General features: G+C 63.2%; 48 protein-coding genes and 1 tRNA gene. 21 read left to right on the plus strand and 28 right to left on the minus strand.

Annotation, left to right across the window (positions count from 1 at the left end; genetic code table 11):
* Window positions 1-165 precede the first annotated feature (165 nt).
* The gene (gene aspS / locus NKJ04_RS27930; RefSeq protein ID WP_352678591.1) at window positions 166-1,956 is read right to left on the minus strand and encodes an aspartate--tRNA ligase; all 1,791 of its coding nucleotides are present in this window, start codon (window positions 1,954-1,956) and stop codon (window positions 166-168) included.
* A 147-nt stretch (window positions 1,957-2,103) separates the two neighbouring features.
* Complete coding sequence (locus NKJ04_RS27935) at window positions 2,104-2,970, minus strand: LysR substrate-binding domain-containing protein (RefSeq protein WP_352442527.1); 867 nt, start codon at window positions 2,968-2,970, stop codon at window positions 2,104-2,106.
* 106 nt (window positions 2,971-3,076) lie between these two features.
* On the opposite strand from NKJ04_RS27935, the gene NKJ04_RS27940 reads away from it, so the two are divergent.
* The 3 genes from NKJ04_RS27940 (at window position 3,077) to rnd (ending at window position 6,584) form a co-directional block, all read left to right on the plus strand.
* Window positions 3,077-3,979, plus strand: a complete 903-nt coding sequence (locus NKJ04_RS27940) for a DMT family transporter (RefSeq protein ID WP_352678502.1) — start codon at window positions 3,077-3,079, stop codon at window positions 3,977-3,979.
* 133 nt (window positions 3,980-4,112) lie between these two features.
* Window positions 4,113-5,354, plus strand: coding sequence for an MFS transporter (locus NKJ04_RS27945; protein ID WP_352678505.1), 1,242 nt, complete (start codon window positions 4,113-4,115; stop codon window positions 5,352-5,354).
* A 78-nt stretch (window positions 5,355-5,432) separates the two neighbouring features.
* On the plus strand, window positions 5,433-6,584 hold the full coding sequence (rnd, locus tag NKJ04_RS27950) for a ribonuclease D (RefSeq protein WP_352678508.1): 1,152 nt from the start codon (window positions 5,433-5,435) through the stop codon (window positions 6,582-6,584).
* Window positions 6,585-6,635: 51 nt separating this feature from the next.
* Here rnd and NKJ04_RS27955 read toward each other — a convergent pair whose 3' ends face one another.
* From NKJ04_RS27955 to guaB, 3 genes are read right to left on the minus strand one after another with little or no spacing between them, the layout of a single operon-like run.
* Window positions 6,636-7,055, minus strand: a complete 420-nt coding sequence (locus tag NKJ04_RS27955) for an MAPEG family protein (RefSeq protein WP_023810192.1) — start codon at window positions 7,053-7,055, stop codon at window positions 6,636-6,638.
* 37 nt (window positions 7,056-7,092) lie between these two features.
* Window positions 7,093-7,716 (minus strand): hypothetical protein, encoded by a 624-nt coding sequence (locus tag NKJ04_RS27960; protein WP_352553988.1) that lies wholly within the window; start codon window positions 7,714-7,716, stop codon window positions 7,093-7,095.
* A complete protein-coding gene (gene guaB, locus NKJ04_RS27965) occupies window positions 7,667-9,169 on the minus strand; it encodes an IMP dehydrogenase (protein ID WP_023810190.1) in 1,503 nt (500 codons plus the stop codon). Before guaB ends, NKJ04_RS27960 begins: the two co-directional genes overlap by 50 nt.
* A 305-nt stretch (window positions 9,170-9,474) precedes the next feature.
* On the opposite strand from guaB, the gene NKJ04_RS27970 reads away from it, so the two are divergent.
* Window positions 9,475-10,896 (plus strand): MFS transporter, encoded by a 1,422-nt coding sequence (locus NKJ04_RS27970; RefSeq protein WP_352442523.1) that lies wholly within the window; start codon window positions 9,475-9,477, stop codon window positions 10,894-10,896.
* A gap of 11 nt (window positions 10,897-10,907) precedes the next feature.
* On the opposite strand, the gene NKJ04_RS27975 is transcribed toward NKJ04_RS27970, so the two are convergent.
* Both NKJ04_RS27975 and NKJ04_RS27980 read right to left on the minus strand, forming a co-directional pair.
* Complete coding sequence (locus NKJ04_RS27975; RefSeq protein WP_352442521.1) at window positions 10,908-11,705, minus strand: RlmE family RNA methyltransferase; 798 nt, start codon at window positions 11,703-11,705, stop codon at window positions 10,908-10,910.
* Between the two features lie 22 nt (window positions 11,706-11,727).
* Window positions 11,728-13,086, minus strand: coding sequence for a Ppx/GppA phosphatase family protein (locus NKJ04_RS27980; RefSeq protein WP_352678513.1), 1,359 nt, complete (start codon window positions 13,084-13,086; stop codon window positions 11,728-11,730).
* A 374-nt stretch (window positions 13,087-13,460) separates the two neighbouring features.
* On the opposite strand from NKJ04_RS27980, the gene NKJ04_RS27985 reads away from it, so the two are divergent.
* Entirely contained in the window at window positions 13,461-14,393 is a 933-nt protein-coding gene (locus NKJ04_RS27985) for a lysylphosphatidylglycerol synthase domain-containing protein (RefSeq protein WP_352678516.1), read from the plus strand.
* Window positions 14,394-14,568: 175 nt separating this feature from the next.
* Window positions 14,569-14,642, plus strand: a tRNA-Gln gene (locus tag NKJ04_RS27990).
* Between the two features lie 296 nt (window positions 14,643-14,938).
* Here the strand turns inward: NKJ04_RS27990 and NKJ04_RS27995 are convergent.
* On the minus strand, window positions 14,939-15,427 hold the full coding sequence (locus NKJ04_RS27995) for a GNAT family N-acetyltransferase (RefSeq protein WP_352678519.1): 489 nt from the start codon (window positions 15,425-15,427) through the stop codon (window positions 14,939-14,941).
* 530 nt (window positions 15,428-15,957) lie between these two features.
* Window positions 15,958-16,353, minus strand: a complete 396-nt coding sequence (locus NKJ04_RS28000; protein WP_352678522.1) for a hypothetical protein — start codon at window positions 16,351-16,353, stop codon at window positions 15,958-15,960.
* A gap of 352 nt (window positions 16,354-16,705) precedes the next feature.
* On the opposite strand from NKJ04_RS28000, the gene NKJ04_RS28005 reads away from it, so the two are divergent.
* Together NKJ04_RS28005 and NKJ04_RS28010 are read left to right on the plus strand one after the other, a co-directional pair.
* Window positions 16,706-17,338 carry a hypothetical protein gene (locus NKJ04_RS28005; RefSeq protein ID WP_352678524.1) on the plus strand — a complete coding sequence of 211 codons (633 nt, stop codon included), beginning with the start codon at window positions 16,706-16,708 and terminating at the stop codon, window positions 17,336-17,338.
* A 136-nt stretch (window positions 17,339-17,474) separates the two neighbouring features.
* The gene (locus NKJ04_RS28010) at window positions 17,475-19,196 is read left to right on the plus strand and encodes a hypothetical protein (RefSeq protein ID WP_352678526.1); all 1,722 of its coding nucleotides are present in this window, start codon (window positions 17,475-17,477) and stop codon (window positions 19,194-19,196) included.
* Between the two features lie 51 nt (window positions 19,197-19,247).
* Here the strand turns inward: NKJ04_RS28010 and NKJ04_RS28015 are convergent, their stop codons facing one another.
* On the minus strand, window positions 19,248-19,469 hold the full coding sequence (locus tag NKJ04_RS28015) for a hypothetical protein (RefSeq protein ID WP_027038337.1): 222 nt from the start codon (window positions 19,467-19,469) through the stop codon (window positions 19,248-19,250).
* A gap of 299 nt (window positions 19,470-19,768) precedes the next feature.
* On the opposite strand from NKJ04_RS28015, the gene NKJ04_RS28020 reads away from it, so the two are divergent.
* Window positions 19,769-20,773, plus strand: coding sequence for a L,D-transpeptidase family protein (locus tag NKJ04_RS28020; protein WP_352678529.1), 1,005 nt, complete (start codon window positions 19,769-19,771; stop codon window positions 20,771-20,773).
* Window positions 20,774-20,838: 65 nt separating this feature from the next.
* On the opposite strand, the gene NKJ04_RS28025 is transcribed toward NKJ04_RS28020, so the two are convergent.
* Window positions 20,839-21,525 carry a D-lyxose/D-mannose family sugar isomerase gene (locus NKJ04_RS28025; protein WP_127258087.1) on the minus strand — a complete coding sequence of 229 codons (687 nt, stop codon included), beginning with the start codon at window positions 21,523-21,525 and terminating at the stop codon, window positions 20,839-20,841.
* A gap of 191 nt (window positions 21,526-21,716) precedes the next feature.
* Between NKJ04_RS28025 and NKJ04_RS28030 the strand changes: the two genes are divergently transcribed.
* Complete coding sequence (locus NKJ04_RS28030) at window positions 21,717-22,775, plus strand: D-TA family PLP-dependent enzyme (RefSeq protein WP_352678594.1); 1,059 nt, start codon at window positions 21,717-21,719, stop codon at window positions 22,773-22,775.
* Between the two features lie 174 nt (window positions 22,776-22,949).
* Here NKJ04_RS28030 and NKJ04_RS28035 read toward each other — a convergent pair whose 3' ends face one another.
* The 8 genes from NKJ04_RS28035 to hutI form a co-directional block, all read right to left on the minus strand.
* Complete coding sequence (locus NKJ04_RS28035) at window positions 22,950-23,714, minus strand: heme ABC transporter permease (protein ID WP_352553978.1); 765 nt, start codon at window positions 23,712-23,714, stop codon at window positions 22,950-22,952.
* Between the two features lie 136 nt (window positions 23,715-23,850).
* On the minus strand, window positions 23,851-25,632 hold the full coding sequence (locus NKJ04_RS28040; protein WP_127288908.1) for a glucan ABC transporter ATP-binding protein/ permease: 1,782 nt from the start codon (window positions 25,630-25,632) through the stop codon (window positions 23,851-23,853).
* Window positions 25,633-26,142: 510 nt separating this feature from the next.
* Window positions 26,143-34,725, minus strand: coding sequence for a glycoside hydrolase family 94 protein (locus tag NKJ04_RS28045; RefSeq protein WP_352678531.1), 8,583 nt, complete (start codon window positions 34,723-34,725; stop codon window positions 26,143-26,145).
* 267 nt (window positions 34,726-34,992) lie between these two features.
* Window positions 34,993-35,580, minus strand: a complete 588-nt coding sequence (locus tag NKJ04_RS28050; protein WP_352678533.1) for a HutD/Ves family protein — start codon at window positions 35,578-35,580, stop codon at window positions 34,993-34,995.
* Window positions 35,581-35,592: 12 nt separating this feature from the next.
* Window positions 35,593-37,263 (minus strand): urocanate hydratase, encoded by a 1,671-nt coding sequence (gene hutU, locus NKJ04_RS28055; protein WP_352678536.1) that lies wholly within the window; start codon window positions 37,261-37,263, stop codon window positions 35,593-35,595.
* 26 nt (window positions 37,264-37,289) lie between these two features.
* On the minus strand, window positions 37,290-38,108 hold the full coding sequence (gene hutG / locus NKJ04_RS28060) for an N-formylglutamate deformylase (RefSeq protein ID WP_352611671.1): 819 nt from the start codon (window positions 38,106-38,108) through the stop codon (window positions 37,290-37,292).
* Entirely contained in the window at window positions 38,108-39,649 is a 1,542-nt protein-coding gene (hutH, locus tag NKJ04_RS28065) for a histidine ammonia-lyase (protein ID WP_352611670.1), read from the minus strand. The genes hutG and hutH overlap by 1 nt, the downstream gene beginning before the upstream one ends.
* Window positions 39,646-40,881: an imidazolonepropionase gene (hutI, locus tag NKJ04_RS28070; RefSeq protein WP_352611669.1), complete on the minus strand. Its 1,236-nt coding sequence runs from the start codon at window positions 40,879-40,881 to the stop codon at window positions 39,646-39,648. Before hutI ends, hutH begins: the two co-directional genes overlap by 4 nt.
* A gap of 98 nt (window positions 40,882-40,979) precedes the next feature.
* On the opposite strand from hutI, the gene NKJ04_RS28075 reads away from it, so the two are divergent.
* Together NKJ04_RS28075 and hutC are read left to right on the plus strand one after the other, a co-directional pair.
* On the plus strand, window positions 40,980-42,332 hold the full coding sequence (locus tag NKJ04_RS28075) for a formimidoylglutamate deiminase (protein WP_352678539.1): 1,353 nt from the start codon (window positions 40,980-40,982) through the stop codon (window positions 42,330-42,332).
* On the plus strand, window positions 42,329-43,069 hold the full coding sequence (hutC, locus tag NKJ04_RS28080) for a histidine utilization transcriptional repressor HutC (protein ID WP_352611667.1): 741 nt from the start codon (window positions 42,329-42,331) through the stop codon (window positions 43,067-43,069). The genes NKJ04_RS28075 and hutC overlap by 4 nt, the downstream gene beginning before the upstream one ends.
* 148 nt (window positions 43,070-43,217) lie before the next feature.
* Here hutC and NKJ04_RS28085 read toward each other — a convergent pair whose 3' ends face one another.
* Complete coding sequence (locus NKJ04_RS28085) at window positions 43,218-43,562, minus strand: RidA family protein (protein ID WP_023810170.1); 345 nt, start codon at window positions 43,560-43,562, stop codon at window positions 43,218-43,220.
* A 227-nt stretch (window positions 43,563-43,789) separates the two neighbouring features.
* Here NKJ04_RS28085 and aztA point away from each other — a divergent pair, with 227 nt between their 5' ends.
* The 4 genes from aztA (at window position 43,790) to NKJ04_RS28105 (ending at window position 46,932) form a co-directional block, all read left to right on the plus strand.
* Window positions 43,790-44,599, plus strand: a complete 810-nt coding sequence (gene aztA, locus NKJ04_RS28090; protein ID WP_023810169.1) for a zinc ABC transporter ATP-binding protein AztA — start codon at window positions 43,790-43,792, stop codon at window positions 44,597-44,599.
* A complete protein-coding gene (gene aztB / locus NKJ04_RS28095; RefSeq protein ID WP_031212890.1) occupies window positions 44,599-45,474 on the plus strand; it encodes a zinc ABC transporter permease AztB in 876 nt (291 codons plus the stop codon). Before aztA ends, aztB begins: the two co-directional genes overlap by 1 nt.
* Before the next feature lie 27 nt (window positions 45,475-45,501).
* The gene (gene aztC / locus NKJ04_RS28100; protein WP_352678544.1) at window positions 45,502-46,443 is read left to right on the plus strand and encodes a zinc ABC transporter substrate-binding protein AztC; all 942 of its coding nucleotides are present in this window, start codon (window positions 45,502-45,504) and stop codon (window positions 46,441-46,443) included.
* Window positions 46,444-46,593: 150 nt separating this feature from the next.
* On the plus strand, window positions 46,594-46,932 hold the full coding sequence (locus NKJ04_RS28105; protein WP_352629733.1) for a protein tyrosine phosphatase family protein: 339 nt from the start codon (window positions 46,594-46,596) through the stop codon (window positions 46,930-46,932).
* 229 nt (window positions 46,933-47,161) lie between these two features.
* Here NKJ04_RS28105 and NKJ04_RS28110 read toward each other — a convergent pair whose 3' ends face one another.
* Window positions 47,162-47,629 (minus strand): Lrp/AsnC family transcriptional regulator, encoded by a 468-nt coding sequence (locus tag NKJ04_RS28110; RefSeq protein WP_352629731.1) that lies wholly within the window; start codon window positions 47,627-47,629, stop codon window positions 47,162-47,164.
* Window positions 47,630-47,751: 122 nt separating this feature from the next.
* On the opposite strand from NKJ04_RS28110, the gene hppD reads away from it, so the two are divergent.
* From hppD to NKJ04_RS28125, 3 genes are all read left to right on the plus strand, one after another.
* Complete coding sequence (gene hppD / locus NKJ04_RS28115; RefSeq protein ID WP_352678597.1) at window positions 47,752-48,864, plus strand: 4-hydroxyphenylpyruvate dioxygenase; 1,113 nt, start codon at window positions 47,752-47,754, stop codon at window positions 48,862-48,864.
* Between the two features lie 69 nt (window positions 48,865-48,933).
* Complete coding sequence (locus tag NKJ04_RS28120) at window positions 48,934-49,158, plus strand: type II toxin-antitoxin system Phd/YefM family antitoxin (RefSeq protein ID WP_023813589.1); 225 nt, start codon at window positions 48,934-48,936, stop codon at window positions 49,156-49,158.
* Window positions 49,155-49,532, plus strand: coding sequence for a type II toxin-antitoxin system VapC family toxin (locus NKJ04_RS28125; protein ID WP_352553954.1), 378 nt, complete (start codon window positions 49,155-49,157; stop codon window positions 49,530-49,532). Before NKJ04_RS28120 ends, NKJ04_RS28125 begins: the two co-directional genes overlap by 4 nt.
* A gap of 19 nt (window positions 49,533-49,551) precedes the next feature.
* On the opposite strand, the gene NKJ04_RS28130 is transcribed toward NKJ04_RS28125, so the two are convergent.
* Genes NKJ04_RS28130 through hmgA form a run of 5 tightly spaced genes read right to left on the minus strand, consistent with a single transcriptional unit; the run spans window position 49,552 to window position 53,607 of the window.
* A complete protein-coding gene (locus NKJ04_RS28130) occupies window positions 49,552-50,088 on the minus strand; it encodes a DinB family protein (protein ID WP_127288940.1) in 537 nt (178 codons plus the stop codon).
* A gap of 4 nt (window positions 50,089-50,092) precedes the next feature.
* Window positions 50,093-50,380 (minus strand): hypothetical protein, encoded by a 288-nt coding sequence (locus tag NKJ04_RS28135; RefSeq protein ID WP_023813586.1) that lies wholly within the window; start codon window positions 50,378-50,380, stop codon window positions 50,093-50,095.
* Between the two features lie 4 nt (window positions 50,381-50,384).
* Window positions 50,385-51,398, minus strand: coding sequence for a fumarylacetoacetate hydrolase family protein (locus NKJ04_RS28140; protein WP_352678549.1), 1,014 nt, complete (start codon window positions 51,396-51,398; stop codon window positions 50,385-50,387).
* Window positions 51,395-52,282: an MBL fold metallo-hydrolase gene (locus NKJ04_RS28145; RefSeq protein ID WP_352678600.1), complete on the minus strand. Its 888-nt coding sequence runs from the start codon at window positions 52,280-52,282 to the stop codon at window positions 51,395-51,397. Before NKJ04_RS28145 ends, NKJ04_RS28140 begins: the two co-directional genes overlap by 4 nt.
* An 11-nt stretch (window positions 52,283-52,293) precedes the next feature.
* On the minus strand, window positions 52,294-53,607 hold the full coding sequence (gene hmgA / locus NKJ04_RS28150; RefSeq protein WP_352678552.1) for a homogentisate 1,2-dioxygenase: 1,314 nt from the start codon (window positions 53,605-53,607) through the stop codon (window positions 52,294-52,296).
* Window positions 53,608-53,694: 87 nt separating this feature from the next.
* On the opposite strand from hmgA, the gene NKJ04_RS28155 reads away from it, so the two are divergent.
* Entirely contained in the window at window positions 53,695-54,162 is a 468-nt protein-coding gene (locus NKJ04_RS28155) for a MarR family winged helix-turn-helix transcriptional regulator (RefSeq protein ID WP_352611658.1), read from the plus strand.
* A 154-nt stretch (window positions 54,163-54,316) separates the two neighbouring features.
* Window positions 54,317-54,823 carry a DUF2380 domain-containing protein gene (locus NKJ04_RS28160; RefSeq protein WP_352678555.1) on the plus strand — a complete coding sequence of 169 codons (507 nt, stop codon included), beginning with the start codon at window positions 54,317-54,319 and terminating at the stop codon, window positions 54,821-54,823.
* 8 nt (window positions 54,824-54,831) lie between these two features.
* Here the strand turns inward: NKJ04_RS28160 and tdh are convergent, their stop codons facing one another.
* Together tdh and NKJ04_RS28170 are read right to left on the minus strand one after the other, a co-directional pair.
* Window positions 54,832-55,866 (minus strand): L-threonine 3-dehydrogenase, encoded by a 1,035-nt coding sequence (gene tdh / locus NKJ04_RS28165; RefSeq protein ID WP_352678558.1) that lies wholly within the window; start codon window positions 55,864-55,866, stop codon window positions 54,832-54,834.
* A gap of 52 nt (window positions 55,867-55,918) precedes the next feature.
* The gene (locus tag NKJ04_RS28170) at window positions 55,919-57,106 is read right to left on the minus strand and encodes a glycine C-acetyltransferase (protein ID WP_128305076.1); all 1,188 of its coding nucleotides are present in this window, start codon (window positions 57,104-57,106) and stop codon (window positions 55,919-55,921) included.
* Between the last annotated feature and the right edge of the window lie 258 nt (window positions 57,107-57,364).

The following is a 57,364-nucleotide window of genomic DNA, read 5'->3' on the forward strand; positions in this document are numbered from 1 at the left end:
TCAACAACAGTGCGCTTCAAACTCTCGCTGTGTTTGGACATGAAAACCCCCGAAGGTTGATGTCCAACTTTCGGGGGTCAGTTCAGCGTGGGGGGCTTTTTAACGGGATTAGCGAATCGAAAGAATCGGTTCGGGCGGTTCCTTAAAGCATTGCCCGAAGCGCGATCAGGCGTCCTTCTTGGGCACGGCAACGCGCAGCGCCAGGTCGCGAAGCTGCTGCGGGCTCGCTTCCGACGGTGCGTTCATCAACAGATCGTAGGCCTGCTGGTTCATCGGGAACATGGTGATCTCACGCAGGTTCTTGGCGCCGAGCAGCAGCATGACGACGCGGTCGACACCGGCGGCCATGCCGCCATGCGGCGGCGCGCCATACTGGAAGGCACGATAGAGGCCGCCGAAGCGCTCCTCGACCGTGGCGCGATCCAGCCCGACCGTCTCGAACGCCTTGACCATGGTTTCGGGCAGATGGTTGCGGATACCGCCGCTGGCGATCTCGAACCCGTTGCAGACCATGTCGTATTGGAACGCCTTGATGCCGAGCAGGTCCTCGCCATTCAGCGCATCGATGCCACCTTGCGGCATCGAGAACGGGTTGTGGGCGAAGTCAATCTTCTTCTCTTCCTCGTTCCATTCGAAGAACGGAAAGTCGACGATCCAGCACAGTTCGAAACGCTCGCGATCGACCAGGTTCAGCTCCTCGCCGGCACGGGTGCGCGCAGCCCCCGCAAAAGAGACGAACTTCTTCGGGTCGCCTGCAACGAAGAAGGCGGCGTCGCCATCGGCAAGGCCGAGTTGAAGGCGGATCGCCTCCGTGCGCTCCTCGCCGATGTTCTTGGCGAGTGGGCCGGCGCCTTCGAGCTTGTCGCCCTCCTTGCGCCAGAAGATATAGCCGAGGCCCGGCTGGCCCTCGCCCTGCGCCCAGGAATTCATGCGGTCGCAGAAGGCGCGGCTGCCGCCGGTCTTGGCCGGAATGCCCCACACCTCGGCCTTCGGATCGTTGGCCAGGATGTTGGCGAACACCTTGAAGCCGGAATCGCGAAAATGGGCGGAAACGGCCTGCATCTCGATCGGGTTGCGCAGGTCCGGCTTGTCGGAACCGTATTTGCGCATGGCGACATCATAGGGAATGCGCTGGAAATTCTGCGTCACCGGCTTGCCGTTGGCGAAGGTCTCGAAGACCCCGCGCATGACAGGTTCCATGGTCGACAGCACGTCGTCCTGCTCGACGAAGCTCATTTCAAGGTCAAGTTGGTAGAATTCGCCGGGCAGACGATCGGCGCGCGGGTCCTCGTCGCGGAAGCAGGGCGCGATCTGGAAGTAGCGGTCGAAGCCCGACACCATGATCAGCTGCTTATATTGCTGCGGCGCCTGCGGCAGCGCGTAGAAGGTGCCGGGATGGATGCGCGACGGCACCAGGAAGTCGCGCGCGCCTTCCGGCGACGAGGCAGTCAGGATCGGCGTCGAGAATTCGGTGAAGCCGACCTCGCCCATGCGCTTGCGCATCTCGGCGATGATTTTTGTCCGCGCAATGATGTTCTTGTGCAGCGTCTCGCGGCGCAGGTCGAGGAAGCGGTATTTCAGCCTGATATCCTCGGGATAATCCGGCTCACCGAACACCGGCAGCGGCAATTCCTTGGCCGCCGACAGCACTTCGATCTCGCGGGCGAAAATCTCGATCTCCCCGGTCGGCAGGTTCGCGTTCGTGGTGTCGGGCAAGCGAGCCTTGACCTCGCCGTCGACGCGGATGACCCACTCGCCGCGCACGGTTTCGGCGACCTTGAAGGCAGGCGAATCCGGATCGGCAACGATCTGGGTCAAGCCATAATTGTCGCGCAGGTCGATGAAGAGCAGGCCGCCATGATCGCGCACGCGATGCACCCAGCCCGACAGGCGAACGGTCGAGCCGACGTCGCTCTTCCTCAACTGGGCACAGGTATGGCTGCGGTAACGGTGCATTGTCATTGGTAAAGTCCGGGGTGCTCTAGTTGCCGGCCGAGGCATCACGGCCCGGCCCTGAAAATTTGCGCGAAAAGCGCATGGGAGGCCGGATTTGTCAAGGCAAGCGGCCCGTGTTGGTATCTTGGTTCCGCTTTCCCAGGCGACCTATGAGCCCAGTGCCGATAGCCGAAGACGCTGGGCAAGGTGCTCGACGACCAATGCAGCGCTGGCGGACGACGTTGCGGCATGATGAAGGCGAATTTCCGCCCCCGGCAGCGGGGGCACATGCCGGCCGGGATGGACATCTCGCAGGCCAGGCGCAAGCATGCTGCCTTTGACCACGGTGACCGCCAGTCCCTGTTCGACAATTGCCTCCGTGGCTGAAAGGCTTGGACTGACATAGGCCAAACGCCATGGCCGGCCTGCCTTGTCGAGCGCCTCAATGGCCCAGGAGCGAAACAGGCAATCGGGGCTCGACAGAGCGACCGGCAACGGATCGAGTTCCTCGACGGCTCGCGTCGCCGCCGCCGCCCAAATCGCCCTTTCGCGGCATATCAGATCCCCCTCGGTTGTGCCTTCCGGGTGCATGGCGATGACGGCGTCGAACGACGACCCAAGCCGTTTCAGGAGCCGGGCGGTGAGACCGATCTCCATTTCGACCTGCACCAACGGAAATCGCTCGGCGATGCCAGAAAGGAGGCGCGGCAGGATCTTGGTGCCATAATCTTCCATGACCCCGATGCGAACCTGTCCGGCCACCTGCTGACCGGAAACACGCGCAATCGCCTGCTCATTGAGAGCAAGTATGCGGCGGGCATCGATCAGAAAGCCCTCCCCGGCGGCGGTGAGTTCAACGCGGGCTGTCGAGCGCCGGAACAAGATGGTCTCGATGCGCTCCTCAAGACGTTTCACCTGCAAGCTGACGGCCGCCTGCGTTCTATTGAGCTGCTCGGCGGCTCGCGTGAACGAGAGGCGCTCGGCAACGACGACGAAGGCCCGCAGAAGGTCCGGATCGAGATTCGGGATGCTCATAGTGGAATGTTATCAAACTCATTGAGCTTATTCGATTCCTTATGGCCCGCCTGCCCGATATCGCTGGTTCAGAGTTGGCAAGGTCAGGGCCATGGAAATCACAGGAGTGCTCGCCGCGATTCTCTCCAGCGCTTTTGGGGGCACCGCCGTTGGCGCAACGCGATATCTCGCGGGCACGCTCGATCCTCTCGCTATCGGTGCGGTCCGGTTCGGCGGCGGCTTTCTGGTTTTGGCCGCCGTAGCTCTCTGGCGACGAGACAGGTGGCCGCCGAAGAGCGACTGGCTCGGCATTGGTGCATTGGGTCTGCTGTTCTTCGGGCTGTTTCCGGTGCTCTTCAATGGAGCCCTTGTCTACACAACGGCCGCGCGAGGTGCGCTTGCGCTTTCGACACTGCCTCTGCTCACAATGCTTGCCGCGGCAGTTCTGAGGATCGAGCCGCCGACCATCCGCAAGATCGTCGGTGTCCTGATCGCAATGGCAGGGGTGGCCGTAGCGCTCGGCACGAGCCTGACGACTGCTCCCCCAGATGCCTGGCGCGGAGATCTCCTCATGGTCGCGGCCGCTTTCTGCATGGCGCTCTACAACGTCTGGTCGAGACCATTTCTATCCCGCACCGCGCCAATCCCGTTCGTGGCGTTTGGCATGGGCGTGGGCGCGGTCTGCCTATCGGTCCTGGTGGTTTCGAACGGAGGCTTCGCGCGACTTGCCACTCTCAGCGCACCTCAGTGGATCGCGAGCGCATATCTGGCCATAATTTGCGGCGCCTTCATTTTCTTCCTCTGGGCATTCGCGCTCGAGCGCGCGTCGCCGACACTGGTTGCCGTCTCCGTTGCGGTTAATCCGGTGACGGCATCGATCTTCGGTGTCGTCTTCCTGGGCGAACAGGTAAGCGCGAACCTGATTGTCGGGCTGGTGGCAGTCCTCGCAGGAATAGGCATCGCAACGGGAGCAGCCGAGCGGCTCAGCCTGTGGCCCGACGATCGGCAGTCACGTCGCCGGCAGCCTTGAGCACTGACCAAGCAAAACGCGGAAACGAATCCAGGCGAATACAGCGATCATCCCTGTTGGCGCAGGGAATTGCTGCTGGCGTTGGCCAGGGTGATGGTTCAAGAAGGGATCACCGACACGTGATCGCCTCTTCATGTCCTCCATCCGCCCGATGATCCCGCTCCTTCTCGCCGCCGGCATTTTGCTCGGCGGCAATGGGCTGCAGAGCACGCTGATCGCGCTGCGCGGCGCGCAGGAAGGGTTTTCGGCTTCCGACATCGGCCTGATGGGCACCTTCTACTTCGCCGGCTTCCTGCTCGGCTGCCTGGCCATCACCCGCATCATGAAGGCGGTCGGCCATATCAGGGCGTTTTCGGCGCTGGCGGCAATCGCCTCGGTCGGCACCTTGCTTCTGGTGCTGGTCATCGATCCGGTGATGTGGTGCGCGGTGCGCCTTGCCGGCGGCTTCTGTTTCGCCGGGCTGTTCACCATCGTCGAAAGCTGGCTGAATTCCGGCGTCGGCAATCACGACCGGGCACGCGTGCTGGCGATCTACCGGATGGTCGACATCGGTTCGGTGACATCAGCGCAGTTCCTGATCCCGGTCTTCGGCGCTGGCGGTTTCGCCATCTTCGCCATCATGTCGATGATGATCACCTTGTCGCTGGTGCCGGTGTCGCTCGGCGACCGCTCCAACCCGGCGCCACCCGAAGAGGTCAAGCTCGACCTGGCGCGCGTCTGGCGGATTTCGCCGCTGGGCTGCTTCGGCTGCATCGCCGTCGGCGTCACCAACAGCGCCTTTCGCACCCTGTCGCCGGTCTATGCCGAGCAGATCGGCATGTCGGTCGCCGATGTCGTCACCTTCGTCAGCGTCGGCATTTTCGGCGGCGCCATCATCCAGTATCCGCTGGGTTACCTCTCCGACCGCTGGGACCGGCGCCGGGTGCTGCTGATGACGACGTGCTGCGCGATGTTCTCGGCGCTGGCGCTGGTGTTCATCGCCGGCAGCAATCCGGCGCTCAACTTCATCTTCATCTTCATCTTCGGCTGTTTCGCCATGCCGCTCTATTCGCTGTCGGCGGCGCATTCCAACGACCGCGCCGACACGGGCGAGTTCGTGCAGATCAACGCGGCGCTGATGCTGTTCTATTCCTTCGGCGCGATTGGCGGCCCGTTCGCCGCCTCGACGGCAATGCAGTATTTCGGACCGGGCGCCCTGTTTGTATTCAGCGCGGTGGTCTATGCGATCTTCATCGCCGTCATCCTTTACCGCATGCAGGCCCGGTCCGGTGTGCCGGCAGGCAGGCGCGGCCGCTTCACCGCGCTCCTGCGCACTTCGACGGTTTTCGCGCGGCTGGCCAGGAGAAACGACGATTCCGATGGTCCGGGAACCTGATGATGGCGGTGCCAAAGCTTGACGAAAGCCCCGGCGGCTGAAATCTAGGAAGACCTTACTCCTGTCAAAAGCGATTTGATGAACGTCATCACCACCCAGAAAGAACTCGAGACCGTTCTCGCCGCTTTCGAAAAGTCGGATTTCGTCACCGTCGACACTGAATTCATTCGGGAAACGACCTTTTGGCCGATCCTGTGCCTGATCCAGATGGCCGCACCCGGCGTGACGGCGCTGATCGATCCGCTGGCGCCCGATATCGACCTGAAGCCGTTCTTCAGGCTGATGGCCAATGAAGCGGTGGTCAAAGTCTTCCACGCCGCGCGGCAGGACATCGAAATCATCGTCCACCTCGGCGATCTGGTTCCGCATCCGGTGTTCGACACGCAAGTGGCGGCGATGGTCTGCGGCTTCGGTGACAGTGTTTCCTACGATCAGCTCGTGCAGCGCATTACCGGCGCGCGGCTCGACAAGTCGTCGCGCTTCACCGACTGGCGCCACCGGCCGCTTTCCGACAAGCAGCTCGACTACGCGCTGGCCGACGTCACGCATCTCATCGAGGTCTATCAGCACCTCAGCGCCGAATTGGAGCGGGAAAACCGCGCCCATTGGCTCAACGAGGAGATGGAGGTGCTGACCTCACGCGAAACCTATGATCCGCATCCCGAGGACGCCTGGAAGCGGCTGAAGATGCGGCTGCGCAAACCGCAGGAATTGGCGATCGTGCAGGGCGTTGCGGCGTGGCGTGAGCGCGAGGCGCGCGAACGCGACGTCCCGCGCGGCCGCGTGCTCAAGGACGACGCGATCTACGAGGTGGCGCAGCAGGCGCCGCGCGACACGGCAGCCCTCGGCAAGCTGCGCACGACACCGAAGGGCTGGGAGCGCTCGTCGACGGCAACGGCGCTGCTCGGCGCGGTCAACACCGCACTTGCCTTGCCCAAGGAGCAGATGCCGAAATTGCCAAAGAGTTTCCAGCCGCCCGAGGGCTCGAGCGCCGCGGCGGAACTGTTGAAGGTGCTGCTGCGGATCGTCGCCGAAAAGGAAGGCGTCGCCTCGAAGGTGCTGGCCTCCAGCGACGACATCGACCGTATCGCCGCCGAGGGCGAGGAGGCCGACGTACCGGCCCTGCAGGGTTGGCGGCGCGCGGTGTTCGGCGAGGCCGCGCTCAAGCTGGTGCGCGGCGAGATCGGCATCAAGTTCGACAAGCGCAAGATTGCGGTGTTCGATCTGTAGACGAGCATTCTTTCCTTCTCCCGCAAGCTGGGAGAAGGGAGAACTGTCTGCTCAAACCACGCCGAGCAGGTGCAGCGCGAACCAGATCCATCCCAGCAGGAGAATCACCGCACTGACGAAGAAGGACCGGCTGCGCAGCAGCAGATTGTTGCTGGTCAGGTGAACCCAGGCATGGAAATAGCGCGACGCGACGAAAATCCACATCAGCGCCAAGGTCAGATAGTTGACGCCGTTGGTCAGGTGCAGCGTCAGGCACAGCACATAGAACAGCACCGGCAATTCGAACTGGTTGGTGAGATTGGCGGCAACGGTGACGCTGGAGGCCGGCTCGCTCGAACGCACCTTGAACTGGCCGGGTTTCGCCTCGCCTGACCTGACTGCGCCGTATCTGCGGCGGCCCAGCACGCAGTAGACGATGTAGATCAGCAGCACATGCGCCAGAACAGGCCAGAAGATCGTGGTCTGGTTCACGAAGTGTCCCCTACCCGGCTGTGCTTTCCGCGCGGCATCAGGCCTGGCGTTTCTGGCCCGCCAGCCAGAAGGCGGCAATGACGATCACCGGTATGGCGAAAAGCGCGAATTTGGTGACGGTGAGCGCCGAGGCGAAAGACAGCGAGTCCGGGTTGGCCGACAGGAAATCGGACAGAAGCCGCGCCACCGCAAAGTTCTGAACGTAATGTGCAAGCGTGTAGGGAAGCACCAGGACCAACGCGAAAATCGACTGCAGCTGCGCCGGCAGCACGCGGAAAGCCTTCAATCGCCGGCCGGTGGCCAGGATGAGGCTGACCAGCGTGACCGACAGCAGCGCCGGGAACAACAGATCGAAAGTCAGATAATGCCAGACGAGAATGATCTCGCCGCCGCGCCGGCCGAGCGCCGTCAGCCAGGCCATGCCTTCGTCCGGCGTAAACCCTAAAATGCGCATGTCGAGTGACGGCAAGCCGCCGCTCAACTGGCGGAAATAGAAGAATTCCAGAGCCGTCATGGCGATGAAAACCACCACTGACAGGAAACAGAGCGCGCCTGCGTGGCGCGATAGCCGCAGGATCGTTGCCGTCAGGTTCCGCCCGAGCCCGTACTGGTCAGGCTCCGCCGGGATAATTCGGGCTTTCGCGGGTAATCGTGACGTCATGGGCGTGGCTTTCACGAAGTCCGGCATTGGATATGCGCACAAAAGTGGCGCGCTCGCGGAAATCGGCAAGATCACGGCCACCAACATAACCCATAGCGGCTTTCAGCCCGCCTGCAAGCTGGTGCAACACTCCGGACACAGGTCCTTTGTAGGGAACCTGCCCCTCGATGCCTTCAGGGACCAGTTTCAGCGTGTCGCGCACCTCGGCCTGGAAGTAGCGATCGGCGGAGCCGCGCGCCATGGCGCCAACCGAGCCCATGCCCCGATAGGCCTTGAAGGAGCGGCCCTGGTGCAGATAGACCTCGCCAGGGCTTTCGTCGGTTCCAGCCAGCAGCGAGCCGATCATGGCGGCACTGGCGCCGGCGGCCAGCGCCTTGGCAAGATCGCCGGAATATTTGATGCCGCCATCGGCGATCACCGAGACGCCGGATTTGTGCGCCGTCTCGACAGCCGACATGATGGCGGAAAGCTGCGGCACGCCGACGCCGGCAACGATGCGGGTGGTGCAGATGGAACCCGGACCGATGCCGACCTTGACGGCGTCCGCCCCGGCGTCGATCAGCGCCTGCGTGCCCGCGGCGGTGGCGACGTTGCCGGCCAGGATGCGGACCGAGTTGGATAGTTTTTTCGCCCGCGTGACAGCGTCGAGCACGCGCTGCGAGTGGCCATGCGCGGTGTCGATCACCAGAAGGTCGACGCCGGCATCGATGAGGCGTTCGGCGCGCTCGAAACCGTCATCGCCAACGCTGGTGGCGGCGGCGGCACGCAAGCGGCCCTGCGAGTCCTTGCTGGCGTGCGGGTTGAGCTGCGACTTCTCGATGTCCTTGACGGTGATCAATCCGACGCAATTGCCCTGCCTGTCGACGACCACCAGCTTTTCGATGCGGTGCTGATGCAGAAGCCGCTTGGCCTCGTCCTGGTCGACGTTCTCCTTGACTGTGATCAGGTTGTCACGGGTCATCAGCTCATGGACCTTCTGCGCCGGATCGGACGCAAAGCGCACGTCGCGATTGGTCAGGATACCGACCAGCCGTCCGATCTTGTGGCCGCCGCTGCCGCCGTTCTCCACCACCGGAATGCCCGAGATCGAATAGCTGCGCATCAGGCCAAGCGCGTCGGCGAGCGTCGCGTCGGGGCCGATGGTGACGGGATTGACCACCATGCCGGATTCGAATTTCTTGACCTGCCGCACCTGCTCGGCCTGTTCGGCCGGCGAGAAATTACGGTGGATGACGCCAATGCCGCCGGCTTGGGCCATGGCGATGGCGAGCCGCGCCTCGGTGACGGTGTCCATCGCCGCAGAGAGGATCGGCACGTTGAGGTCGATGTCACCGGCGATGCGGGTGCGGACATCGGTCTCGCCGGGCATGACCTCGGAATGGCCGGGCTGCAGCAGCACGTCGTCAAAGGTCAGCGCCAATGCGCCGGTAGACGTTTCGATGATTTTTGCCATGGCCAGTCCCTCGATATAAACGCGGTGGGGGAATACAAAAAAGCGCTGGACCGGAATGGACAGCGCCGACTCGTTTCTTCCCTTTCAGGATTGGCGCTGGCTGGTACCACGTCCGAGCGCCGATGAAAAGCCGATGATTTCACGCTCCCGGAAAGGTGACTTTTCGGCGAAGGATGCGACCTGTGGTTGCCGGTCGCACAAAAGTGACAGCAAATTAATGCGACATGCCGGCGAAGGCATGGTAACCGCCCGCCTCAAGGCCGACATGCAACTGGCAACGCAACATTCAAGTCTGGACGCGTTCCTTGAACCGCACCATTCCGCTTATACTGGCGGTCGCCCTTTTCATGGAAAACATGGATTCGACCGTCATCGCGACATCGCTGCCGGCGATCGCCGTCGACATCCACACCAGCCCGATCGCGCTCAAGCTGGCGCTGACCGCCTATCTGGTATCGCTGGCGATCTTCATTCCGATCAGCGGCTGGATGGCAGACCGTTTCGGCGCCAAGAATATCTTTCGCGCCGCGATCGCGGTCTTCATCGTCGGGTCGATCGCTTGCGCCCTCTCCGGTTCGCTGCCGGCTTTCGTGGTGTCGCGCTTCCTGCAAGGCATCGGCGGCGCCATGATGACGCCGGTCGGGCGGCTGGTGCTGGTGCGCGCGACACCGAAAAGCGAACTCGTCGCGGCGATGTCCTGGCTGACCGTTCCGGCGCTGGTCGGACCGTTGGTGGGCCCGCCGGTCGGCGGCTTCATCACCACCTACTTCACCTGGCATTGGATTTTCCTGATCAATGTGCCGATCGGGCTGATCGGCATCTGGCTGGCGACGCGTTTCCTGCCGGAGACCGAACCCGCGCAGACCCCACCACTTGATTTCATCGGCTTCGTGCTGAGCGGGCTGGCGGCATCCGGCGTGGTGTTCGGCCTGTCGGTGGTCAGCTTGCCCTATCTGCCGCCAATCGTCGGTGTCCTCACCGTGGCGGTCGGCCTCGTATCGGGCGCGCTCTATCTGCTGCATGCGCGCCACGCCAAAAACCCGCTGCTGGCGCTCGAATTGTTCCACAACCAGGTGTTCCGCTCCTCGGTGCTTGGTGGCGGGCTGTTCCGCATCGGCATTGGTGCTGTGCCGTTCCTGCTGCCGCTGATGTTCCAGATCGGCTTTGGGCTGACGCCGTTCCAGTCCGGCATGATCACCTTCGTCTCTGCAATCGGCGCCATCGGCATGAAATTCGTCACCGCGCTGATCTTCCGCGTCGCTGGCTTCCGCCGCGTTCTGGTTGTCGGTTCGCTGGTCGCTGCCGCCTCGATCGCCATCAACGGCCTGTTCACACCCGACACACCCTATCTCTTGATGCTGGCCATGCTGCTCGTCGGCGGCTTCATCCGCTCGATGTTCTTCACTGGCGTCAATGCGCTCGCCTATGCCGAGGTTTCGGCTGAAGACACCAGCAAGGCGACGCCGATTACAGCGGTGTTCCAGCAGTTGTCGGTCGCGCTCGGCGTGGCGCTGGCCGGCGGAATCCTGGAAGTATCGACGAGCCTGAACGACAGGTCATTGACACTGGCGGATTTCCACACCGCGTTCTTCGTCGTCGCGGCGATTTCCGCCGCCGCGTCCCTGTCGTTCATGCGGCTGGCGCCCGATGCCGGCAACGCCATCTCGGGCCATGGCCGGCTGACCGTGCCCAAGACGCTGGAAACGGTGAGCCCGCCCGGCAACTGATGCGGCTGGCTTTACGTCTCGTCGTCCTCTGGCCCTTCGCTATGGCTCCGGGCGCTCGAGTCCTTCGGAACGTCCACTGGACGTTCCGATCCGCCTGGCGGCGGACCGGCCTCTCGCCCTTTAAAATCCTTGGCCAGCAAATAGAGCTCGACCGATTCATCCCGCGACGCCGGCGGCTTGACGTGGTGGACGGAGCGGAAGTTCTTCTTGAGCATGGAGAGCAGCTCGTTTTCGGCGCCGCCCTGGAAAGTCTTGGCGAGGAAATGCCCGCCCGGCTTCAGCACCGACAGCGCAAAATCGGCCGCCACCTCGCACAGATGCATGGTGCGGATATGGTCGGTCCGCTTGTGGCCGGTGGTCGGCGCCGCCATGTCGGACAGCACGATATCCGGATCCCCACCCAGCGCCTCGGCCAGCTTTTGCGGCGCCAGCGGATCGAGGAAATCCATCAACAGCACCGGCGCGCCGGGCACGGCGTCCATTTCGAGATAATCGATGCCGATGACATGCGGCTTGTCGGCCGTCGATTTCGTCCGCGCTGCCGCGACCTGGCACCAGCCGCCGGGGGCGGCGCCGAGGTCGATGACCTTCATACCGGGTTTCAGCAGATGGTGCTTGTCGTCGATCTCGATCAGCTTGTAGGCCGCGCGCGAGCGATAGCCGTCAGCCTTGGAGCGCTGGACATAGGGATCGTTGATGTGGCGCTGCAGCCAGCGGCGCGACGATTCCTTCAGCCCGCTCTTCTTCTTGATCCGCGTCTTCAGCACGCGAATGCTGGCTGATCCTGGTTTTTCCGGTTTCTTGGTCATTGCTTATTTCTTCGGTTCGGGCTCACGCTCTGCCACGGCCATCGTTGCGCCAGACGCCATCATCGGCCATCAGTTCGCTCAAAATACCTTCGCGCAGGCCACGATCGGCGACTCGCAGCCGCTCGGACGGCCACACGGCGCGGATCGCCTCGAGGATAGCACAGCCGGCCAGCACCAGATCGGCGCGATCGGCACCGATGCAAGGATTGGCGCAGCGCTGCTGGAAATCCCAGCCAACCAGTCTTTCGACCATGCGATCGACGCTGTCGCGGTCCATCCACAGCCCATCGACACGGCGGCGATCGTAGCGCTCGAGCTCAAGGTGAACGCCGGCCAGCGTCGTCACGGTTCCGGACGTGCCCAGCAGATGGAAATTCGGGCTGGCCTTGAGATGGCTCAGTCGGTCGCGACCGTCGAAGCTGGCCAGCCGGCCGGCAACGTCGTCGACCATAGCGGCGAAGATCTCGCGCGTCACCGTGCGGCCGCCAAAGCGCTCGGCCAGCGAGACGACGCCGACCGGCAGCGACGTCCACGACACGATATGATTGGCCAGCCTTGGCGAACGGCGGCCAGCGAGGTCGATGAGCGCGATTTCCGACGAACCACCGCCAATATCGAACAGGACGACGCCTTGGGTGTCGCGCTCGACCAGCGAGCCGCAGCCGGACACCGCCAGCCGCGCCTCGGTCTGGCGGTCGATGATCTCAAGCTTCAGGCCGGCCTCGCGTTCGACACGGTCGATGAACTCGACGCCGTTTTCGGCCATGCGGCAGGCCTCGGTGGCGATCAGCCGGGCTTTCCTGATTTTGCGGTTGCGCAATTTGTCGCCGCAGATTTTCAGCGCCTCGACCGCGCGGTCCATCGCCGGCTGGCCGAGCCGGCCATTGGCGGTGAGCCCCTCGCCCAGCCGGACGATGCGAGAAAAAGCGTCGATGACGCGGAACTGGCCATGCCGCGTCGGCACGGCGACCAGCAGCCGGCAATTGTTGGTGCCGAGATCAAGCGCCGCAAACACCGGAAGCTCCTGGACCGGCGGCCGACGGGCGCTCTGTTCCGGCCGTGGCACTACAGCGGCGGGCGAGGCCACCGATTCCGCCGGTCTGTGGGACTCCGCCGCCGGGACACCGGCTTTGCCCGGCGCCGGCGCTCGATTCTCCGCGGGACGCGCTTCGTCGCGCGCAAAAACCTTGCGCCCGCGCCTTCGCTTGCGCCGCTTCTTGGGCTTGCCTTTGTGGGGTGCGACGCCCGCCTGCCCGTCCGCGGAGCGGAGCTCCGTCGGGCGGCGTTGCTGCCAGCTTGCGTTCCCCGGGCCAGCCGACCCCTGGGAAGCGCTGGACACGCCCACCTCCGGCGCGCCGGCGCCGGTGTCGTGGTCTTCCACTGTCGTTCCTTCCGGCGCCGCGCGAACCTATGATGGACGCAGCAGGCGCTTCAGTGTTTTAAGTTGCCGCCAGACTAACAGCGCCGCGCCCGATCACCAAGAGCCGCATGCCGAATTTTGCCGGCAGGCCGCAAACCGCCGTTCCGGCGGCCGCGTAATGAACCCGCACGCCGCAGTTGCCGGCGCAACGCCTGCCGGCGTCTCTTCGGCCGCTCACGCCGGACAAATCTTGCCGGCCGGCGCTGCGACAAGGGTTCGCGGTTGAATAGCCGGCTTCGATGAGGCATTTCTGAAATGAGCGGAAGAATCCGGCAAAGCCGGCCTCCCACCAGCCACGAAAAGGAAGCGGACCCGCAACGCATGGCAGTCAGGCAATGAACTGGAGACGCTATTTCTGGCCGGTTGTCGGCATCGCCGCCGTGATCTTCTCGCTGCTGCTGCTCTGGCACGAACTGCGCGGCGTTTCGCTCGACGACGTCTGGGACGGTATCACGGCCATTCCGACCCGCGGCTGGGTCCTTGCCGCGCTGAGTTCGATCATCGCCTATGCCTCGCTTGCCGGCTACGACCACATCGCGCTCCTGCATATCGGCAAGCGCGTGTCGTGGCTGTTCGTCACGCTGTGCTCCTTCACCACCTATGCGCTGTCGCACAACATTGGCGGTTCGGTGTTTTCGGGCGCCGTCATCCGCTACCGCGCCTACGGTACGAGGGGCCTGACCGGACAGGATGTCGGCGTGCTGGTGGCGGTCTGCTGGATCACCTTCGTGCTGTCGACGATTTTTGCCTCGGGCCTGGTTCTGGTGTTCGAGCCTGAGATACTCGACCGCTTTTCCGGCATCGCCCATCATGGCCTGTCGGAAGCGGCCGGTATCGCGATGCTGCTGCTCGTGGCCGCCTATGTCTTCGGCAGCTGGCTGCATCTGCGCCCGCTGAAGATCGCCAGTTTTCAGCTGCACTATCCGGCGCTGCCGATCGTCGCCCGGCAGTTGCTGATCGGCCCGATCGAACTGCTGGCCGCCGCCGCGATCATCTTCTTTGCCCTGCCCGCAGCCCACAATCCCGGCTACTTTGTCATACTGGGCGTCTTCCTCGTCTCCTTCTCGATCGCGCAGATCTCACATGCGCCGGGCGGGCTCGGCGTGTTCGAGGTGGTGTTTCTCGCCGGCCTGTCGGACATGGATCCGGTCGGCGTGCTGGCGGCGCTGCTGGTGTTCCGGCTGTTCTACCTGATCATCCCGCTGATTCTGGGCCTGGGGGTGGTGCTGTTCTTCGAACGCTCGCAGTTCAGCCGGACGGAGCCCTGAGGCGTGGGATTGGACCGGGAGCCGCGCGCCGGCATCTGAAGTGTGGCGTCTGAATCACCTGACGAAACGTGCCATTGAACCACAGAGCAGGCTTGACTATTTTCCGCTGGCGGCTACAAGGCAGCGCTCACAGCGGCTTAGCCGCTCGGCCCGCACGGTTCATGACTGCGCCTGCTGGGGAATAGGTTAACGGTAGACCCACGGACTCTGACTCCGTTAGTCCTGGTTCGAATCCAGGTTCCCCAGCCAGACATTTCTCAAGTATCTACCTGTGCGGAACTTCCCGACGCCGGCGACGTTCGGTCGTACGGCTTTCTTGACCGGGTTTTCATCTGCAGTGGTGGTTCTGTTATCATGCTGCTGTTCCCACGCAGCCCGTGATTTTAAAGCTCACGTATGTATCATCGGATATGTCACCGACTGCGCCGAGGGCGCCCCATCAGAGACAATATTCCTACAGCAGCCGTTCCCTGTAAAGGCTCAAACGGCGAAAGGTCGCTTGGCCCCAAGGCAACTTCGTCGATTATGCCGGGCGTTGCGGCGTTCTAGCCGCGCTCCATCGCCACTTTGTGCGCAGCATATTCTGGGAACTCGGTCTCGGCCCACGCACTCAGCGGCTTCACCAGAATGAGCGCATCATCGGCATAGCCGTTGCGGCTATAGAACTTGTGTGTGCGCTCCTTGCCGAGAACCACCGAGATGCGGGTGATGTCGCAGCCGACACGCGCTGCTTCCTTCTCGATCCAGGCCATCAGTTTGGCACCGATACCAACACTGCGCATCTGAGCATCGACAACCACATGGTCGGCCTCCGCCCACTTTCCTGCCCATAGCTGTACCCCTATCCAGAAGCCCGACATGCCGACCATCCTTTCACCGATGAAGGCGGCAACGCAGCGATAGTTGCCCTGGGCGATCATTGCGGCCAGCCGCTCACGAAACAGGCCCTCCGGCATGGACCCGGTTTGCTGATAGAGCGGGTAGGTGGCCGCTATCTCTTCGAGGCCCACCAGTTCGCGAATGATGATGTCCATTCAAGGCCCTCCCGTTGCACCCGGCGTCACGCCACCCGTCGACACCGTATCATCGCCGCCGTGGTCTCCGCATCCCACATTATTTCTCCTCCCGGTAATGCAGCAGCTTCGCATGACCAAGCACGGAAGGGACGCTGACGGCATTCCAACTTGCCCCGAACAAACAAAAAGCCCGCGACCGGGAAGTGGCAGCGGGCAGGGTCAAGAGTGCTTGGAACCTGCTTAGGAAAGCAAAAAGCCCACCGAACCGAGCCGGCGGGCCTCCCGTCATGTCGAGATCGGCTCAATCCGACGTAGCAGGACCCGACTCGACGACTTGCGCCGTGATTGAGGAAAGGATTCCTCGCTTCGTCAGGACAGGCTTTTCATAGATTTTTTTCATAGATGCTCCTCGCATTTTCCCACTCGCCGAAGGTGCTTTGGGGGGATCAAGTTGTCAAGCTGATGCTAAAAGCCGCCAAAAGGACAGGAAGTTGGCAAACTCGCCGGGCGAAGACCCCAACGCCCTCGAAGCCCGGCGAGCCTACTACCTAATCGGGTACGCGATCAGGACCGGGGTTCACCCAGCAACAGGTCCGGTTCAAGAGCAATGCCAGCAACCCTGTGCTGAAATGGGACGGGCGGAAATGACCGTGAAGCTTGGCGCCAGCGCGCGCTTTCCTGGCGGCCATCCTGCCGCTCCTCCTGGTGCCCGCTGTGGGCAGCCGCATGCATTGATGGGCCATGCTGCGGGAAAGATCTTCCTGCCTCTCGACCCATCGGCCGATTGCCAGCTTCTGACCGTTGGACAGGTGCCCGCGGGGAATGGCTCGAGTGTCGACCGGCTCGGGATCTGGCTGGTCCAGGTTCGATGGTGAGATCAGGGCGAGATAGGCGCGGTGCACCTCCACCTGCTTATCTGCCGGCAGCTTGTTGAACTGGCGCACCGTCACCCCGCAACCGATGGCCAGGACATGCGGGCCTCCCGGATTCCTAGCCTCTTCGATCTGGCGCCTGGGAGCGGAACATGGTCCTTTAATTAAATTAGCATAGACGCATAAAAAGGCTTATAATTCGGACAGCCGGCACTGCCCCTCCAGCCGGTTAGGCTCGGCGCCAGTCCCCTCGATACCCCCCCCGACGCCGGGCCGCTGCTCCTAAGCCGCTGGTCAGGATGAGCGCGCGAGCGATACGGGCACCATCGGTGTCTATGCGACGGAATCATGGAAGGCGAGATTGCCTGGCCGTTGCGTCCGCCTTAGTGAAGCTTCATGAAAGGCTCCTCCACGAGGCCGCATCATGCTCACTGACAGCCAGTACATTCTCGAACGCACCAGCCAAGGCTGCGTGACGCTCGCCGACGACGAGTTCGTCATCGACAGGCTGGTGAAATATTTCGGCAATGGGAGGATCCGGTGGCACGTCGAACTCCGTGGGCATCGCATCGAGCTGACGACGGGCCAGCTCAAGAAGCAGCCCACCTTCCGCAGGAAGATACTCGAACAGGCTGGTGTGCTGCCGCCCCAGCGTCTCGGGACCGACTACAGGCGATGGGCACTCGACCTGAGAAGGAATGCGGTCGAGCTTCCGTGGCGGGATAGGCCGGTGGACGTCGGCTTCGCCATCGACAGGCTCACCAGCCACGGGGATGGACGCTGGACGGTTGAATACCAGGGCAAGGCCATCAAATTCACGACGACGAAACTCCGCAGGCAGGTGAGTTTCCGCAAACGCATGCTGGCCAAGGCCAAGGTGCTGCCGCCCGAGTTGACCCCGGCCGCCTATCGGAAGTGGATGGATTGGCTCATCCAAAACGCCACTGAGGCTGCTCCGCAGGCCGGCGATGCCTTGATGACGGAGAAAAGCTGGCTTGACGACCTGCCTGAGCTCGCCGGCTGGCAAAATGAAACACCGCCCCGAGAGACTAGCTGAGAGCGGCGATAGTCTCCAATGCAAGCAGCGATGGCACTCGTTGCGTTTGCCATGCCTGCCAGTTTCGGCACACATTGATGGCGAAGGAGTCTGACCAGAGCTGGCTCGCTGGCAATCAGAATTGAAATGAGACGACATGGACCGCTTCGACCTCGGCACCTACCGCCGCCCCATCTCCACTCGCTCGACAGAAACCCAGCGTTGGTTCGATATTGGCCTCAACTGGTGCTACGGCTTCAACCATGAGGAAGGCATCAAGTGTTTTCAGAAGGCGCTCGAAACAGATCCCGAATGTCCGATGATCCACTGGGGCATCGCCTATGCCGCCGGGCCTTTCTACAATCTGACCTGGAAGGAACATGGCGAGGCCGAGGCCGACAGCGCGACCAAGCGCTGCTGCGAGCATGTCCAGCTGGCCCGGGCCAATGCGGCTTCCGCCAACGAGATCGAGAAGCGGCTGATCGAGGCGCTGGCCGCCCGCTTTCAGAAGCCACACCGGGTGAGCCCGGACGAATTCCAACGGTGGGATGACGCCTATGCCGCCGCGATGCGGCTTGTGTACAGGGACTTTCCCGACGACCATGATGTGATGGCACTGCTGGTTGAAGCGCTGATGATGCGCACGGTGCGGCGGCTGTGGAACCTCAAGACCGGCGCGCCGGCGCCGAATTCCGATGTCGTCGAGGCGCTCGACGTCTGCGAGCGGTCGATCCGGCTTGCCGGTGAGGCCAGCGCAGCACAACATCCGGCGATCGTCCACCTGCACATCCATCTGCTGGAAATGTCCACCATGCCGGAGCGCGGCATGCGGTCAGCGGATCTGCTCGGCGAAATGTGTCCTGATGCCGGGCATATGAACCACATGCCGGGGCACATCTATGTGCTGTGCGGCGAGTATGAGAAAGCCAGACGTGCCAGCGAAAAGGCGGTGCGCGCCAACGACCTCTATCTCGCCTATGCCGATGAGCCGACCTACTATCTGCTCGGCTGCTGCCACGATCTGCATCTGATGATGTTCACCTGCATGTTGTCGGGCCAGTACCAGCCTGCACTGTGGGCCGCCGACAGGGTGCGCAGCCTGGTCGCGCGCGACGTGGTCGCCATCCCCGGCCGGCCCAAGCTCACGCAGACGGTGGAAGGCTACCATGCGATGAAATCGCATGTGCAGGTGCGCTTCGGCCGCTGGCGGGAGATCATCGACGAACCGGCGACCGCGGAGCCAGGCCTCTATGTGCTGACGGCGGCCATGCAGCACTACGCCAAGGGTGTGGCGCATGCGACGCTTGGGCAATTTGCTGAAGCCGAGCGTGAGCGCGAAGCGTCCCATCGGCATCTGAAAGGCATTGCGCCCGAGCGGCGCTTCCTCAGCAATCCGACGCAAGCCTCACTGGCTGTCGGTGCCGCCCTGCTCGACGGCGAGCTGGCGTACCACCAGGGCCGGCATGAGGAGGCGTATGGCCATTTGCGGCAGGCGGTCGAGCTTGACGACAATTTGTCATACACCGAGCCGTGGGCCTGGATGCACCCGCCGCGCCATGCGCTGGCGGCGCTGCTTCTCGACCAGGGCCACGCCCAGGAAGCAGAGCAGGTCTATCGCGACGATCTGGGTCTGAGCGGCACGGTGCAGCGCTGCGCCCAGCATCCGAACAATGTCTGGGCATTGCACGGGCTGGTGGAATGCCTGAAACGGCGCGGCGAGACTGATGAATTGCCGACATTGCAGACAAGCCTTGCCGCGGCGCTGGCCAAGGCGGATGTGCCGATCACCTCGTCCTGCCTGTGCAGGACGAGCGCGCAGCAAGGCTGCTGTCACTGGCGCGAAGTCAGCCTGTCGCCACTGTTGCGGCCGATCGGCTAGCCAAACAGACTGTCGGCGCCGTTGGCGGTGGAAATCCCCGCCGCCCGGTCGTCACCTGCCGATCAGCCAAGGCTCCATGCCGCGTCGTTCCACGCCTTCCTCGATCAGCACGGAGCAGTCGATCTCATCGTGAAGTTGGGCATTTGGGTCGGACGAAAGCCAGGAAGCATAGGACCGAAGCTGCTTGAGCCTGGCTGTTTTCTCAAGCCGTGCCTGGCGCTCATCCTCGGCAGGTTGAGCCGATCTTTTGTTCTTCTGGGCAGGAAATTGCATCCTGGCTCTCCTCGGTCACCGAGCCTATGGAGACAGACGCCCAATGGGACCCTCGCCCATTGTCGCTCCGGTCTCCGCGCTTCGGCTTGAAGCCAACACATGCGCTGACGAGAGTCGCCATCCATCTGGATGACGGCGGAGCCTTATCAACAGTGCACCCGCGCCACCGCCGGGTGCTCCCGGTCCGGCTTCGCTGCGGCGCATCGGCACTCGGCGGCCGGATGCAGCTGCAGGGGAATGGAACCAGATCGGCCGTGCGACGTCATAGAAGCAGGTACTCATACAGGAGTGTGACGTCCATGATCAGGCTCGTTCTTGCCGCTGCCGCCATGCTCGTCATGGCGTGCGATGCAACGGTGGCGGCAAAACTGGACGCGGCCACTGTCAACAACGCCCAATTTGACGGCAGCGAAGCGAAAGGCGTCAGTGCGACCGTGCTGAAGGCGCAAATCCTCCTGGATCGTGCACGCTTCTCGCCAGGCCTGATCGATGGCCGCCAGGCAGAGAACTTCACCCGGGCAGTCAGTGCGTTCCAAGCGGCCAACGGATTGCCTGCCGACGGCAAGCTTACCCGCGAGACATGGGACAAGCTAATCGCGACCTCCTCGCGCCCGGCGCTTGAGACCTACGAGTTGACGCGCAAGGATGTGCATGGCCCCTTCACCAAGCGAATTCCGGCGCGCATGGAGAGGATGGCCCGCCTGCCCAGGCTGGCCTACCACAATGCCTTGGAAAAGATGGCGGAGCGCTTCCACATCAGCGAGCAACTGCTTGAACGGCTCAACCCCGGCATCGGCTTCAGGAGGGCGGGGCAAAAACTGCTGGTGCCAGCTGTCACCCGAGGTGATCCGCCGCAAGACATCGCGAACGTCGAGGTCGACAAGAGCGCTCGCCAGGTTCGGGTGCTTGACCCTTCCGGGAAAGTGCTTGCGACGTACCCCGCCTCGATCGGGAGCCAGGAGAAGCCCGCGCCGAGTGGCCAGGCGGAGGTCAAACGCGTGGTGCGCCACCCAACCTATCACTACGATCCCGAGTTTGCCTTTAAGGGGGTGAAGACGAAGCGCCCCTTCACGATCGCTGCCGGGCCAAACAATCCGGTGGGATCGGTCTGGATCGATTTGTCCATCGATAGTTATGGCATTCACGGGACTCCGGACCCAGGCAAGATCGGAAAGACCTTCTCGCATGGTTGCATCAGGCTGACCAACTGGGATGCCGAAGACCTCGCCTCCGAAGTGCAAAGAGGCACAAAGGTCGTCTTCAAAGAGGAAGCTGCAGGATCGGTCGGACAAGGATCGCAGTAGGCAGGCGCTACGGGCTAACTCTCGACCGTGTGACTGGCGTCACCGAGGGCGTGGGGCGGCGGCCCTTACCCCAGCCACTTCTCGTAGTCGGACACCAGCAGATGGACCGGGGCAACGTCTTCGTCGATGTTGGAAAAACGCCCGATCGGTTCGCGAAACACATTGTCGGTGAGATCGTCATTGACGGTCGAGACCTCGCCGATCAGCACGTCCTTGCCCTCGGCCCAGAAGGCATGCCAGACGCCGGGCAGCAGCGTGACGCTCTGGCCCGGGTCGAGCTTCAGGAGCCCGCCCGCAGGCAGCCTGTGGATGGTTCCGTCGACCGGCACCGAAACCTCGGCCTTGGGATCGATGCCGCCGTCGCGGTCATGCATGAACAGTTCCAGCACCAGCTTGCCGCCACCACGGTTGATGATGTCCTCGGCCTTGATGTTGTGGCGGTGCATCGGCGACAGCTGGTCCTTGCGCGAGATCATGATCTTCTCGGCATAGAGCATGCCCATGCCCTTCTTCATGTCCTCGTAGCGGCCGTTGCGAACGGTGAACAGGAACAGGCCGAGTTCCCTGAATTTCTCTTGCCCGTAATCGGTGATGTCCCAGCCAAGCCGCGAGGTGAATACGGCCGACGAGTCGACCTGACGCGCCTTCGCCTCCTGCGGCGACCAATAGGCGAAGGGCGGCATGATGTAGCCGAACGAGCGGATGAAAGCGTCGGCTTCGCGGATAATGTCGTTGATGGCGGAGCGCTTCATGATCATGATCCCTTCGTATCGATTTGTCTGGCAAATCGCATAGCCGAACGTCGATGCGGTGTCGATCCATCTCGCCGCCCTGCCGGGCGTTGCGCTTAGGCGCATGGACCACAGATCCGCTTCGCTGGCCGCGTGACATCACGGATTTTCAGGGCCATAAAACCCGCGGATTCCTCATGGGGTGAAAGATGATGCCGACCGTTCACGATCTCGATACGCCATCCATCCTGATCGACACCGCGCGCGCGGAAGCCAACATTGCCCGCGCCCAGGCGCATGCCGACAAGAACGGGCTGAAGCTCAGGCCGCATATCAAGACGCACAAATTGCCCTACTGGGCGAAGAAGCAGGTGGCGGCCGGCGCCGTCGGCATCACCTGCCAGAAGATTGGCGAGGCCGAGGTGATGGCGGATGCCGGGCTGACCGATATTTTTCTTCCCTACAACATCCTTGGGCGCGCCAAGCTGGAACGGCTTCTGGGGCTGCATGGGCGCGTCACCCTGTCGGTGACAGCGGACAGCATGGAGACGCTCGAAGGGCTGGCAACCACCTTCACCGATGCCGGTCATCGTCTGCCGGTGCTGGTCGAATGCGACACCGGCATGGGCCGCTGCGGCGTGCAGTCGGCTGATGAAGCGGTCGCGCTGGCAAGACAGATCGACAGAGCCGGTGGCCTCGCCTTCGGCGGACTGATGACCTATCCGGCCGCCGGGCGGGCAGCGGAGGCCGAAGCCTGGCTCACCGAGGCCAAGCAGGCACTTGCCGCGTCGGGGCTCGCCTGCGAACGCATCTCCAGCGGCGGCACGCCGGATATGTGGCGCTCCAGCGATACATCTGTTGTCACGGAGTATCGTCCAGGCACCTACATCTATCTCGACCGCTATCAAGTCGCCAAAGGCGTCGGCGGCCTCGACGACTGCGCGCTGACGGTGCTGTCGACGGTGGTCAGCCATCCCACAGCGACGCGCGCTATCCTCGATGCCGGGAGCAAGGCGCTGTCCAGCGATACGCTGGGTCTCGCCGATTTTGGCGAGTTGCTCGGCGTGTCGGGAGCGCGGGTGACGGGCCTGAGCGAGGAGCACGGCACCGTCACGCTTTCGGGCGACGGCAAGCTGCGCATCGGCGAGCGCGTGCGTGTGGTGCCCGACCATTGCTGCGTCGTCACAAACCTGTTCAACGAGGTCAATCTGGTCGACGGCGACACGGTGCTGGAAACGTTGCCCGTGGCGGCGCGGGGAAGGATGGGGTGAGGGTCATCGTCAAGGCCAGCGAAACGCCGCAGTATCTTCAGCACGCCGGCGGGACAGCGCCCCCTCTGGCCTGCCGGCCATCTCCCCCTCAAGTGGGGAGATCAGCAGCTTCAGCGCCCCACTCACTGCTCAGAGATAGACGTTGGCGAAAGCGAAAATTACAGTCGACGCGCGTCAGTTGGCGGACCGCTCGGCCTGCCGTGCCGCAACCCTGCGCATGGCAATCACCCGGCGGCGGCGGATTTCGGTGCGCATCGCCATCAGGTGCAGCGCGAAGAACAGCACGGTGAAGCCGAGCGCCATCACCAGTAGCGGCCATAGCAGGCTGGGATCGATGGTCGAACCGCCCATGCGGAACACCGAAGCCGGCTGATGCAGCGTGTTCCACCAGTCGACCGAGAACTTGATGATCGGGATGTTGATGAAGCCGACCAGCGTGATGATGGCGGCGGCCCAGGCGGCGCGGCTGGCATCGTCGAGCGCGCGGGTCAGCGCGATGATGCCGAGATACATCAGGAACAGCACGAAGACCGAGGTCAGCCGGGCATCCCAGACCCACCAGGTGCCCCACATCGGCTTGCCCCAGATCGAACCGGTGATCAGCGCCAGCGCGGTGAAGACGGCGCCGATGGGGGCTGCGGATTTCAGCGCGACATCTGCCAGCGGGTGCCGCCAGACAAGCGTGCCCAGCGCCGAGACCGCCATCAGCGTGTAGCACATCATGGCCAGCCAGGCGAAAGGCACGTGGATGTACATGATGCGGACGGTTATGCCCTGCTGGAAATCCTCAGGCGCGGCGAAGCTCATATAGAGCCCGACGGCGAGGATGAGTGTGGCGATCGTGGCCAGCCATGGCACGACCTTGTCCGCCAGCCCGACGAAGCGCGTCGGGTTGGCGAGATCCATCCAGCCGGTCAGGCGTGAAGTCGTGTCGCTCATGCGGTTCTACATAAACCGCCACGGCGTTCGGGGCAATCGAGCGGTGGTGTCGCAGACGCAATTGGGGCGGCCGTGCCTGTACTCTCACCTGGACCTATGGTCCGACCTCCCACAAGGGGAGGTCGGAGAAAGAAGCTCAGGCGGCTGCTTCCTGCTGTTGCAGCACGGTGCGGCTGAGGCGGCGAACCTCCTCGTCGTTGAGCAGGCCGCCGGCGCGCAGCAGGCTGGCAAAGCGGCCATTGCGCAGCGACAGCTCGGTGAAGCCGCCCATCTCGACCACCCTGCCCTTGTCCATGAACACGACCAGATCGGCGTCGCGAACGGTGGTCAGGCGGTGGGCGATGATGAAGGTCGTGCGGTCGCGGCGCAACTCGTCGATCGCTTCCTTGACGCGGTCCTCGGTCTCGACGTCGAGCGCGCTGGTCGCCTCGTCGAGCACCAGGATCGGTGCGTCCTTCAGCACGGCGCGGGCAATGGCGATGCGCTGACGCTCGCCGCCCGACAGCTGGCCGCCACGTTCGCCAACCACCGTGTCGTAGCCATTGCTCTTGGACAGGATGAAGTCCTGTGCGGCAGCCGCATTGGCGGCGGCATGGATCTCGTCATTGCTTGCATCGGCGCGGCCAACACGGATGTTGTCCTCGATCGAGCGGTTGAGCAGGCCGGCATCCTGGAATACGGTGGCGATCGAATGGCGCACCGACTTGCGGGTCACCGTGCGGGTGTCGATGCCGTCGATCAGGATACGGCCATGGGACGGCGAGAAGACACGCTGCAGCAGGTTGATGAGCGTGGTCTTGCCGGCGCCCGTCGGGCCTACGATGGCGACGGTCTGGCCCGCCTGCACCTCGAAGGACACGTCGTCGATGCCTTGGCCGGAATTGGCGAACTCAAAGCCGACATTCTCGAAGCGGACATGGCCGGTGACGTTGGCAAGATCGCGCAAGCCGTCCGGCTCGGCGGCATCAGCCGCGGAGTCCTCGAGGTGGTAGAAATCCTCAAGTTTGGCACGGGCCTCCGAAATCTGGTTCGCGAAAGCCGACATCTGGTCGAGGCGAGCGATCAGCATCGTGGCAAAACCGGTGAAGGCAATGACGTCGCCGACACCCAACTGACCATGAGTGACGAGATAGGAGCCGATCGACAACACGATCAGCATCGAGATTGCCGATGACAGACGGTGCAAGGCATTGGCCAGCGCCCACCAGTCGAGCACGGGGTTCTGCGCGTCGAGCAGGTTCTTGACGTAGCGGCGCAGCGTATCGGCCTCGTGGCCGAGGCGATTGTAGCTCTGCAGCACCGCAACGTTGCTGACCGAGTCGGTCACATGCGCGAACACCTTGTGGTAGTGACGCTCGACCGCAGCCTGGCCCGCCTTGGTGCGGCGCATGACCATCCGGCCGATGCCGACATAAAGCAGCCCGAGGCCAAGCAGCACCAGCGACATGCGCAGGTCCATGCTGATCGCGGTCGGAACCAGCAGCACGAGGGCGACAGCCGTGGACAGATGCTGGCGCATGAATTCGAGCCAAAGGCTGAACAGGGTTTCGACGGCGCGCAGCATCGTGTGCAGCGCATTGGAGGTGCCGTGCTGATGGTGCCAGGCGAGCGGCATGGTGATCACACGCTCGAAGGACTGGCACAGCACTTCGCTGCGCCGAGCATGGGCGAAGCGGTCAGCGCCGCGCGCCACCATGACGAAAGCAACGATGTTGAAGGCGCCGAGACCGGCCCACATGACCAGCGTGGTGAAGACAGAGCCACGCTCGGAGATGGCGCCGATGACGCGACCGAACATAATCGGCTCGAGAAGCGCTACGATGGCGAGAGCCACGTTGGCCGAACAGATCAACGCAACGCGTTTCCTGTCCGCGGCCAGATAACCGAGAGCTCGCCAGTAGATTTGCAGAAGGGTCACCCCAGTTACTCCGCCACGCTGTTTATTGTGCACTGCATCATTTTATTCGTACCGGTTGATACGTCGCAAAACAATGGCCGTGTACCCCTTCAGTTCCCTTAGAGCGAACAAAAGATGGCGACGTTCCGAAATCTGCCGTGATCACCTAACGGTTTGAGAAGACAGGTAAAATGTCAGGCATGCGGCGAAATCATGGCAGTTGGCACGTGCTGCCACAATTTTAATCAGCAACAATGTCGGGCGGATGACTAAGGCCGAAATCGCCTTTTGCGAAGTATAGAGCGAAACAAAGCTGCAGGGCGCCCTTCCAGGTGAAGGGAGGCCAAACTCTCACTGCTCGTGGCGCCCCTGTCGGACGCCTCAAGCCTTTGATTTCATGCACTCCTCGGTGGCATGTCCTTCAATCGGCAGGCGGCAACGCCAGGCGGGACGGCCTCTCATCCCGCCGTGGCGGCAAAAGTCGCGCCCCGGATCCCAGGCCCGAGCGCATAGTTTTTGAGCAACATTGCATTAAGCCGGGATCCGGATGACCACCTCGGCAACTTCGCCGTCCTTCAGTTCGACTGCCGAAACCTTGGTCTTTGTCCCATTCACCTCCAGCGACACGGCCTTGGCCTTATTGTCGCGGATGACGCGAACCCTGAGTTCCGCTCCCAGCATTTTGAGATTTGCCGAGTACCCATTCCAGTGGCTCGGCAGCTTCGGCTTGAACTGGACACGTTTGCCGCGCCGTTCGATGCCCAGAATGCCCTCGACCGCAGCCCTGTAGAGCCAGCCGGCAGAGCCGGTGTACCAGGTCCAGCCCCCACGGCCGCCCTTGCCGTTGCCGGCATTGTCGTCGCCGGCATAGATATCGGCCGCCACGACATAGGGCTCGACACGATAGTGCTCGGCCGTGGCCTCGTCGGTCGCATGGTTGACGGGGTTCAGCATCGAGAAACAGCGATAGGCCTCGTCGACCTGTCCCATCTCGGCAAGCGCGATGACGAACCATGTGGCGGCATGGGTGTACTGGCCGCCATTCTCGCGCACACCGGGCGGATAGCTCTTGATGTAACCCGGGTCCTTCTCCGTCTTCGAGAAGGGCGGCGTGAACAGCTTGACGATCTTCAGCTTGTCGTCGACGAGCAGCTTCGTTGCTTGCTCCATCGCGGTCGTCGACCGTGCCGGATCGCCCTCTCCCGAAAGCACGCTCCAGGACTGGGCGATCGAGTCGATCTTGCACTCCTGCGAGTCGCGAGACCCCAAAGGGGTGCCGTCGTCGAAACTGCCGCGCCGGTACCATTCGCCGTCCCATGCGGTGCTCTCAAGCGCCCGCTTCAGAACATCGGCATGCTTTGCCCAGGCCTGTGCTCGCTTGGCGTCGCCCTCGGCCTTGGCGACGGGGGCGAAGTCGCCCAGCGTCTTCAGCAGGAACCAGCCGAGCCAGACGCTCTCGCCCTTGCCCTGCTCGCCAACGCGGTTCATGCCGTCGTTCCAGTCGCCGCCGAGGATCAGCGGCAGGCCCGCGGGGCTGCTGCGCTTGATGGCGAGATCGAGCGCACGCGCGCAATGGTCGTAGAGCGACGCTGTCTTCTTCGAGATTTCCGGGGTGAAGAAGGCATCGTGCTCGCCCTCGCCCAGCGGCTGTCCATCGATGAAGGCCAATTGCTCCTTCAGGATGGTGGCATCGCCGGTGACCAGCAAATAGCGCGCCGTGGCGTGGGCAAGCCAGACCACGTCGTCGGAGATCAACGTACGCACGCCAGCACCCGTGCGCGGCAGCCACCAGTGCTGCACGTCGCCTTCGGGGAACTGCCGCCGCGCCGCGTTGAGGATTTGGTCGCGCGCCAGTTGCGGGTCATGCGCCAGCAGCGCCAGCGTATCCTGCAACTGGTCGCGGAAGCCGAAGGCACCGCTGGCCTGATAGAAGGCGGAGCGGGCACGGATGCGGCAGGCCAGGCTCTGATAGGGCAGCCAGTGATTGACCATGGCGTCGAGCGCCTTGTCAGGCGTCTCGACCTGGATGGTGTCGAGAAAGCCGCGCCATTCGCGCTCATTGTCGGCCAGCCGCTGGTCGAAATCCTTGACCCGGTGCTCTTGCACCAGCGCGCTAGCCTCCTCGGCGGACTCGGCGTCGCCGAGCAGCCAGAGCAGCGTCACGTCGCCGCCAGCCGGAATCTCGACATCGCGGGCAATCGCCGCGCACGGATCGTCACCAGCCTCGACACGGCCAGACAGCGCCGCACCACTCAGCACCGCCTGGGGTAGCTCGCTGGAACCATGCCGGCCCAGGAACTCCGATCGGTCTGTTGTCACCGAATGGACGCCACCGTCGGCCGCGAGGAAAGCAACGCGCTCGCCGAAATCCAGCCCGTAGGGGTTTTGTGCCAGCAGCGCGCCGCTGGCGGCATCCCGCGACGGGACGATGGTTGCCGCCGTGCGCGACCGGTGCCCGCCGAGCACCCATTCGGCATAGGCATAGACACGCAGCCGCGCCGGCACCGAGCCGGAATTCTGGATGCGCAGCCGTGAGATCTTCAGCGGATCGACCGGATCGACGACATGGGTGAGATCCATCGACAATGGTCCGCGCTTCGAGCGGAAGGTCGAGAAACCCTGGCCATGCCAGGCCTCGTAGGTCATCGAGGGATCGCGCACCATGGCGGCGAGCGGCGAGAATGCCTTGCCGCTCGCCTGATCGTAGATATAGAAGCCCTCGCCCGGCCGGTTCGAGACCGGATCATTCGACCACGGCGTCAACTGGTAGTCGCGGCTGTTTCGGCTCCAGGTGAAGGCGGCGCCCTCGGCCGAGGTATGGAAGCCGAACGAGGCGTTGGAGACGACGTTGATCCACGGCTGCGGCGTCGTGCGCCGGCCGGCCAGGCGCACGACATAGTGCCGCCCGTCGCCGTCGAAACCGCCAAAGCCGTTCCACTGGCTGAGCCCGCTGCCATCGGCGCTGACATTTGCCACCGCCTGCGAGGCAGGAGCATGCGTCGTGGGTGTCGGCGACGGCAATTCACGCGGAATCGGCAATGCTGCCAGAGCGTCCCGCGCCTGCAGAGCCGCCGCCTCGGCGCGCTCGATCTGGTCGAAGATGGTGCCATTGCGCGTGTGCAGGACCACCCGGGCGACAGCGAGCAGCGTCTTGTAGGTGGTCTCGTCCATGAGGTCGCGGCGCACCGCGAAAATGTGCTGGCGCGGTCCGAGCTCCTTGCCGCGCAGGCGGCTGTTTTCGCACAGCGTCTCGACCGCCCGTTGCAGGTCCTGGACATAGGAGGACGCCTGCTCGTTGACGACGACGAAGTCGATCATCATGCCGCGGGTGCGCATATATTCCTGGAAACGCAGCGCCTGGGCAACGATTTCGAGATCGGCGACATCGCCGATCCTGACCAGGAAGATCGGGAAATCGCCGGAAATGCTTGTCGGCCACAGGCTCGACTGCTTGCCCAGCCCCGTGGCGATGGATTCAGCGGGAAGACGCAGGAACGGATCCGGATAGATCAGGTAGCGCGCCAGCTTCTGCACATTGGCGGCATCGGTCAGGCTGAGGCCCATATGGCGGGTCTGCACCTGGCTGCGCGTCCAGGCAAGCATGGCCTGGCGGGCAAAGCTCTCCGGATGGTCGAGGCGAGCGATCGCTTCGTCCAGTTCGGCACGGCCGGCGCCGACGACCGTCCAGAAGGTCAGCGATATCTTCTTGTTGGCCGGCACGCGCACCTGGCGGCGCAGCGAGGCGACGGGATCAAGCGTAAAGCCTGAATGGCCGCCCAGCCTGGCGCCCGGGTCGAAAGCGGCTGCGTCGACGATGGTCCGGCCACGGCCGATGAAGGCGCGCCTGTCGGTCTCGGCCTCGGCATCGCGCGCCGATCCGGACGGATCGGTGACGAAATGCACCATTGCGATATCGGGCTCGCTGGTCTCGCGCTTGCGCCGCGTGGCGAAGATCGCCGCGTTGTTCGCAGAGATTTCGGTTTCCACGAACATCTTCGAGAAGGCCGGATGCGCGTTGTCGGACGCCTCCAGGCCGAGCACCAGTTCGGCAAAGGAGGTCACTTCAATGTGACGGTCGGACGGACCGTCATTGTAGAGCGTGACCCGACGGCCCTCGCCATTGCCTTCCGAGATGACGATGCATTCGACCTCGGAGCGCAACGTGCCCACCGATTTGACGAAGCTCGCCTTGTCGTCGGAGAACAAGGTCTGCGCCTTTTCCTCGGCGGCGCGCTTCGGTTCGGCTGTAGCCGACCACCAGTCACCTGAGCCTGCGTCACGCAGGAAGATGTAGGAGCCGAGCCGGTCCTCGGTCGGATCCGGTTGCCAGCGTGTGACGGAGAGATCGCCCCAGCGGCTGTAGCCCGAGCCGGTCGCGGTGACCATCACCGAATAGCGGCCGTTCGACATGACGTTGGTCGACCGCAGCGACTGCAGCGGATTGAGCACGATGCGGGTGTCGGGGCTGTCGACTTCGGTCTCGTCCTTGGAGCGTTCGTCGGCCTCGGTCCTGACGGTCGCGGTCGGGATGTCGCGCGGCGCCCTCTCCTGCAGCAAGAGTTCGGCCGATTCGATGACCGGGTCGCTGTGGAAGCGGTCGCGCATGCGGCCTTCGAAGATGGCGTCGGCAACCGCCGCGATCGACATGCCCGAATGGTGGGCCATGTAGTTCTGGACGACGACATGATCCGTGCCTTCCGGCACGCGCTGCGGCGTGAAATCGACGGCATCGTAGTAACCGTGGCGGCCGAGCGCCCCGATCTCCCGCAATCGGGCGAGATTCAGCACGGCTTCACGCGGATTGAACTGGGCCGCCAGTATGGTGGCGTAAGGCGCGATCACCGTGTTCTGGCCAAGGCCGCGCTTCAGCCCGAGACCTGGAACGCCGAAATTGGTGTATTGGTAGGTCAGTTCGCGGTCGCGCGCATTGTAGGCGGCCTCCGAAATGCCCCACGGCACGTTCTTCTGGCGGCCGTACTGGATCTGGCGCTTGATGATCAGCTTGCTGGTCTGGTTGAGGATCGAGCCCTGCGGCTCCTTCATCACCAGCGGCGGCATCAGGTATTCGAACATCGAGCCGGACCAGGACATCAGGGCGCCCTGGAAACCGATTTCGACGATCGGCCGGCCAAGCCGGAACCAGTGCTCGGTCGGCAGGTCGCCCTTGGCGATGGCGAACAGGCTGGTCAGCCGCGCTTCGGAAGCCAGAAGGTCGTAGCAGCTTTCGTCGAGCTGGTGCTCCTCGACCCGGTAACCGATCGACAACAGCTTGCGCTCCGGCCGCATCAGGAAGGAGAAATCCATCTCGAAGGCGTAGCGGCGCGTGCGCTCGCGCAAGGTGAGCAGCTTGGCACGCAGCGCCTCGACGGCATTGTCGTCGCTGTGCGCGTCATGGACGTGCGCTTCGCAGGTGGCTTCCAGCCTTGCCGCCCAGTCGACGATGACGTCGCTCTGGGGCGACACGGCCTCGGTATGGATGGCGGTGGCCAATTTGCGGATCTCGCCGGCCAGCACAGCCAGGTTGATGGTGCGGATCGACGCCATTTCGGGCTGCGCCTTGATGGTGTCGACAGCGCGCCGCATGCCGTCGAGACGGTCCGCGAGACGCTGGCGCAGCGGGCGCAACTGACGGCGGTCGTCGGGCAAATCATCGAGGCTTTCGCTGAGGATGGTGACCGTGTCGAGAATGCCTTCGAAATCGCCCTGGAGATGGACGGAGGGCGCTTCGGCCCATTCGGCGCAGGCCGCCGCCACCGCCACCAGATGGCCAGCGAGATTGCCGCTGTCGACAGCCGAGATGTAAAGCGGATAGAGCGGCTTCAGTGTCGTCGTGTCGTACCAGTTGAAGAGGTGACCGCGCTCACGCGGCATGCCCTCGATCGTCGCCATGGTGGCGTCGATGCGGGTGATGGCGTCGGACAGGCTGATCCAGCCGAAGTCGCGGGCGGAGACGACGGACAGCAGGTAGACGCCGATATTGGTCGGCGAGGTGCGTGGCGCCACCACCGGCGCCGGGCTTTCCTGGAAATTATCGGGCGGCAGATGGTGGTGTTCTGCCGTCACGAAGCTTTCGAAATAGTGCCACGTGCGCCGCGCCACCGTGCGCAACGTGTGGATGTCGGCCTGCGATATGCGCAGCCGATCCTCGGTTTCAGCCGAACGGCTGATCCAGCTGGCGATGGCCGGCGAGCCAATCCAGAACAGGGCGAAGAAGAAGGCGACGAAGGCGCCGGTCGAATCGGCCAGCACCGGAATGGCAAGGCCGACGAAGCCGATGATCACGGCGCCATACATCATGCCGTAATACGACCCGACATCGTTGTCGCCCGCCTTATGCGCCTGCGAGGCGGTGCGCCATTCCAAAAGGTTCTGGCGGCTGACGAACAGCCGGTAGAGGGTACGCACGATGGCATCGCCCATCATCCAGGCGTTGTGCGCCATCAGCACGATTTTCAGCGCCACCATAGCGGTGCCGAAAGCGACGTCGCGCGCCAGGGCCGAGAAATGGCCGCGCGGCGTCTGGTCGCCGCTCTTGGGCAGGATGGCGTTGACGATGTCGAATGTCGGCGCCATGAACAGGCTGAGGATCAGCAGGGCCTGCCATTGCGCGGCCTGCGTGAAGGGCAGCAGCGTCCAGCCGGCGATCGCCGCCATCACCCAGAAGATCGGCGTCAGCGAGCGGCGCAGATTGTCGATCATCTTCCAGCGCGACAGCGCCGGCACGCCGGAGCGCGGATCGAGCATGAAGCCGAGCAGCTGCCAGTCGCCGCGCGCCCAGCGATGGTGGCGCGAGGCGTCGACCGAATATCGGGTCGGATAGTCCTCGACCAGTTCGACGTCGGTGACCAGCGCCGCGCGCGCGAGCGCGCCTTCCAGCAGATCGTGGCTGAGGATGGTGTTTTCCTCGATGCGGCCCTGCAGCGCGGCCTCGAAGGCGTCGACATGATAGAGGCCCTTGCCGGTGAAGGACCCGTCGCCGAAGACGTCCTGATAGAGATCGGACACGGCAAAGACATAAGGGTCGAGGCCGCGATTTGCCGAAAACACCCGCTGGAAGAACGACGCATCGTCGCCTGATGTCAGCGACGCGGTGATGCGCGGCTGCAGGATCGCATAGCCGGCCGTGACGACGCGCTTGCTGGCATCGAAATGCGGCCGGTTGAGCGGGTGGCAGAGCTTGCCCACGAGGGTGGCGACCGCGTCACGGGTGGTGCGCGTGTCGGCATCGAGCGTCATCACATGGACGACGTTCTCCGGCAGCGGCACGTCGAGCGGCAGGAACGTGGTGTCGCTGTCGCCGCGCAGCAGAAGATCGAGCTCGTGCAGCTTGCCGCGCTTGCGCTCCCAGCCCATCCAGGCCCCTTGCGCCGCGTTGAAAAGCCGGCGCCGGTGCAGGATGTAGAAACGGGGCGCGCCTTCGGAGGGATAGCGGGCGTTGAGACGAGCGATTTCGGTACGGGCGAATTCGAGGATTTCGGTGTCCGCCGCATCAATCTCGGTCTTCGAGTCTGGCCAGTCCGACAGCAGCGCGAAATGGATTTCATCGGCCGTGTTGGCGAGATGATGCACCTCGATGTTGCGGATGTTTTCCTCGACATCGTCGCGCGAGCCGATCAGCGACGGCACCACCACCAACGTGCGCGCCTCGGGCGGCACGCCGTGCCGGTAATCGTAGCCGACGAGGCGCGTCGGTTTCAGGAACAGCGATACGACCGTGTTGAAGAAGGCGAGCGCGCCCTCGCTGGCCGGCACGGCAAAAAGCGCCAGCATGAGGACGATCGAGGGCACCGACAGGCCAAGATTGGCAAGCGCGTTGCCGGACAGAACGAGAAGCAGCGCCGTCAGCGCAAACACGGGCACGACGATGCCGAGCCAGCCGGTCTTGCGGAAGGCACGCTTGACTGTCTGGCTGATGGTGGGCCGATAGCCGATCGCCTTCTCCAGCTCCAGCCGGCGTGGGCCGACGAGAAAGAAGCCGACATCGGTGTGGGCGGACCCGGTTAAAACGGCGTCGCCGTCACCATCGCTGGCGGCGTGGCCGGCCAACTCGATGGCCATCTCGGCAACGCGATATTCCGAAAGGTTCGAGCGGCGCGCCAATTCCTCGATCGCGGTCCGGTACTGATCGCGCGAGAAGAAGTCGAGCGCGGCGAAATCGGTGCGCTCGCGCAGCACGGTGTCGATGCGGCTGACGCCTTCGAACCACACCGTCCAGTCGACGTCGTTGATGAGGCGCAGGCCGCGGATGATGTTGCCCGTCGTCACATTGCCGCTGGACAGCGTGTGATGTTCGGAAATGATGATTTCCTCGGCATCGGAGCCGGTCTTTTCGAGCTCGCCTTCCAGCCATTCCAGAGCCTTGCCGGCATTCTGCGATCCATCGCGCAAGCGATAGAGCAGCTGGGTGGCGAAGGTGGTGTCCTGCGCGTGGGCGCTGAAGTTGGACAGGATCGACTGCCGATCGGCGCTGTCGTCGGTGGCCAGGACCTTGTCGGCCACATCGTTGGCGATCTGGCGCATCTGGCGGGTGCGATTGACCCTGACGGCCAGCCGGCGGAGATTTTCGATCAGGACGAAGCGCAACAGCGAAGGCAGCGCCCAGAGTTCGCCGATCTTCAGCGGCTCGACCGACTGGAAACCCTGGACGATGGACTTGAACATCGTCGCCGAAACGGAACTGTCCGAATGCGCCACATAGGTCCAGGCCAGCGCCAGCGCGCGCGGCACAGTGCCGTTGTCAGGCAGTTTCAGCGTCGGCAACTGACGATAGAACCGGCGCGGCAGGTCGCGCTTGACCTGGAAAATGGTCTCTTCGACCAGGTAATTGTTGTCGAGCAGCCATTGTGCCGCCGGCGTGATCGTCTCGCCCCTCGCCTGCGCAGCATTGGTCGACCGGTAAACTTCCAAAATCTTCTTGGCGCTGTCCCGGATACGGGCCTGAAAATCAAAGGGCGTCAGGCCGAACAGGTCCGTGAGGTCGCCTTTTGCCAGGCTTTCGCCAAGCAGCCGAAGGCGCTCTTCGGGCAGGTAATTGGAACGGATCGGCTCTTCGGTAATGGCCGGGAAGCTTGCGCTTGTCTTCTCGATTTGGGCAGGATTCGTCTGAATATTCATTGAAAATTCCGTAAGCGGGCACTGAGCGGCGTCACCGCCACGGCAATGGCCCTAAAACCGGTTCAAATGCAATTGGTTGCATAAACCCCACTTGCCGAAAGTTTGTTTCCGCACCGCGACAGGGCGTCATCTCTCAGCAAGACTCAAAGACAAGCACCCTACTTCCCACCAAGCCAGATCGGCGGAGAGGATTCAGGCTTTTTCGTGATGCCGCCAGCAGCTTACGCTATATTTCGCCGGTACCGTGATCATGTTTGGAAACAAGCGTTAATCGTTGCCGGCGACGGCGCAGATCCGGATCACGAACAGCGTTGCCTCATGGGCGGGCTGGACAAGCAGGCCGGTGCTGACCGGACCGGACCGCAGCGTGTCGAGCGGCCCGAGGCGAACCGGTTCAGCGGCGGGCACGCTGACGTCGCCGTTCAAGCACAGGATCAGCGTTGTGCCGGCTTCAGTCCGGATTTCCACGGGGGCCGAAATCACCAGGCGTTCGACCGAATGCGTCATCCGGCTTCGGCGGGTCATGACATTGAGATCAGTGATCGGTCCGCCGATCAGCGCGGCCGAGGTCCGCACGTCGGCAGGGAAAGAAAACAGGGCAGTCGTCCTGTTTATGGATGTCGGCGGGTGGCCGGCAATCTCGAGGACGATGCCCTCGCCTTCGAGCACGGCAAGGGTGCGATCGATCCCGGCAAATTGCGAGAAAGGACCGCTCAATTCGACGCGCGCCATCGAGACGCGCCAGTCGAAATCGTCGAGCCCGGCACCAGTGGGCGAGACGGCGATTTCCGTCGTCACGCCGCCGCCGTTCTTCCACGGCATCGACCGGTATTCGGCTGCCCGCAGAACACGCATCGGCTCAACCAATCAGCCGAGAATGCCGGGCAAATTGAGCTGGTGCTCCTTGGCGCATTCGACGGCGATCTCGTAGCCGGCATCGGCGTGGCGCATGACACCGGTCGCCGGGTCGTTCCACAACACCCGCTCCAGGCGCCTGGCCGCTTCGCGCGTGCCGTCGGCGACGATCACCATGCCGGCGTGCTGCGAGAAACCCATGCCGACGCCGCCGCCATGGTGCAGCGACACCCAGGTGGCGCCGGACGCCGTGTTGAGCAATGCGTTGAGCAGCGGCCAGTCGGATACCGCGTCCGAGCCGTCCTTCATCGATTCCGTTTCGCGGTTCGGCGAAGCGACCGAGCCGGAATCGAGGTGATCGCGACCGATGACGACAGGCGCCTTCAACTCGCCCCTGGCCACCATCTCGTTGAAGGCGAGCCCGAGCCGATGCCGGTCGCCGAGGCCAACCCAGCAGATGCGCGCCGGCAGACCCTGGAAGGCAATGCGCTCACGCGCCATGTCGAGCCAGTTGTGCAGATGGGTGTTGCCGGGCGTCAGTTCGCGCACCTTGGCGTCGGTCTTGTAGATATCCTCCGGATCGCCCGACAGGGCCGCCCATCGAAAGGGGCCGATGCCGCGGCAGAACAGCGGACGGATATAGGCCGGCACGAAACCGGGGAAGGCGAAAGCGTTCTCGAACCCCTCCTCCTTGGCCACCTGGCGGATGTTGTTGCCATAGTCGAGCGTCGGCACGCCGGCGTTCCAGAACGCCACCATCGCCTCGACATGTTCGCGCATGGAGGCGCGGGCTGCCTTCTCGACTTCCTTGGGGTCGCTGACGCGCTTCTCGCGCCACTCGGCCATCGTCCAGCCCTTCGGCAGGTAGCCGTTGATGGGATCATGCGCCGAGGTCTGGTCGGTGACCATATCGGGGCGAATGCCACGCCTGAACATCTCCGGCACGATGTCGGCCGTATTGCCAAGCAGGCCGACCGACTTCGCCTCGCCGGCCTTGGTCCAGCGTTCGATCTTTTCCAGCGCCTCGTCGAGCGTGTCGGCGCGCTCGTCGACGTAGCGGGTGCGCAGGCGGAAATCGATCGACTCCGGGTTGCATTCGATCGCCAGGCAGCAGGCGCCGGCCATGACGGCGGCGAGCGGCTGGGCGCCACCCATGCCGCCGAGACCGCCGGTCAGGATCCATTTTCCCCGGAGATTGCCGCCATAGTGCTGGCGGCCGGCCTCGACGAAGGTCTCGTAGGTGCCCTGCACGATGCCTTGCGTGCCGATGTAGATCCACGAGCCGGCCGTCATCTGGCCGTACATCATCAGGCCCTTCTTATCGAGCTCGTTGAACTTTTCCCAATTCGCCCAGTGCGGCACCAGATTGGAGTTGGCGATCAGCACGCGTGGGGCGTCGGGATGGGTGCGGAAGACGCCGACCGGCTTGCCGGACTGGACCAGCAAAGTCTCGTCATCGGCCAGCGTCCTCAAGGAGGCGACGATGCGGTCAAAGTCGTTCCAGGTGCGCGCCGCCCGGCCGATGCCGCCATAGACGACCAGCTCGTTGGGATTTTCTGCAACATCCGGGTCGAGATTGTTCATCAGCATGCGCAGCGGCGCTTCCGTCAGCCAGGAGCGCGCGCTGATTTCGGTGCCGCGCGGGCTGCGGACTTCGCGGATGTTGTGGCGAGGATTGTTCATGGCGTCACTCCATAAAGGACCTGATGTCAGACGCGCGCCCAGGATGTCGCGGTCTCGAGGATTTTCCGCAGGGTGGCGCGGATCGGTGCTGCGAACTCGGCATCGTAAGGCACCGGCCAGTTGTCCGGCGTGCCCTTGCCATCGGGCTCGCGCATATAGCCGCGGTTGGAGAGTTCCATCTGCAGCGCATGCACACCTTGCTGCGGCTGGCCAAAATGGCGTGTGATCCAGCCGCCTTTGAAGCGGCCGTTGATGACAGAGGTTTCACCGGTTTCGGCCATGATCTGGCCGACCATCGCCTGCAGCGTCGGATCGGCGCTCCTGCCGTCATTGGTGCCGAGATTGAAAACCGGCAGCGTGCCTTCGAAGAGGCGCGGCAGCACTGAACGGATCGAGTGGCAGTCATAGAGCACGATCTTTTCGTGCAAGCCACGCAACCGGTCGATCTCGACCTGCAAGGCGGCATGGTAGGGCACGAAGAATTTCTCGCGACGTTCGTCGATCTCCGACGGCCCCGGTTCTTCGCCCTCGCGATAGAGCGGGTCGCCATCGAAAGTCTCGGTCGGGCAAAGGCCGGTCGTCGCCTGGCCGGGGTAAAGCGAGGCGCCGGAGGGATCGCGGTTGACGTCGATGACGGTGCGCGAGGTCGCGGTGTGCACCACCGTCGCCCCGAGGCCGGCAGCAAAGTCATAGAGATTATCGATCCACCAATCGCAGTCGCGGCGGCCGAGCCAGGGCGAGACCAGCCGATTCTCAAGGCCGGCGAGGTCGATGCCGGTGTGTGGTATCGACACCAGCAGCGGGGTCGTGCCGGGCGTGACGGTTAGCCAGGGCGTGGCGGTCATCATACCGCTCCCGAAATCGACGGCAGCGCTATCGCGCCAGCGGCCTTGATGGTTGCGCCAGTGCGGACCATGGCGATGGCCTTTTCCATGTCGGGGTGGAAATGCCGGTCATTGTCGAGATGCGGCACCTCGGCCCGGACCAGCTTGCGCACTGCCTCAAGGGCATCGCTCGACGCCAACGGGGCATGGAAGTCGCAGCCTTGCGCCGCGGCCAGCAATTCGATGCCGATCACCGCGGTGGCGTTCTCGACCATGCCGATCAGCCGGCGCGCACCGTGCGCGGCCATCGAAACATGGTCTTCCTGGTTGGCCGATGTGGGAATCGAATCGACGCTGGCCGGATAGGCTTTCTGCTTGTTTTCCGAGACGAGAGCCGCCGCCGTCACCTGCGGGATCATGAAGCCGGAGTTCAGACCAGGCTTCGGCGTCAAGAAGGCCGGCATGCCGGACAGTGCCGGATCGACAAGCATGGCGATGCGGCGTTCCGACAGCGAGCCGATCTCGCAGACCGCGAGCGCGATCATGTCGGCGGCGAAGGCCACCGGCTCGGCGTGGAAATTGCCGCCGGAAAGTGCGGTGTCGTCCTCGGCGAAGATCAGCGGATTGTCGGTAACGCCGTTGGCTTCGGTGCCCAGCGTGTCGGCCGCCTGGCGCAGCACGGTCAGTGCAGCGCCCATCACCTGAGGCTGGCAGCGCAGGCAGTACGGATCCTGCACGCGTTCGTCACCAACCCGGTGCGATTCTCGGATGGCGCTGCCGGCCATCAGATTGCGCAGGGCGTCGGCCGCCTCGATCTGGCCGGGATGCTTTCTCAGCACATGGATGCGCGGATCGAAGGGGGCGTCGGACCCTTTTGCCGCGTCGGTCGACAGGGCACCGGCGACCAGCGCCGATTGGTAGAGCACTTCGGCCTCGAACAAGGCGGCCAGCGCATAGGCGGTCGAAAACTGGGTGCCGTTGAGCAGCGCCAGGCCCTCCTTGGCGCCCAGTGTCACCGGCTCCAGCCCATGCGAGACGAAGGCGACCTTGGCCGGAAAACGGCCATGCGGGGTAAAACATTCGCCGACGCCGATCATCACCGCCGTCATGTGCGACAGCGGGGCAAGGTCCCCGGAGGCGCCGACCGAACCCTGCGCCGGCACCACCGGGATGACGTCGTTGGCCAGCATTGCTTCCAGCAATTCGATGGTTTGCGGCCTCACGCCGGACGCGCCCTGCGCCAGGCTGGCGAGCTTCAGCGCCATCATCAGCCTGCAGACAGCAACCGGCATCGGCTCGCCGACGCCGGCGGCGTGCGACAGAACGATGTTGCGCTGCAAGGTCTCGAGATCCTCGGCCGGGATGCGGACGCTGGCCAGTTTGCCGAAACCGGTGTTGATGCCATAGACCGGTTCGCCCTTGGCGACGATCCTGGCGACGGCCTCGGCGCTCGCCTTGATCTTTGGCCGGCAGGCGTTGTCCAGCTTGGGCACGGCGCCACGATAGATGGCGCGCCAGTCCGCCAGCGTCGCATTGCCGGGCTTCAGGGTCAGTTCGGTCATTGTCCTCTCCAAATGCGGGCATGCAGCGGGTTGAAGCCCATGCGGTAGACGAGTTCGGCGGGGCGCTCGATGTCCCAGATCGCCAGGTCGGCGGACTTTCCGACCTCAAGCGTGCCGGTTTCTTCCAGCAAACCGAGCGCGCGGGCCGCCTCGCGGGTGACGCCGGCAAGACATTCATCGACGGTCAGGCCGAACAGGGTCGCGGCCATGTTCATGGTCAGAAGCAGCGAGGTCAGCGGCGAGGTGCCGGGGTTGTTGTCGGTGGCGACAGCCATCTTGACGCCGTGCTGGCGAAACAGGCTGATCGGCGGCTTCTTGGTTTCGCGGATGAAATAGTAGGCGCCGGGCAGGATCGTCGCCACGGTTCCGGCCTTGGCCATCGCCGCTGCACCTGCATCATCGGTGTATTCGAGATGGTCGGCCGACAGAGCGCCGTAGCGGGCGGCGAGTTCGGCGCCATGCAGGTTGGACAGCTGGTCGGCATGGAGCTTGACCGGCAGGCCGGCCGCTTTGGCCGCATCGAAGACGCGCGCCATCTGTTCCGGCGAAAAGGCGATGCCCTCGCAGAAACCGTCGACGGCATCGGCCAGCCCCTCGGCGGCAACCGAAGGAAGAATCTCATTGGCGACCAGATCGATAAAAGCGTCCTTGTCGCCCTTGGCTTCCGGCGGCAGCGCGTGAGCGCCGAGGAAGGTCGTGCGGATCGTCACCGGCCGTTGCTCGCCCAGTTGGCGGGCGGCACGCAGCGACTTCTTCTCGTTTTCGAGGTCGAGGCCATAGCCGGACTTGATCTCGACGGTGGTCACGCCTTCGGCGATCAGCGCATCGAGGCGCGGCAGCGATTGAGTGACCAGTTCGTCTTCGCTGGCGGCGCGCAGCGACTTGACCGAGGAGACAATGCCGCCGCCGGCCCGGGCGACCTCTTCATAGGTGGAGCCGGCCAGCCGCATCTCGAATTCGTTGGCGCGGTTGCCGGCATGGACCAGATGGGTGTGGCAGTCGATCAGGCCGGGTGTGATCCAGCGGCCCTCGCAATCGATCGTCTCGACGCCCTGGGCAAGTGTTGGGGGCAGCTCCGACTCGGGGCCGGCATAGACAATGCGGCCGTCACGCGAAGCGACCGCGCCGTGTTCGACGATGCCAAGTCCGGCAGACCCTTCGGCCATGGTCGCGAGCCGCGCATTGCGCCACAGACGAAGATCCCCTGCCCGGCTTTTGCTCTGTCCAGCCATCATCTTTTCCGTTTCAATCGATGACGATTATGTATATACATATCGAAACGCACTGCAAGTGCCATCATCGCATGAGAGACAGAGAACCGGAGAGAAAAGTGGCAGCGATCTTTGCGGAACAGGCGCTCCTTCCCAATGGCTGGCGCGATAATGTGCGGATCACCCTGGCCGAGGGGCGCATTACAGCCGTTCAGCCTGGTGCCGCTGCGACAGCCGACGACGAACGCCACGCGATCCTGTTGCCCGGCATGCCCAATTTGCACAGCCACGCCTTCCAGCGCGGCATGGCCGGCCTTGCCGAGCTTCGCGGCCCCTCCGCCGACAGTTTCTGGAGCTGGCGAGAGGTGATGTACCGCTTCGCCCTGTCGATGACGCCCAATCAGGTCGAGGCGGTTGCAGCGCAGCTCTATGTCGAGATGCTGGAGGCCGGTTTTTCCCGCGTCGGCGAATTTCACTATCTGCATCACGACCGCGATGGAAAACCCTATGCCAACCTCGCCGAGATGGCCGAACGCATTGCGGCCGCTGCCGGCGAGACGGGCATCGGCCTGACGCTGTTGCCGGTGTTTTATGCGCACTCGTCTTTCGGCGGTGCCGTGCCAAACGAAGGCCAGCGGCGATTCATCAACGATGTGAATCGCTTCTCGCGGCTTGTTGAGAAATGCCGCGAATCGGTTCGTGCACTGAATCAGGCTGTCGTCGGCGTCGCTCCGCACAGTTTGCGCGCCGCGACGCCGGAAGAACTGATTGAGGTGACTGCCATAGCACCGGATGGGCCTATCCACATCCACATTGCCGAGCAGGTGAAAGAGGTCGAGGATTGCCTTGCCTGGTCGGGCGCGCGGCCGGTCGAATTTCTGCTTGGGCATGCCAAGGTCGACAAGCGCTGGTGCCTGATCCACGCCACGCACATGACCGATGCTGAAACCGTTGCCATGGCCAGGAGTGGCGCCATCGCCGGCCTTTGCCCGATCACCGAGGCCAATCTCGGCGACGGCACTTTTGCAGCGCCACTGTTCAGAGACCATGGCGGCCGCTTCGGGGTCGGCTCCGATTCCAACGTGCTCATCGGCCTCCCGGACGAGTTGCGCCAGCTCGAATATTCGCAGCGCCTCGCCCGCCGCGCCCGTAATGTGCTGGCGGTCGCCGGCGGCTCGACTGGCCGCGCGCTGTTCGACGCCGCACTCGACGGTGGCAGCGTCGCGCTTGGCGCCGGTGCTTCCGCGATCGCCGCCGGCGCCTCGGCCGATCTCGTCTCGCTCGATCCCAAAAATCCCTCGCTGGCCGGCAAGACCGGCGACGCAATTCTCGACGCCTGGATCTTCGCCAATGGCAGCAAGGTCGACTGCGTCTGGGTGCATGGGCTCAAACAGGTCAGCGGCGGCAGGCATGTGAAGCGAGAGGCCATCGCCGGGCGGTTTCGCAGCGTGATGACGGCGCTTTCGGCATGAGCATGGCCGACACAGTGGTAGCGGAAGGTGGCGGCTCGCTGCACCAGCGCATCCTGACCGACATTAGCGAGAAGATCACGTCCGGGGCCTGGGCGCCCGGCCATCGCATCCCGTTCGAGCACGAATTGAGCGTGCAATACAATTGCTCGCGCATGACGGTGAACAAGGCGCTGTCACAGCTTGCCAAGGCCGGGCTGATCGAACGCCGCCGCCGCTCAGGCAGCTTTGTGCGCCGGCCGCAGTCGCAAGCGGCGGTGCTGGAAATCCACGATATCCGCATCGAGGTCGAAGCGCTCGGTCTGCCCTATCGCTACGAGCGCGTGATGCGACACAAAAGGCGCAGCAGCGCCGGGGACCGCGCCTCGCTGGAATTGGGCTTGGCCGGACCGGTTCTGGCGCTGGAATGCGGGCATTTCGCCGGCGAGCGGCCGTTCGCGCATGAACAGCGGCTGATCAACCTCACCGCCGTGCCCGAGGCAGCGGACGAGGAATTCGTGGCCATCGCACCAGGGCCATGGCTGATCGGCCGCGTGCCGTGGAGCGAAGCCGAGCACCGGATTCGCGCTGTCGCAGCCGACAGGCATATCGCCGCGGCACTCGACATAGAAACCGGTGCGCCTTGCCTGGTGGTCGAGCGGCGGACATGGAGCGCCGAACATCCGGTCACCCATGTACGCTTTACCTACGCAGCCGAGAGCCACACGCTGGTGGCAAGGTTCAGGCCGTCGCAGGGGTGAGGCGTGTCCAGCCGCAGGCTGGCGAAAAGCCAACGATTTGGCTTTTCGAACACCGAACGCCCGGAGCCATAGCGGAGGGCAGCGGCGCCGACCCCCACCCGGACCTTCGGTCCGACCTCCCCACAAGGGGGAGGTAGAAGGCCGCCGATCAAATCGCCGCGGTAATAATAATCTCGACCAGATAATCCGGGGTGGCGAGCTTTGCTTCGCCGGTGGCGCGGGCCGGCGTGTTGCCTTGCGGCACCCACTTGTCCCACTCAGCATTCATCTCGGCAAAGGTGCTCATGTCGGCCAGCCAGATGATCGCCTGCAGTATCTTGGTCTTGTCGGAACCGGCCTTGGCCAGCAGTTCGTCGATGGCCGCCAGGATGTCCCTGGTCTGCGAAGCGACGTTGCCGGTTGGCTGGCCAACCTGACCAGCCAGATAGACGGTATTGCCATGGATGACGATCTGGCTCATGCGCGGGCCAACATCGATGCGACGAATGCTCATTGGATGGTTCCTTCCTGTGGCGGTTGCGCTTCTTTAGAGTCGCGACCGGCTTCGGGCAAGATCGTCAGGTCGAATCCCCTTGGGCCAATGGCATATGGATGTGCAAACACGGCAAGTTGACCCTGCGGCCGCAATTCCGCCGGATTGGCTTGTTGACTAATGTAATAACATCACATATCCAGTCGGCCGCTGCCAGCAGCCGGATTTCGCCGCCTACGGATCGCAGAATGACAAATACCTGCCTGACATTCCGCGACCTGACGCTTGGCTACGGCAGCCATCCGGCGATCCATCATCTCGACGGCACCATCCGCAAGGGCTCGCTGACCGCTGTGGTCGGCGCCAATGGCTCCGGCAAATCGACGCTGATGAAAGGCATTGTCGGCGTCCTGAAGCCGATGGCCGGCGAGGTTATCCGCGCGCCCGGTGTACGTGCCGCCTATCTGCCGCAGCAATCGGAGCTCGACCGCTCCTTTCCGGCACGGGTGGTGGATCTGGTTTCGCTCGGCCTGTGGCCACGGCGCGGCCTGCTTGGCCGCTACACCAAGGAAGATCGCGAAGACGTCAGCAAGGCGCTGATGGCGGTTGGCCTCGGCGGTTTCGAGAAGCGGCCGATCGACACGCTGTCGGGCGGCCAGTTGCAGCGCACGCTGTTTGCGCGTGTCCTGCTGCAGGACGCCGACCTCATCCTGCTCGACGAACCCTTCAATGCTGTCGACGCCAAGACGGTCGGCGACCTCATTGCCCTGATCAAGCACTGGCATGGCGAGGAACGCACCATCATGGTTGTCGTGCACGATTTGGACCTGGTGCGGCAGAATTTCCCCGAAACGCTGCTTCTCGCCCGCCAGCCGATCGCCTGGGGCGAAACCAGGGAAACGCTGAAGCCTGATAACCTGTTGCGCGCCCGCCGCTTCCACGAAGCCTGGGAAGAAAATGCACCCTGGTGCGAGCCGGGCGAGGACGCTCATGGTCACGATCACCATGGCCACGATCACCATGACCATCAACACGGCGTCGGACCGAGGGCTGCCTGATGGACATGCTTTACGGTCTTGTCATCGCGCCCTTCGCCGATTTCGGCTTCATGCAGCGGGCTTTGATCGGTTCGCTGATGCTGTCGCTCGGCGCCTGCCCTATCGGCGTCTTCCTGATGCTGCGACGCATGAGCCTGTCGGGCGACGCGATGGCGCACGCCATCCTGCCCGGTGCAGCCGCCGGCTTCCTGTTCTATGGACTGGAGATCCTGCCGATGACCATCGGCGGCCTGATCGCCGGCGTCATCGTCGCGCTCGGCGCCGGCGCCGTCTCGCGCTTCACCATCCAGCGCGAGGACGCCTCGATGGCGGCGTTCTATCTGATTTCGCTCGCCATCGGCGTGCTGATGGTGTCGATCCGCGGTTCCAGCGTCGATCTCATGCACGTGCTGTTCGGCACCGTGCTGGCGCTCAACGATGAGGCCCTGACGCTGATCGGCGGCATCGTCGCGGTGACGCTGGTCAGCCTCGCCATCTTCTGGCGGGCGCTGGTCGCCGAATGCCTCGACCCGCTGTTCCTGCGCTCGGTCAGCCGGCTCGGCAGTCCGGTGCATTTCATCTTCCTCGGCCTTGTCGTGCTCAACCTTGTCGGCGGCTTCCAGGCACTCGGCACGCTTCTGTCGGTTGGGCTGATGATGCTGCCGGCCGCAGCCGCCCGCTTCTGGACAGTTCGCGTCGAGCCGATGTGCGTGCTGGCGGTGCTGATCGGCTTCGCGTCCTGCGTCGCCGGGCTGCTTTTGTCCTATCACGCGTCACTGCCGTCCGGCCCGGCCATCATCCTGTCGGCCGGCGTCGTCTATTTCGCCTCGATCCTGTTTGGCACGCGCGGCATTCTGCGCGCGCGCATCATCCATCACCGTCACAGAACGGCCTGATCCCCGCCCCTAGAAGGAGACCCGTCTATGCTGAAATCGATCCATGCCGCCTTGGCTATGAGCGTTATAACATTAACCGCCTTTGGCGCATCGTCGGCCTTGGCGGCACCGCTGAAAGTGGTCGCCAGCTTCACCGTCATTGCCGATTTCGCCAAAAATGTCGGCGGCGACCGCATCGACGTCACCACCATTGTCGGGCCGGATGGCGACGCCCATGTCTACGAGCCGAGCCCGGCCGATGCTGTGGCCATGGCCAAGGCCGACATCGTGCTGGTCAACGGCCTGCATTTCGAAGGTTTCCTGCAGCGGCTGGTCGATGCCAGCGCCACCAAGGCGTCTATCATTACCTTGACCAAGGGCGTGACGCCGATCGATTTCAAGCCTGAATTCGCCGACGCCGACGCGGCCGAAGGTGCCGGCACCGGCGGCGGCAAGACGGTCACCGATCCGCACGCCTTCCAGTCGATCGCCAACGCCAGGATCTACGTGAAGAACATCGCCGAGGCCTTCTGCGCGGCCGATTCCGAAGGCTGCGTCAGCTACCAGACCAATGCCGCCGCCTACACCAAGAAGCTCGACGCGGTCGAAGGTGAAGTGAAAACGGCGATTGCCTCGATCCCGCAGAGCAAACGCGTCGTCATCACCTCGCATGACGCCTTCGGCTATTTCGAACACGCATACGGCCTGACCTTCCTCGCCCCGCAAGGCATCTCGACCGACTCCGAGCCATCCGCCGCAGACGTCGCCAAACTGGTCAATCAGGTGAAGCAGGACAAGGCGGCTGCGATCTTCGTCGAGAACATCACCAACCCGCGCCTGATCGAACAGATCGCCAGCGAAACCGGCATCAAGGTCGGCGGCACGCTCTATTCGGATGCGCTGTCGCAGCCCGACGGCCCGGCTGCGACCTATATCGACATGATGCACAACAACATCCGTCAGATCAAAGGCGCCATTCTCGGCAGTTGAGTATGAAGGATTGTCCAGCCGGGCCGCATCGGCCCGGTTGGATTTTCCGGCACGTAGTGTCTATTTGGCAGAGAATTCCTTCGGTATGGATTGCCGCCCATGTCGGGGAGTGGCAAGACTGCCGCCTGACCAGTTTGCGAGGATGCTGCCATGGAATACCGCGAAATCAGCGAGGACTATTCGGTTTCGGGCCAGATCCAGCCTGAGGACGTCGCCGCCATCAAGGAAGCCGGCTTCAAGAGCGTCATCTGCAACCGGCCCGATGACGAACAGCCCGGCCAGCCTTCTGCCGACACCGTCAAGGCAGCGGTCGAAGCCGCAGGGCTTGCCTTCCGCTACATCCCCGTCATCAGCGGCCAGATTACGGCCGAGAATGTCGGGGATCAGGCCGAAGCGCTCGACGAACTCGACGGCCCGGTCTTCGCCTATTGCCGCTCCGGCGCCCGCTGCACCAATCTCTATGGGCTGATCCAACAGTCGAAGGGCTGAACGGCCTTTCCGTCATTCCGTAGCTGGCGATCCTTCACACCCCCTCTGGCCTGCCGGCCATCTCCCCCGCAAGGGGGAGATCGGCAGCTTCGCCGCCAAGGCTCTTCCTGCAACGTTGGCGATTGGCGAAGGGATTCGCGACATCCAATCTCCCCCCTTGCGGGGGAGATGTCCGGCAGGACAGAGGGGGGTGCTGCCCCTCCGACGTATCAACTGAAATCCGTTCTGCCTAAATCGGTAACGCACCCGTCTCCTTCAGCGTCTCCAGTACGATCGCCGTTTTCACATGCTGCACGGATTCGTGCGGCAGGAGCACCCCGTTGACGAATTCCGACAGCGACTTCAGGTCGGGCGTCACCACTTTCAATATATAATCCATCTCGCCGGTCAGCGCGTGCGCTTCCTGCACCTCAGGCAGCCGCGCCACCAGCTCGCCGAAGCGCCGCGCATTGTCGCGGTTGTGCGTGGCGAGCGTGACCGAAATGACGTTGACCAGGGAAAAACCGAGCTTGTCGCGGTCGAGAACGGCGCGATAGCCCCTGATGAAGCCATCCTCCTCCAGCCGCTGGCGGCGGCGCGAGCATTGCGACGCCGACAGGTTCACCCGCTCCGAAAGATCGTTGTTGGTGAGCCGCGCATCACCCTGCAACAGCGCCATTATCTTGCGGTCGAACTGATCAATCCGCGTCTCATCCATGGCTTTTCCTCATATCATGCACGCTTCACGCATGACATCATCATTTCAAGCGTTTGAATGCAAGCACCGTGCGCCTCCTCCGCGTTATGATCGCAGGCTAGGCCAGCTTTCGGAGGAATATGATGGGTCCCTTCCCGCACGACGCCCCGCCCGCCAAGATCAGCAAGGACAACCCGGCCGGCACCGACGGCTTCGAGTTTGTCGAATTCGCGCATCCGGAGCCGCAGAAGCTCGCTGAGCTGTTCACCCGTATGGGCTATGTTGCGGTGGCCAAGCACCGCACGAAAGACATCACCATCTGGCGGCAGGGCGACATCAACTATGTCGTCAATGCCGAGCCTGGCTCGCACGCGATGAAGTTCGTCGACAAGCATGGGCCTTGTGCTGCCTCGATGGCCTGGCGGGTTGTCGATGCCAAACACGCTTTCGATCACGCCGTTGCCAAGGGTGCCACGCCTTACGAAGGCGCCGACAAGGCGCTCGACGTGCCGGCAATCATCGGCATTGGCGGCTCGCTGCTCTATTTCATCGAGACCTATGGCAAGAAGGGTTCGGCCTATGATGCCGAGTTCGAGTGGCTGGGCGAGCGCGACCCGCGGCCGGAAGGCGTCGGCTTCTACTATCTCGATCACCTGACCCACAATGTCTATCGCGGCCAGATGGACAAATGGTGGGATTTCTACCGCAATCTGTTCGGCTTCAAGCAGATCCATTTCTTCGACATCGACGGCAAGATCACCGGCCTGGTCAGCCGCGCCATCACCTCACCCTGCGGCAAGATCCGCATTCCGCTCAACGAGTCCAAGGACGAGACTAGCCAGATCGCCGAATACCTGAAGAAGTACAATGGCGAGGGCATTCAGCACATCGCTGTCGGCACCGACGAGATCTACGCCGCCACCGACAGGCTGGCCGAGAACGGGCTGAAGTTCATGCCCGGCCCTCCGGAGACCTACTACGACATGTCGTATGACCGCGTGAATGGCCATGACGAACCGATCGAGCGGATGAAGAAGCACGGTATCCTGATCGACGGCGAAGGCGTCGTCGACGGCGGCACGACCAAGATCCTGCTGCAGATCTTTTCGAAGACCGTGATCGGCCCGATCTTTTTCGAGTTCATCCAGCGCAAGGGCGACGAAGGTTTTGGCGAGGGCAACTTCCGCGCGCTGTTCGAATCCATCGAGCAGGACCAGATCAAGCGCGGGGTGATCAAGGTTCAGGCTGCGGAGTAGGTAGATTCGAACCGGGCTTCTTGCGGCGCGACCAATTATGACCTAAATTATGGTCATAAGGATCGCGCTATGAATGTTTCCATCGCCGAGGCCAAGGCCAAATTGTCGGAACTCGTCAGCCGCGCGGAAGCCGGCGAGGAGATCGTTCTCACACGCCACGGCAAGGTGGCCGCGCGCATCGTACCGCCGGCAGCGGCCGAACCACTGCCGCGTATTGGCGCCTTGAAGGGCAAGATTTGGATTGCGGACGATTTTGATGAACTCGGTCCCGAATGGGACGAGTACGTGAAATGACGGTCGGCCCGTTTCTCGCCGACACGCATATCATCCTGTGGTCGATTTCAGACGATCCACGTCTCAGCCAGCACCACCGCGCTATCTTGGCTTCGGAAGCGGTGGTGTTCGCGAGCGCGGCAAGCGTCTGGGAAATTGCCATCAAACGTTCAATCGGAAAACTCAACGCGCCGGACGATCTGCCAACGCTGCTTCCCAGAATGCAATTTCAGCCACTTGCCGTCACTTTGCAGCATGCGAACGCCGTCAGCAGCCTACCCCACCATCATGGTGATCCATTCGACAGACTGCTGATCGCGCAGGCGCAAATGGAGAACCTAGCAATCCTTACATCCGACCCGTGTTTTGCCCGTTATGATGTCGCTCTGGGATGATTAGCGAGACAAGTCGCTCTCACAAACCCAACCGCTCGACCTCTCTCTCCCTCAGCTTCGCATCATAGCAGAGCAGAAATTCATCCAATTGCGGCGGCTTGACCGACGTGCCCGAAAGCATTGCGTGCACCTGGCCGCGGTGATGGATGTCGTGCAGAAAGACATGGGCGAGGATATCGCCGATGCGCTCGGGGATCATGCCGTCCTCGCGCCGGTCGGTGATGACGCGGCGATCGAGATCGTCGGCCGACAGCCTATCGCAAAAGGCGATCAGCCGCCGGTCGGCTGCGACCTGCGCGGCAAACAACGCCGCCGGCTCGTCGAGGGGCACGAAGTCGTCATGGGCGGCAGCACCGAGACCACCCTCTTCGAGAAAATCGAGATAGAGAAGATCGACCGCAAGGATGTGGTTGAGCGTTGCCTTGATCGACGGAAAGAAGCTGGTGCGTTCGGCCTCGAACTCACCGGGCTGGAGGGACAGCACCGCGCGGTAGAGCCGGTCGTTCGACCACAGATTGTTGCCGGCCATACGGCGCAGATGGTCGAGCAGGTTCACGAGATCATCCCCCTGCCCGCACCAGATGCAAGCCTGCCCCCATGATCGCGAATCCGGCAAGAACGATCAGCAGCAGCCCGTTCATGCGCCGACGCATGGCTTGCGTCTCCTCATCCCGCGCGACTTTCATGTTGGTGATGGTGTGGAACATCATCGCCTTGCGCGGAAAGCCGCCGCGGTTGGTCAGGTCAGGCGAGCGCGCCTCGATGCGGTAACTCAGCCGGATCGCCTGGATGAAGACCGCCAGTATAGCGAGTGCCCAGACACCGGCCAGCAGATAGACCCCGGTCATGCCCTCACCTCTCGTATTTCTCGACCTTCTGCTCGATGGCGCCGAATATCGAATGCCCGGTCTTGTTCTTCATCTCCATGCGCACCGTGTCGCCGAAGCGCAGGAACGGCGTTTTGGGTTCGCCTGACACAATGGTCTCGATCATGCGCAATTCGGCGATGCAGGAATAGCCGGCGCCGCCGGCCGAGACAGGCTTGCCCGGCCCGCCGTCGAGCTTGTTGGAGACGGTGCCGGAACCGATGATCGTGCCGGCGGCTAATGGCCGTGTCCTTGCCGCGTGAACGATCAGCGCCGGAAAGTCGAAGGTCATGTCGACACCGGCATTGGCGCGGCCGAACGGCTTGCCGTTGAGATCGGCAAGCAGCGGCAGGCTGACCTTGCCGCCGTCCCAGGCGTCACCCAGTTCGTCCGGCGTCACCGCGACCGGCGAAAACGCCGAGGACGGCTTTGACTGGAAAAAACCAAACCCCTTCGCCAGTTCCGGTCCGGTGAGCGCGCGCAGCGTGACGTCATTGACCAGCATGACCAGCCGGATCGCAGCGCGCGCTTCTTCGAGAGTGGCGCCCATCGGCACGTCGTCGACAATGACGGCGACCTCGCCCTCCATGTCGATGCCGAAGCCTTCGTCAGCCATGCGGATCGGGTCACGTGGCGGAATGAAGGCGTCCGAGCCGCCCTGGTAGATCAGCGGGTCGGTCCAGAAGCTTGCCGGCATCTCGGCGCCGCGCGCTTTGCGCACCAGTTCGACATGATTCACGTAAGCCGAGCCGTCGGCCCATTGATAGGCGCGCGGCAGCGGCGAGTGGGCGTCATGCTCGTGGAAGCGCTCCGCCGGCACCGCATTGTTCTCAAGCGATTCCGCTATTGTCGCGAGATGCGGGGCGATGCGGCGCCAGTCGTCGAGCGCCGCCTGCAGCGTGCGCACCAGGAACGAGGCGTCGGTGAAGCGTGTCAAGTCGCGCGAGACGACGACGAGTTTTCCGTCGCGCGTCCCGTCCTTCAATGTGGCAAGCTTCATGCAGTTTCCTCTCCTTGTGCAGCTTTCTCGCTGCTTAACTCCACAACAAGGCCGTCGCGGGCGATCGTCAAGTCGCCGGCCCATGTTTTCCTGACAGCGTCAGTCCAGTCGGCCTCGCCGATCCCGGGATCGTCGGCCGGAATGAGGTGGTTGAGCACCAACCTCTTCACGCCGGCATCGCTGGCGATGCTGCCGGCCTCTTCGGCAAAGCTGTGGCTGGCAAGCAGATGCTCTTTCAGCCGCGCGCCATTGCCGGTCCTGGCCACCAGCCGCTCGATGCCTTCCTCCAGCATGGCTTCATGGACGAGGATATGCGCACTCCGGGCGAACTCCGCGAGCGGCGGATAGAAGGCCGTGTCAGCGGAGAACACCACGCTTTTCCCGCCGTGTTCGAAGCGCAGGGCAAAACAGTCGGTCACCGGCGGATGCTCGACGCGCAGCGCCGAAACCGTCAAGCCGCCCTGCTCGAGCACCTGGCCTTCGCCGAATTCGACGATCGAAACCAGGTCTCGAATATCCGGCCGGCCCTCGTCGACGATGCGGATTTCGATATCGAACTCCATCGCCTGGCAAAAGCGCTGCCAATAATGATCCGTGCCGGGCGGACCGAACACGTGGACCGGCGCCGCCAGACCCGCCGTCCAGGCGGTGTGGATCAGCGGCCCCAGCTCCAGCACATGATCGGAATGCAGATGCGTGATAAAGACCAGGTCGAGCGATATCAGGCTGATGCCGGCATCAACGAGACCCCGCGTGACGCCAAGGCCGCAATCGATGACGATGCAGCGGCCGCCCATCTGCAGCAGCGACGAGCTCGGCCATGGACCACCCGGCCGCAATGCCGGGCCACCCTTCGAGCCCAAAAGCACCAACCGATCAGGCATTGGCTCGGTGCTCAAGACCAGTCGCCCTCGGGCGTGCCGTTGAAACGCTTCTTCAGATCCGCCCAGCAGTCGATGTAATTGTCCTGCCGGGTTTCGAGTTCGGCGCCGTAGCGGGTCAGCATCTGCGGAAATCGGGTCTCGAACATGAACGCCATGGTGTTGTCGAGCTTGACCGGTTTCAGGTCCGCGCGCGAGGCCTTTTCGAAGCCAGGCGCATCCGGCCCATGGGCCAGCATCAGATTGTGCAGGCTGATGCCGCCGGGCACAAAGCCTTCTTCCTTGGCGTCGTACTGGCCATGGATCAGGCCCATGAACTCGCTCATGATGTTGCGGTGGTACCAGGGCGGCCGGAAGGTATCTTCGGCCACCAGCCAGCGCGGCGGGAAGATGACGAAGTCGATATTGGCCGTGCCCTCCTCGCCGCTCGGTGCGGTCAGCACCGTGAAGATGGACGGGTCGGGATGGTCGAACAGCAGCGCTCCGACCGGCGAAAAGGTCGCCAGATCATATTTGTAGGGCGCGTAATTGCCGTGCCAGGCAACGACGTCCAGCGGCGAATGGCCGATCTCGGTGACATGGAAATTGCCGCACCATTTCACCGTCAGCCGGCACGGCGTTTCCTTCTCCTCGAACCAGGCGCAAGGCGTCTTGAAATCGCGCGGATTGGCCAGGCAATTGGCGCCGATCGGGCCACGGTCGGGCAGCGTCAGCTTGGCGCCGTAGTTCTCGCAGACATAGCCGCGCACTTCCTTGTCGCCCAGCTCGACCTTGAAGACCAGACCGCGTGGCAGCACGGCAATCTCGCCGGGCCGAAGCTCTATGACGCCCATCTCGGTGACCAAACGCAAGGCGCCGACCTGCGGCACGACCAGCAATTCACCGTCGGCGTTGAAGAAATGGTCGTCGACCATCGAGGTGTTGGCGACATAGACATGCGCTGCCATGCCCGCCTGACCGAGCACGTCGCCTGATGTGGTGATGCTGCGCATGCCCTTGATAAAATCGGTCGGCTCCTTCGGCATCGGCACCGGATTCCAGCGGTACTGGCCAAGCGCCAGTTCGTGATCACCGACATTGGGCGCGCTCTTCCACAAGGGATAGCTCGCCGGCTTGAAGCGGCCGGTGTGCTTCACACTTGGCCGGATGCGGTAGAGCCAGGAGCGCTCATTGGTGCCGCGCGGCGCGGTGAAGGGCGAGCCCGAAAGCTGCTCGGCGTAGAGGCCGTAGGCCGGCCGCTGCGGGGAATTCCGTCCTTGCGGCAGCGAACCGGGCAGCGTCTCGGTTTCGAAGTCGTTGCCGAAGCCCGGCATATAGGAAAAGGCCATGGCTTCCTCCCGAAATGGATATCAATTGACCAAACTGGTTTCATTTGTAACCATTGAAAATGTAACCATCAATGGCGACTTTGAAAAATGGTGATCAAGAGCGAAGCGTCCGACGCGCCTGAAATTCTCAATCTGGAAAATTTCCTGCCCTACCGGCTGCACCGGCTTGCCGAGGCCGTCAGCCGGGAATTCTCGAGGATATACAAGGATCGTCACGGCCTCACGCGTCCCGAATGGCGCACGCTGGCCGGGCTCGGACAGCGTGGCACGATGACGGCGACGGCGCTGGGCGAACAGTCGGCCATGCACAAGACAAAGGTTTCGCGCGCTGTCGCCGAACTCGAACGGCGTCGCTGGCTGACGCGAAAACCGGACGAAAAAGACCGCCGTATCGAACATTTGACGCTGACCGGAACGGGGCTTGCCGCCTATCGCGAGATGGTGCCGCTGGCGAAGGCGTTCGAACGGGATTTGCTGGCAAGACTAAGTGCTGAAGAGCGCGCGGCGATCACCAGCGGACTGGCTGCATTGGAGACCAGTCTGGTCCCGAGCTAGTCCAAGATCAAGCCAATCACTCTGAACGACAGAGTTCGAGCGAGACTGCGTGGGAGCTCCCACCACAGCCAAAGCATAGCATTGCCTTCGATTTGATCGTGATTTGCGTTGTCAGGCCGCGTATAATGCCCATCACACCGACGGGAGGACTACGATGAGCATTCGCACATTAAGTGTCCTGGTGACGCTGCTTGTAGGCACCTGCACATTTGCGCAGGCCCAGCAGACAAAGCCGATGTCGATCGAAGTGTTCCCTTTCGAATTGGAGGATAAGAGCGCCGGGGCGGGAATAATTCCCCCGGATGAATATGACAGGCGCTATCTGTCGGAATCGGCACAAGTTGCGAGGGACATGCTCTCCCAGTCTGGGGGTTTTACAGTAATTGATGTGCCGGCGAGGGATACACAGGCTGCTGCGCCGCACGGATTGCGCAACTGCGCTGGTTGTGAAGGCCCGATTGCCAAGGAGCACGGCGCGTCGCTTGCCTTGCTTGGCGTCGTAACGCGCGTCAACCGAACAGAACATACTATGTTCATTCGCATCCTTGACGCCGAAACCGGGAGACATGTTTCGGAGGGGTTTACCGATCTTCGCATGGGTGCGAACCACGCGTGGCCCCGCTCCGTGAAATGGCTGATGAAAAACAGAATTCTGCGGTAGGGCGGCATCTACCAGTCCATCACCACCTTGCCGGAACTGCCGCTGCGCATCGCATCGAAGCCGGCTTGGAAATCGTCGATGCCGATGCGGTGCGTGATCAGGCCGGAGACATCCAGCGGGCCCTGCACAAGCGCGATCATCTTGTACCAGGTTTCGAACATCTCGCGGCCGTAGATGCCCTTGAGATGCAGCATCTTGAAGATGACCTTGTTCCAGTCGATCTCGAAGCCGGTCGGCGCGATGCCCAGAATGGCGATCTTGCCGCCATTGTTCATGGTGTCGATCATGTCGCGGAAAGCGGGGGCGGCGCCCGACATTTCGAGGCCGACGTCGAACCCCTCGGTCATGCCAAGCGCCGGCATGACGTCGCGCAGCTTTTCCTTCGAGGCGTCGACGACATGCTGGACGCCGAGTTTCTTGGCCAGCGCCAGCCGCACCGGGTTGATGTCGGTGATGACCACTTTGCGCGCGCCGACGCATTGCGCGACGAGCGCGCCCATGATGCCGATCGGCCCGGCGCCGGTCACCAGCACATCCTCGCCGACCAGATCAAAGGACAATGCGGTGTGAACGGCATTGCCCAGGGGATCGAAGATGGCGGCGATCTCGTCGGGCACATCATCGGGGATCGGCACGACATTGTGCTGCGGGATCGCCAGATACTCGCCGAAAGCGCCCGGACGGTTGACCCCGACGCCGAGCGTGTTGCGGCACAGATGCCCCCTGCCCGCCCGGCAGTTGCGGCAATGGCCGCAGACGATGTGGCCTTCGCCCGACACGCGCTTGCCAACCTTGTATTCGGTGACCGCAGCGCCGAAATCGGCAACGGTGCCGACGAATTCATGGCCGGTGACCATCGGCACCGGCACCGTCTTCTGCGCCCACTGGTCCCAATTGTAGATATGCACGTCGGTGCCGCAGATCGCCGTCTTCTTGATCTTGATGAGCACGTCGTTGGGGCCGATCTCCGGCACCGGCACCTCTTCCATCCAGATGCCTGGCTCGGCCTTGGCCTTCACCAGCGCCTTCATCATGTTCGACATGCTTTTGTCCCTTGAATCTCTTGATCCGGAAGCGCTTTTCGATTCCGGCCTTTCAGGAAATGACCCCGAGTTCGCGCCCGACGGCGGCAAACGCTTCCACCGCGCGGTCGATATCGGCGCTGGAATGGGCCGCCGACATCTGCGTGCGGATGCGGGCCTGCCCTTTCGGCACCACCGGGAAGGAGAAGCCGATGACATAGATGCCGCGCTTCAGCATGCGCGCCGCCATCTCCTGCGCCAGGCTGGCATCACCCAGCATCACCGGGATGATCGGATGATCGGCTCCGGCCAGCGTGAAGCCGAGTTTGCCCATCTGCGACCGGAAGCGCGCCGCATTGTCGTAGAGTTTGTCGCGCAGCCCATCGCCGTCCTTGATCAGTTCGAACACCTTGATCGAAGCGCCGGCGATCGCCGGCATCAGCGTGTTGGAGAAGAGGTAGGGCCGCGAGCGCTGGCGCAGCCAGTCGACCACCTGGCTCTTGCCTGATGTATAACCGCCCGACGCGCCGCCGAGCGCCTTGCCGAGCGTCCCGGTGATGATGTCGACCCTGCCCTCGACGCCGCAATGCTCGGCCGAACCGCGGCCGTTCTGGCCGACGAAGCCGACGGCATGGCTGTCGTCGACCATCACCATGGCGTCGTATTTCTCGGCGAGGTCGCAGACACCCCTGAGATTGGCGATGATGCCATCCATCGAAAACACGCCGTCGGTGGCGATCAACCGGAAGCGGCAGTCCCGGGCTTCTTTCAGTCGCGCCTCGAGATCGGCCATATCGTTGTTGGCGTAGCGGAAACGTTTGGCCTTCGACAGCCTCACGCCATCGATGATCGAGGCATGATTCAAGGCATCCGAGATAATGGCGTCTTCCTCGCCCAGCAGCGTCTCGAACAGGCCGCCATTGGCATCGAAGCAGGAGCCGTAAAGGATGGTGTCTTCCATGCCGAGGAAAGAGGAAATCGTGGATTCGAGCTGCTTGTGCTCTTCCTGCGTGCCGCAGATAAAGCGCACCGATGCCATCCCGTAGCCATAGCGGTCGAGCGCCTGCTTGGCAGCATTGCGCAAATCGGCGCTATCGGCGAGGCCGAGATAGTTGTTGGCACAGAAATTCAGCACCTTGTCGCCGCCAACCTCGATCTCGGCCGACTGCGTCGAAGTGATCACCCGCTCCGACTTGTAGAGGCCTGCCGATTTGAGCCCCACGAGTTCGCTGTCGATGTGGGAGAGGAATGCTGCGGTCATGGTCGGCCTCGTTGATGTGGGCTGACTGTCGTCTCGTCCGCGCGAAAAATCCATCGCAAAAACGACCGGACCGGTGGCAAGCAGCACGATGCGGGCCCGATGTCGATCATCATGCCGCCGCGGAAACGACGCCGCGACAAAGGGTTCTGGCCGATGACCGCTCAAATGCCGGTACGGCGCTAAACGAGCCGATAACCATTTCGCGATCTTTCGACAGCCGCCCCTCGCCGGGCAGCCGTCGATTTCCGGTCCTGTTAA

The organism is Mesorhizobium sp. M0618 (assembly GCF_040320765.1).
In the GTDB taxonomy this organism is placed as follows: Bacteria; Pseudomonadota; Alphaproteobacteria; order Rhizobiales; family Rhizobiaceae; genus Mesorhizobium.

Bases quoted from the DNA above. Each gene is read 5' to 3' on its own strand.
- hppD (WP_352678597.1), top strand. From the start codon at position 47,752: ATGGGTCCCTTCCCGCACGACGCCCCGCCCGCCAAGATCAGCAAGGAC.
- guaB (WP_023810190.1), bottom strand. From the start codon at position 9,169: ATGGCAAAAATCATCGAAACGTCTACCGGCGCATTGGCGCTGACCTTT.
- NKJ04_RS28025 (WP_127258087.1), bottom strand. From the start codon at position 21,525: ATGAAGCGCTCCGCCATCAACGACATTATCCGCGAAGCCGACGCTTTC.
- NKJ04_RS28015 (WP_027038337.1), bottom strand. From the start codon at position 19,469: ATGCAATTTCCTGCCCAGAAGAACAAAAGATCGGCTCAACCTGCCGAG.
- aspS (WP_352678591.1), bottom strand. From the start codon at position 1,956: ATGCACCGTTACCGCAGCCATACCTGTGCCCAGTTGAGGAAGAGCGAC.
- hutU (WP_352678536.1), bottom strand. From the start codon at position 37,263: ATGAACAATCCTCGCCACAACATCCGCGAAGTCCGCAGCCCGCGCGGC.
- tdh (WP_352678558.1), bottom strand. From the start codon at position 55,866: ATGTCGAACATGATGAAGGCGCTGGTGAAGGCCAAGGCCGAGCCAGGC.
- aztA (WP_023810169.1), top strand. From the start codon at position 43,790: ATGACAAATACCTGCCTGACATTCCGCGACCTGACGCTTGGCTACGGC.
- aztC (WP_352678544.1), top strand. From the start codon at position 45,502: ATGCTGAAATCGATCCATGCCGCCTTGGCTATGAGCGTTATAACATTA.
- NKJ04_RS28125 (WP_352553954.1), top strand. From the start codon at position 49,155: ATGACGGTCGGCCCGTTTCTCGCCGACACGCATATCATCCTGTGGTCG.
- NKJ04_RS27995 (WP_352678519.1), bottom strand. From the start codon at position 15,427: ATGGACATCATCATTCGCGAACTGGTGGGCCTCGAAGAGATAGCGGCC.
- NKJ04_RS28045 (WP_352678531.1), bottom strand. From the start codon at position 34,725: ATGAATATTCAGACGAATCCTGCCCAAATCGAGAAGACAAGCGCAAGC.
- NKJ04_RS28110 (WP_352629731.1), bottom strand. From the start codon at position 47,629: ATGGATGAGACGCGGATTGATCAGTTCGACCGCAAGATAATGGCGCTG.
- hmgA (WP_352678552.1), bottom strand. From the start codon at position 53,607: ATGGCCTTTTCCTATATGCCGGGCTTCGGCAACGACTTCGAAACCGAG.
- NKJ04_RS28085 (WP_023810170.1), bottom strand. From the start codon at position 43,562: ATGAGCATTCGTCGCATCGATGTTGGCCCGCGCATGAGCCAGATCGTC.
- NKJ04_RS28020 (WP_352678529.1), top strand. From the start codon at position 19,769: ATGATCAGGCTCGTTCTTGCCGCTGCCGCCATGCTCGTCATGGCGTGC.
- NKJ04_RS28010 (WP_352678526.1), top strand. From the start codon at position 17,475: ATGGACCGCTTCGACCTCGGCACCTACCGCCGCCCCATCTCCACTCGC.
- NKJ04_RS28155 (WP_352611658.1), top strand. From the start codon at position 53,695: ATGGTGATCAAGAGCGAAGCGTCCGACGCGCCTGAAATTCTCAATCTG.
- NKJ04_RS27975 (WP_352442521.1), bottom strand. From the start codon at position 11,705: ATGACCAAGAAACCGGAAAAACCAGGATCAGCCAGCATTCGCGTGCTG.
- NKJ04_RS27945 (WP_352678505.1), top strand. From the start codon at position 4,113: ATGTCCTCCATCCGCCCGATGATCCCGCTCCTTCTCGCCGCCGGCATT.
- NKJ04_RS27935 (WP_352442527.1), bottom strand. From the start codon at position 2,970: ATGAGCATCCCGAATCTCGATCCGGACCTTCTGCGGGCCTTCGTCGTC.
- NKJ04_RS28145 (WP_352678600.1), bottom strand. From the start codon at position 52,282: ATGCCTGATCGGTTGGTGCTTTTGGGCTCGAAGGGTGGCCCGGCATTG.
- NKJ04_RS28120 (WP_023813589.1), top strand. From the start codon at position 48,934: ATGAATGTTTCCATCGCCGAGGCCAAGGCCAAATTGTCGGAACTCGTC.
- NKJ04_RS27985 (WP_352678516.1), top strand. From the start codon at position 13,461: ATGAACTGGAGACGCTATTTCTGGCCGGTTGTCGGCATCGCCGCCGTG.
- NKJ04_RS27960 (WP_352553988.1), bottom strand. From the start codon at position 7,716: ATGACGTCACGATTACCCGCGAAAGCCCGAATTATCCCGGCGGAGCCT.
- hutH (WP_352611670.1), bottom strand. From the start codon at position 39,649: ATGACCGAACTGACCCTGAAGCCCGGCAATGCGACGCTGGCGGACTGG.
- hutI (WP_352611669.1), bottom strand. From the start codon at position 40,881: ATGGCTGGACAGAGCAAAAGCCGGGCAGGGGATCTTCGTCTGTGGCGC.
- NKJ04_RS28035 (WP_352553978.1), bottom strand. From the start codon at position 23,714: ATGAGCGACACGACTTCACGCCTGACCGGCTGGATGGATCTCGCCAAC.
- NKJ04_RS28170 (WP_128305076.1), bottom strand. From the start codon at position 57,106: ATGACCGCAGCATTCCTCTCCCACATCGACAGCGAACTCGTGGGGCTC.
- rnd (WP_352678508.1), top strand. From the start codon at position 5,433: ATGAACGTCATCACCACCCAGAAAGAACTCGAGACCGTTCTCGCCGCT.
- aztB (WP_031212890.1), top strand. From the start codon at position 44,599: ATGGACATGCTTTACGGTCTTGTCATCGCGCCCTTCGCCGATTTCGGC.
- NKJ04_RS28050 (WP_352678533.1), bottom strand. From the start codon at position 35,580: ATGCGTGTTCTGCGGGCAGCCGAATACCGGTCGATGCCGTGGAAGAAC.
- NKJ04_RS28105 (WP_352629733.1), top strand. From the start codon at position 46,594: ATGGAATACCGCGAAATCAGCGAGGACTATTCGGTTTCGGGCCAGATC.
- hutG (WP_352611671.1), bottom strand. From the start codon at position 38,108: ATGACCGCCACGCCCTGGCTAACCGTCACGCCCGGCACGACCCCGCTG.
- NKJ04_RS28005 (WP_352678524.1), top strand. From the start codon at position 16,706: ATGCTCACTGACAGCCAGTACATTCTCGAACGCACCAGCCAAGGCTGC.
- NKJ04_RS28135 (WP_023813586.1), bottom strand. From the start codon at position 50,380: ATGACCGGGGTCTATCTGCTGGCCGGTGTCTGGGCACTCGCTATACTG.
- NKJ04_RS28160 (WP_352678555.1), top strand. From the start codon at position 54,317: ATGAGCATTCGCACATTAAGTGTCCTGGTGACGCTGCTTGTAGGCACC.
- NKJ04_RS28030 (WP_352678594.1), top strand. From the start codon at position 21,717: ATGCCGACCGTTCACGATCTCGATACGCCATCCATCCTGATCGACACC.
- NKJ04_RS28140 (WP_352678549.1), bottom strand. From the start codon at position 51,398: ATGAAGCTTGCCACATTGAAGGACGGGACGCGCGACGGAAAACTCGTC.
- hutC (WP_352611667.1), top strand. From the start codon at position 42,329: ATGAGCATGGCCGACACAGTGGTAGCGGAAGGTGGCGGCTCGCTGCAC.